A 57671-nucleotide genomic window follows, 5' to 3' on the forward strand; every position below is an offset into this window, starting at 1 on the left:
CTACGTGCGGACGCCGGACGGCACCTGAATCGGGCGCCGCCACCTCGGCAGGAATGCGGATGTGGCTACGCCTGTTGCAGCGGGACATGCGCCCCGACCCCAAGCCGCCCGGCGGCATCCACCCCCGTATGACAACCGAGTACACCAAGGAGTACGGCCATGGCCGTCGTCACGATGCGGGAGCTGCTGGAGAGCGGCGTCCACTTCGGGCACCAGACCCGGCGCTGGAACCCGAAGATGAAGCGATTCATCTTCACCGAGCGCAACGGCATCTACATCATCGACCTGCTGCAGTCGCTGTCGTACATCGACCGCGCCTACGAGTTCGTGAAGGAGACCGTCGCCCACGGCGGTTCCATCATGTTCGTCGGTACGAAGAAGCAGGCGCAGGAGGCCATCGCCGAGCAGGCCACCCGCGTCGGCATGCCCTACGTGAACCAGCGCTGGCTGGGCGGCATGCTCACCAACTTCTCCACCGTCTACAAGCGTCTGCAGCGCCTCAAGGAGCTCGAGCAGATCGACTTCGAGGACGTGGCCGCCTCCGGCCTCACCAAGAAGGAGCTGCTGGTCCTCTCCCGCGAGAAGGCCAAGCTGGAGAAGACCCTCGGCGGTATCCGCGACATGCAGAAGGTGCCCAGTGCCGTCTGGATCGTGGACACCAAGAAGGAGCACATCGCCGTCGGCGAGGCGCGCAAGCTGCGCATCCCCGTCGTCGCGATCCTCGACACCAACTGCGACCCCGACGAGGTCGACTACAAGATCCCGGGCAACGACGACGCGATCCGCTCCGTCACGCTGCTCACCCGCGTGATCGCCGACGCCGTCGCCGAGGGCCTCATCGCCCGCTCCGGCCAGGCGCAGGGCGACGTGAAGGCCGAGAAGGGCGCCGGCGAGCCCCTGGCCGAGTGGGAGCGCGACCTGCTCGAGGGCGAGAAGGCCAAGGCCGACGAGGCCGCCGAGGCCCCCGCCGCCGAGGCTCCGGCCGCGGCCGAGGCCCCCGCCGCGGAGGCCGCCGAGGCCCCGGCCGCGGAGAGCACCGAGGCCAAGGCCGAGGGCGAGCAGGCCTGACCCAGGCCCCCGGAACACGGCGCGCGACGGCGGGGGAGTGATTGGCCCCCGCCGTCCGCCGCGTTGATCCCCGTAGATCCGACTTCCGAGAGAGAAATCCAAGATCATGGCGAACTTCACCGCCGCCGACGTCAAGAAGCTCCGTGAGCTCACGGGCGCCGGCATGATGGACTGCAAGAAGGCGCTGGACGAGGCCGATGGCGACGTCGAGAAGGCCGTCGAGCTGCTCCGCGTCAAGGGCCAGAAGGGCGTCGCCAAGCGCGAGGGCCGCGACGCGTCGAACGGCGCCGTCGTCTCCCTCATCGCCGACGACAACACCTCCGGTGTGCTGGTCGAGCTGAAGTGCGAGACCGACTTCGTCGCCAAGGGCGACAAGTTCGTCGGCCTCGCCGAGGCCCTGGCCGCGCACGTCGCCAAGACCTCCCCGGCCGACCTCGAGGCGCTGCTCGCGTCCGAGATCGAGCCCGGCAAGACCGTGCAGGCCTACGTCGACGAGGCCAACGCCACCCTCGGCGAGAAGATCGTCCTGGACCGCTTCGCGCAGTTCACCGAGGGCTACGTGGCCGCGTACATGCACCGCACCATGCCGGACCTGCCCCCGCAGGTCGGCGTCCTGGTCCAGCTGGACAAGGAGAACGCCGAGGTCGCCCGGTTCGTCGCGCAGCACATCGCCGCCTTCTCGCCGAAGTACCTGAGCCGCGAGGACGTCCCGGCGGAGACCGTCGAGAACGAGCGTCGCGTCGCCGAGGCCACCTCCCGCGAGGAGGGCAAGCCGGAGGCCGCGCTGCCCCGTATCGTCGAGGGCCGCGTCAACGGCTTCTTCAAGGAGAACGTGGTGCTCGAGCAGCCGTTCGCCCACGACCCCAAGAAGACCGTCCAGAAGGTGCTGGACGAGGCCGGTCTGAAGCTGCAGCGCTTCGCCCGCATCCGCGTCGGCGCCTGACGTACCTGCGCGCGGCCGCCCGTCCCGATAGGGTCGGGTCGGGGGCGGCGGTCCCGTGCGGACCGCGCCTCGCCCCGGCCGCAGACGGTGCGACGACCGAATGACGAGGAGGCCATTGCCGTACAGGGTGTCCGACGAGGACCCCGGCAATGGCCTTCTCGGTTTGTGCACGAGGAGACCTGGATGAATGACGGAGCGGATCACGCCAACCCCCTGGAGGACCGGCCGCGACGCTTCCTGCTGAAGCTGTCCGGCGAGGCTTTCTCCGGCGGTACGGGCCTCGGGGTGGACCCCGACGTCGTGCACAAGATCGCCCGTGAGATCGCCGCCGTGGTCCGCGACGGCGCGGAGATCGCGGTGGTGATCGGCGGCGGCAACTTCTTCCGCGGCGCGGAGCTGCAGCAGCGCGGTATGGACCGGGCCCGTTCCGACTACATGGGCATGCTCGGCACCGTGATGAACTGCCTCGCCCTCCAGGACTTCCTGGAGAAGGAGGGCACCGACTCGCGCGTGCAGACCGCCATCACGATGGGCCAGGTCGCGGAGCCGTACATCCCGCTGCGTGCGGTACGGCACCTGCAGAAGGGCCGCGTCGTGATCTTCGGCGCCGGGATGGGCATGCCGTACTTCTCCACCGATACCACCGCCGCCCAGCGCGCGCTGGAGATCGACGCGGAGATGCTGCTGATGGGCAAGAACGGGGTCGACGGCGTCTACGACGCGGACCCGCGCACCAATCCCGACGCGGTGAAGTACGACGCCCTCGAGTACAGCGAGGTCATCACCCGCGACCTCAAGGTGGCCGACGCCACCGCCATCACGCTGTGCCGGGACAACAAGCTGCCGATCCTCGTCTTCGAGCTGCTGGCGGAGGGCAATATCGCCCGCGCCGTGAAGGGTGAGAAGATCGGCACGCTGGTGAGCGACCACAGCGTACGGGACTGAGTCCCGGGCGGAGGGGCACAGCTGCCCCTCCACGGGGGATGGACAACTGCCTGCCGGTCGGACACCGTGCAGGGGAGACGCGTGCAGGAGCGGGGCCGGCCTCGCTCACTGACGAGACCAGGAGCCAATGGTGATCGAAGAGACCCTCCTCGAGGCCGAGGAGAAGATGGAGAAGGCCGTCGTGGTCGCGAAGGAGGACTTCGCCGCCATTCGCACCGGCCGTGCCCACCCGGCGATGTTCAACAAGATCGTCGCGGACTACTACGGCGCCCCGACGCCCATCAACCAGCTGGCGTCGTTCGCGGTGCCCGAGCCGCGGATGGCCGTGGTGACCCCGTTCGACAAGAGCGCGCTGCGCAACATCGAGCAGGCGATCCGCGACTCCGACCTCGGGGTCAACCCGTCCAACGACGGCAGCATCATCCGGGTGGTGTTCCCGCAGCTGACGGAGGAGCGCCGCAAGGACTACATCAAGGTCGCCCGCGCCAAGGCCGAGGACTCCCGGGTGTCGATCCGCTCCGTGCGCCGCAAGGCCAAGGAGACCATCGACAAGGCGATCAAGGACGGCGAGGTCGGCGAGGACGAGGGCCGCCGGGGCGAGAAGGAGCTCGACGACACCACGCACAAGTACGTGGCCCAGGTCGACGAACTGCTCAAGCACAAGGAAGCGGAGCTGCTGGAGGTCTGACGACACCGTCGTCGGACACGGTCCGCGCCGGCGGGGACGCCGGCGCCGGGCCCGTCCTCCCGCGAATCCACCGGACCAGCTACTTCGAGGGGCACCTCAGCAGTGAATGATTCCGTCTGGGGCGCCCCGGGAAGCGCCGGTCACCGGGGACAGAGTGACCGGGGACCCGCTTCGGCGGGTCCCGCGCCACGCGGCGCCGAACCGGCGCAGACTCGGCCCATGCCGATGGTGCCCGACTTTCCGCCGGACGACCCCGCGGGGGACGATGCCGTGACGCCCCCGCAGCCCGAGCCCAAGAAGCAGCGCGGCGGCCGTGACCTGGGCGCGGCCATAGGGGTCGGCCTCGGACTCGGCGCGGTGATCATCGCCGCGCTCTTCGTCTACAAGGTCGTCTTCGTGGGCGTGGTGGCCGCCGCCGTGGTCGCCGGCCTGTGGGAGCTCACGTCGCGGCTGCGCGAGCGCAAGGACGTCAACGCGCCGCTGGTGCCGCTCGCCGTCGGCGGCGTCGCCATGGTCGTCGTCGGGTACTGGCGCGGTGCCGAGGGCGCGTGGGTGGTCATGGCCCTGACGGCGCTTGCGGTGCTGGTGTGGCGGATGAACGATGTGCCGCAGGACTATCTGCGGGACGTCACGGCGGGCGTGTTCGCCGCGTTCTACGTCCCCTTCCTCGCCACGTTCGTGGTGATGCTGCTCGCCGCCGACGGGGACGGACCGTGGCGGGTGCTCACGTTCCTGATCCTCACGGTCGTCAGCGACACCGGCGCGTACGCGGTGGGCTACAAGTTCGGCAAGCACAAGCTGGCCCCGCGCATCAGCCCCGGCAAGACCCGCGAGGGGCTGGCCGGCGCGGCGGGCTTCGCGATGGCCGCCGGCGCCCTGTGCATGCAGTTCATGATCGACGACGGACAGTGGTGGCAGGGCCTGCTGCTGGGCCTCGCGGTCGCCGCCAGCGCCACCCTGGGCGACCTGAGCGAATCCATGATCAAACGCGATCTGGGCATCAAGGACATGGGCAGCCTGCTGCCGGGCCACGGCGGCATCATGGACCGCCTGGACTCCCTGCTGCCGACGGCCCCGGTCGTCTGGCTGCTAATGGCGGTGTTCGTCGGCTCGGACATGTAGCCGATCAGGAGTTCCCGGCACCTGTGGGACACTGGTGAGGCTATGCCCAAACCCGGAGAACTCACTTTCGTCGCCCCCCGCGCCGCCAAGAAGCCGCCGCGGCATCTCGCCGACCTCTCGCCCGCCGAGCGGAAAGAGGCCGTCGCCGCGCTGGGGGAGAAGCCGTTTCGTGCCAAGCAGCTGTCCCAGCACTACTTCGCGCGGTACACCACCGATCCCGCGGACTGGACGGACATCCCGGCCGCGCGGCGGGAGGGGCTGCGCGACGCGCTGGTCCCCGAGCTGATGAGCGTGGTGCGGCATCTGTCGTGCGACGACGACACGACGCGCAAGACGCTGTGGCGGCTCTTCGACGGGACGCTCGTCGAGTCCGTGCTCATGCGGTATCCGGACCGCGTCACCATGTGCATCAGCTCACAGGCCGGCTGCGGGATGAACTGCCCGTTCTGCGCGACGGGGCAGGCGGGGCTGACCCGTAACCTGTCGACCGCCGAGATCGTGCACCAGATCGTCGAGGGCATGCGTGCCCTGCGTGACGGCGAGGTGCCCGGCGGGCCCGCGCGGCTGTCGAACATCGTGTTCATGGGTATGGGCGAGCCGCTCGCCAACTACAACCGCGTGCTCGGCGCCATCCGCCGGCTCACCGACCCCGAGCCGGACGGCCTCGGGCTGTCGCAGCGCGGCATCACGGTGTCCACGGTGGGTCTCGTCCCGGCGATCAACCGGCTGGCCGACGAGGGCCTCAAGTGCCGGCTCGCCGTCTCGCTGCACGCCCCCGACGACGAGCTGCGCGACGAACTGGTGCCCGTGAACACCCGGTGGAAGGTCCGCGAGGTGCTGGACGCCGCCTGGGGGTATGCGGAGCGGTCCGGGCGGCGGGTGTCGATCGAGTACGCCCTCATCCGGGACATCAACGACCAGGCGTGGCGCGCCGACCTCCTCGGCCGGCTCCTCAAGGGCAACCGGGTGCACGTGAACCTGATCCCGCTGAACCCCACCCCGGGGTCGAAGTGGACGGCCTCCCGCCCCGAGGACGAGCGCGCGTTCGTCGCGGCCCTAGAGGCGCACGGCGTGCCGGTCACCGTCCGCGACACCCGAGGTCAGGAGATCGAGGGCGCCTGCGGGCAGCTGGCGGCCGCCGAGCGGTGATCCCCGCCGGGGTCGCTGCTATCGTTCATCGGAATAACCGACAGGGGAGCGCTCGCAGCGCTGAGAGTGCGGCAACAGGGCCGCAGACCCTCGAACCTCGCCCAGGTAATTCTGGGTAGGAAGTTCGGATCTTTCTCTCTTCGTGCTGTTTGCGGCTGCCCGCTCAGGAAAGCGGCACCATGCAGCGAATGAACCACGGGCTCCGCCCGAGACGTACGGCCGTCACGGCCCTGGCCCTCGTCCTCGGCGCGGGCACGCTCGCCGCCTGCGGCGACGACACCGCCTCCTCCGGGGGCGGCGAATCGAAGACCGTCACCCTGCTCACCCACGACTCCTTCGCCGCCTCGGACGCGGTACTGAAGGAGTTCGAGGCGAAGAGCGGCTACAAGGTCAAGGTCCTCAAGGGCAAGGACGCCGGCGCCACCGTCAACCAGGCGGTGCTGTCCAAGGACAACCCGCAGGGCGACGTCCTCTTCGGCATCGACAACACCCTCCTGTCCCGCGGCCTGGACAACGGGATCTTCACCCCGTACGAGGCCACGGGCCTGGACACGATCCCCGGCGAGCTGCAGCTCGACAAGGACGAGCACCGGGTCACCCCCGTCGACTTCGGCGACATCTGCGTCAACTACGACCGCAAGTACTTCGCCGACAAGAAGCTGGACCCGCCGCAGACCTTCGCCGACCTGGTGAAGCCCGCGTACAAGGACCTCCTGGTCACCGAGAACGCCGCGACGTCCTCCCCGGGCCTCGGCTTCCTCCTCGGCACCGCCGCCGCGTACGGCGACGACGGCTGGCAGGACTACTGGAAGCAGCTGAAGGACAACGGCGTCGAGGTCGTCGACGGCTGGGAGCAGGCGTACTACGAGCGCTTTTCCGGCGCCGGCAAGGGCGACAAGCCGCTGGTCGTGTCGTACGCCTCCAGCCCGCTGGCCGGGGTGCTGGACGTGAAGCCGCAGCCCGAGCAGGCGCCGACCGGGGTGTCCACCGGGACGTGCTTCCGGCAGATTGAGTTCGCCGGCGTGCTGAAGGGCGCGGACAACGAGAAGGGCGCGCAGGCGCTCGTCGACTTCATGATCGGCAAGACGTTCCAGGAGGACATGCCGCTCAACATGTTCGTCTACCCGGCGAACCCTGACGCGGCGCTGCCGGAGCTGTTCACCAAGTACGGCGAGAAGATCGACGACCCGAAGAGCCTCGACCCAGCGACCATCGACAAGAACCGGGAGCAGTGGATCAAGACGTGGACCTCGCTCGTCGTGAGGTGACCACCACCCAGGAGCCGCCCCGCCGGGACCCCCGCGAGTCCCGGCGGCGGTGGCCCCTGCGCGGGAGCGCGGTCCGGTTCGGGCTGATCGCCGTGCCGGCCGCGTTCTTCGCGGTGTTCTTCGCCTACCCCGTGGCGGCCATCGTGGCGCGCGGGCTGAAGGACGGCGGGCAGTGGCGGTTCGGCCGGTTCGGCGAGGTGCTGGGGGATCCCGGGATCCGGGAGGTGCTGTGGTTCACGCTCTGGCAGGCGGCCGCGTCCACGGCGCTCACGCTGCTGATCGCGCTCCCCGGCGCGTATGTCTTCGCGCGCTTCGACTTCCCCGGGAAGCAGCTGCTGCGGGCTGTCGTCACGGTGCCGTTCGTGCTGCCAACGGTGGTCGTCGGGTCGGCGTTCCTCGCGCTCCTCGGCCGCGGCGGGCTGCTGGACGAGGCGGTGGGTCTGCGGCTGGACACCACGGTGTGGGCGATCCTCCTGGCGCACGTCTTCTTCAACTACGCCGTCGTCGTACGGACCGTCGGCGGCCTGTGGGCCCAGCTCGACCCGCGTCAGGAGGAGGCCGCCCGGGTGCTCGGCGCCGGACGTCTCGCCGCCTTCCGGCGGGTGACCCTCCCGGCGCTCGCCCCGGCGGTCGCCGCGGCGGCGCTGATGGTGTTCCTCTTCACGTTCACCTCCTTCGGCGTCATCCAGATCCTCGGCGGCCCGTACTTCGCCACCCTCGAGGTCGAGATCTACCGGCAGACCGCCGACTTCCTCGACCTGCCGGCCGCCGCCGTGCTGTCCCTCGTGCAGTTCGCCGCCGTCGGCGGGGTGCTGGCGGTGCACGCCGCGACGGTGCGCCGGCGGGAGACGGCGCTGCGGCTCGTCGACCCCGAACGGACGTCCCGTCCGCCGCGCGGGGCGGGGGAGCGGGCGCTGCTCGCGGGGGTGCTCGTAGTCGTCGCGATTCTTCTCGTGCTCCCGCTGGCCGTCCTCGTCGAGCGTTCCTTCGCCACGCCGGAGGGATACGGCCTCGGTTTCTACGAGCGGCTGCGGAGCGCCGACGGCACCTTCGCCGTCCCGCCCCTGGAGGCCGTCGCCAACTCCCTGTCGTACGCGGCCGTCGCCACCGCGATCGCCCTGGTCGTGGGCGGTCTGGCGGCCGCGGCCGTGACCCGGCGGGCGGGGCGGCTGGTGCGCGGGTTCGACGCGCTGCTGATGCTGCCGCTGGGCACCTCCGCGGTGACCGTCGGCTTCGGGTTCGTCGTCGCGCTGGACGAGCCTCCGCTGGACCTGCGGTCGGCGTGGATCCTGGTGCCCCTCGCGCAGGCGCTGGTGGGGGTGCCGTTCGTCGTACGGACGATGCTTCCCGTACTGCGGGCGGTGGACGACCGGCTGCGCGAGGCGGCGGCCGTGCTGGGGGCGTCCCCCTGGCGGGTGTGGCGGGAGGTCGACTTCCCCCTCGTGCGGCGGGCACTGCTCGTCGCGGCGGGGTTCGCGTTCGCGGTGTCGCTGGGGGAGTTCGGCGCGACAGTGTTCATCGCGCGCGCCGACAACCCGACGCTGCCGGTGGCCGTGGCCCGGCTGCTGGGGCGGGCGGGTGAGTACAACTACGGGCAGGCGATGGCGCTCAGCACGATCCTCATGCTGGTGTGCGCCGTCGCGCTGCTCCTTCTGGAGCGCCTCAGGGGCGACGGATCGGGAGAGTTCTGATGCTGACCCTCACGGACGTCACCGTCCGCTTCGGCGACCGCACGGCCGTCGACGGCGTGTCGCTGGCCGTCGCCGAGCACGAGACGGTGTGCGTGCTGGGCCCCAGCGGCAGCGGCAAGTCGACGCTGCTGCGGGCGATCGCCGGACTGCAGACCACGGACGCCGGGCGGATCTCCCTCGCCGGCCGCGATCTGGCCGGGGTGCCGGTGCACCGTCGGGGCGTGGGCCTGATGTTCCAGGACCACCAGCTCTTCCCCCAGCGGGACGTCGCCGGCAACGTCGGCTTCGGCCCGCGGATGCACGGCGTCCCCCGCGAGGAGGCCGCCGCGCGCACCGCCGAGCTGCTGGGCCTCGTCGGCCTGCCCGGCGCCGGACGGCGCGCCGTCGCCACCCTCTCCGGCGGCGAGCAGCAGCGCGTCGCCCTGGCGCGGGCGCTGGCGCCGCGGCCCGAGCTCTTGATGCTGGACGAACCGCTGGGGCAACTGGACCGCTCGCTGCGTGAACGCCTCGTCGTCGAGCTCCGCCGGCTGTTCCGCGACCTCGGGACGACCGTCCTCGCGGTCACCCACGACCAGGGCGAGGCGTTCGCCCTCGCGGACCGGGTGGTCGTGATGGACGCCGGGCGGATCGCCCAGACGGGCACGCCGGTGGAGGTGTGGCAGCGTCCGGCGTCGGCGTTCGTCGCCCGCTTCCTCGGCTTCACGAACGTGGCGGACGCCACCGTCCACGGCGCCGTGGCCGACACCCCCTGGGGCAAGGTCCCGGTGCCGGCGGACGCGGCGCAGGGCGGGCGCACGGTGCTGATCCGCCCGGCGGGCGTACGGCTCACCGGCGTCGCGGACGGGCTGCCGTGCCACGTCGAGGGGCGCACGTTCCGCGGCGACCACGTCCTCGTACTCCTGCGCCCCGACGACGCCCCGCCGCTGGAGGCCGCCTGCCCGCTGACCGAGGCACCGGAGCCGGGGACGACGGTGGGCGCCCAGTTCCTGGCGGAGCACGTGAGCGTCCTCGGGGCCTAACCCATCGCCGCCAGCGCGCCCGGCACCTCGTCCACCCGGTCCACCAGCGCGATCCGCCCCGCCATCGGCCGGCCCTCCGCCAGCGTGCCCAGCAGCGGCCACGCCGGGAGGCGCTCCGTCCAGTGGGCGCGGTCGACCAGCACCATCGGGCGGGGCTTCCCGTACGACGCGTAGTAGTTCGGCGTCGACGCGTCGAAGATCTCCTGCACCGTGCCCGCCGCCCCCGGCAGGAACACCACCCCGGCCGTCGACCGGGCCAGCAGCCCGTCCTCGCGGATGGCGTTGGCGAAGTACTTCGCGATCCGCCCCGCGAACGCGTTCGACGGCTCGTGCCCGTAGAACCACGTCGGGATGCCCACCGAATCGCCGCCCCCCGGCCACCTCTCCCGTACCTCGAACGCCGCCCGCGCCCATGCCTCGACGGACGGCTCGAACGACGGCGTCCGTGCCAGGATCCGCCCGGCCTCCGCCAGCATGCCGTCCGCCAGCGGCGCCGCGTACGCCCCCAGGTTCGCCGCCTCCATCGCCCCCGGACCGCCGCCGGTGGCGATGGTGTAACCGGCGCGCGTGAGGGTACGGCCCAGTTCGGCCGCCGCCAGATACTCCGGCCCGCCGCGCGCCAGCGCGTGACCGCCCATCACGCCGATCACCCGCGCGCCGTGCAGCTGTTCGTTCAGCGCGTTGGACATCGATTCGTCGTGCATCGCCCGCACCACCGCGGCGAATATGTCGTGCTCCGCCTTCGTCCGCAGATACCAGGCGTACGTCCGGGCGTCGGGCGTCTTGCCGTACGAGCCGGACAGCCCGTCGTACAGCCCCTCCGGCGAGTAGAGCTCCCCCCGGTACGGGTCGAACGGCAGGTGCGGGATCACCGGGAAGACCAGCGCCCCGGCCTGCTGCACCCGGTACTCGGCCTCCCACGACATCGCGCAGCCGAGGAACACCGCGCCGTGCACGTCGGCGTGCTCCAACTCCGCGACGCGCCGCGTCAGATCCACCGACTGGACGCGGTAGCCGCTGAGCGACCCGCCCTCCGCCAGGATCCGGTCGAACTCGTCGAGGGACTCGATCTCGTACAGCGAATGCGGCATTCGAACACCGTACGACACGGTCGCCCTACCGCAGGGGCAGTACCGCGAGTTGGGCCACGAGCACCACCGCCGGCCCGAACACCGCCACCAGCGCCGCCGCCCGCAGCGCCACCGCCCCCCGCAGCACCCCCGCCGGGGTCCCCAGCCGCCGCAGCGCCGCCGTGGTGTCCGCCCGCACGCCGCGCGTCTCCAGCGCCGCGATCAGCACCGTCGCCACCGCGCACCCCACGACCAGCCCGGCGCCCGTCACCACGATCGGCCCGAGCCGCGGCCCCTGCCCGCCCGCCTGCAGCGTCACCAGGATCCCCGCGCCCACCGCGGACAGCGCCCCCAGCGGCCGCCCGATCCGCCGGGCCTCCTCCAGCAGCACGCGCCCGGCGAACAGCCGCAGCGCACCGGGCCGCAGCACACACAGCGCGCGCCCGGCGAGGTACGTCATCCCGGGACCGGCGAGCACCATGCCCAGCGCGATGACCCCCCAGCTGCCGAGCACCGCCGGCGACAGCTCCCCCAGCCCGCCGCCGGCTCCCGACCGGCTCGCGTACGCCCCGATCGCCAGCCCCGTCGCCACCAGCGCGGCACCCCACGGCAGGTCACCCGGCGCGGACAGCCCCGCCGCCCGGTCACCGGAGGGCGCGGGAGCCGCGGCCACCGGCCGCAGACCGAACGCGCTGGCCCCCGCGGCGAGCACCGGCGGCACGACCAGCAGCGTGAGCGCCGCGGCCGGCGGCAGCGGCCCCCCGGCCCCCAGCAGCCCGGCCGCCGCCCCGTCGAACGGCAGCCCCGCGATCTCCCCCCGCAGATGCAGGAAGAACAGCAGCCCCACCGCGCTCCCCGCCAGACACGACACCAGCGTCGACACCGCCGCCAGCACCGGCACGTTCACCGGCCCGAATCCGGCCGCCGCCTGCACCGCCGTGGGCCGCGCGTACGGATCCGTCCGCGCCACCACCACCGCGAAGTGCGTGACGGCCGCCATCGGCACCGCGCACCACAGCAGCCACGGCACGGACGCCTGCCCCAGCGCCGCCAGCAGCAGGAACCCAACCCCCGCCGACGCGCCCGCCACCAGCAGCCGCCGCAGCGTCGCCCCCGGCCGGGCACCGCGCGCTAGACGGAGAGCGAGCACGAGTCCTCCGCCGTCGGTCGGGGCGTACGCACGGCCGTACCGCGCACCCGTCCGTCGACCAGCGTGACCACCCGGTCCGCCAGGTCCACGGCCTGGTGCAGATGACTCGCGACCACGGTCGTCACCCCGTGCGACCGGCAGGCGGCGATCAGCGTGCGCAGCACCTGCGCCCCCTCCATGGTGTGCAGCGCGGCCGTCGGCTCGTCGGCGAAGACCACCGCCGGCTCGTGCACCAGGGCGCGCGCGATGGCCACCCGCTGCGCCTGCGCGGGGGTGAGGGAGCGGGGCCGGGCCTTCATCAGATCACCGGCGTCCAGCCGGTCCAGCCACTCGCCCGCCGCCTTCCTGGCCCGGCGGTGCGACTCGCCGGCCAGCAGCAGCGGCAGCGCGGCGTTCTCCCACGCCCGCAGTTCGGGGACGAGCTCGGGCCGGGTGTCGATCCAGCCGAAGCGGGTCAGCCGCAGCCGCTCGCGCCGCGCGGCGCTCAGGGTGTGCACGGCGCCGCTGTTGAACCACACCTCGCCCTGCTCCGGCTTCAGCTGCCCGGACAGACACCGCAGCAGCGTCGTCTTCCCGCTGCCGCGCGGCCCGTCGACGGCCAGGACCTCGCCCTCGCCCACACCCAGCGAGACACCGGCGAGCGCGGGTGTCGTGCCGTAGCTGTAGTGCAGGGAGCGGGAGAACAGCACGTCGTTGTCGGGCGGAGCCATCTCGGACACCTCGGTCGCCTCGTCGGTCGGGGCCTGGGAGGCGCGGCCCCCGTCGGAGGAACGACGGTGTCCCGGTTGAGTCACTCGCACCCGGCGCACGATAGGCGGCCGGGCGCCCGCGGACGCGGCCGCACGGCGGCGCGCCGCGATGATCCGCTCGTATGGATCACCGGGCGCGCCGGACCCGCCGAAACCGTCAGAGCAGCGTGTACGCCTCGCTGAGCACCCCGCGCAGGATCTGCTCCGCCTCGTCGAACAGCGACTGGTCCGCGGTCAGCGGCGGCGCCAGCTGGACGACCGGGTCGCCGCGGTCGTCGGCCCGGCAGTACAGCCCGTTCTCGAAGAGCTTCTTCGACACGAACCCGTACAGGATCCGTTCGCTCTCCTCGTCGCTGAACGTCGCCTTGGTCGCCTTGTCCTTCACCAGTTCGATGCCGTAGAAGTACCCGTTGCCGCGCACGTCGCCGACGATCGGCAGGTCGGTGAGCTTCGACAGCGTGGCGTGGAAGGCCGCCTCGTTGTCCAGCACGTGCTGGTTGAGGCCCTCGCGCTCGAAGATGTCGAGGTTCGCCAGCGCGACCGCCGAGGAGACCGGGTGGCCGCCGAAGGTGTAGCCGTGCGGGAAGGAGTTGCCGCCCGAGTAGAACGGCTCGGCGATCCGGTCGGAGACCAGGCACGCCCCTATCGGCGAGTAGCCCGACGTCATGCCCTTGGCGCAGGTGATCATGTCCGGTACGTAGCCGAACTTCTCGCAGCCGAACATGGTACCGAGCCGGCCGAACGCGCAGATCACCTCGTCGGACACCAGCAGCACGTTGTGCCGGTCGCAGATCTCCCGCACCCGCCGGAAGTACCCGGGCGGCGGCGGGAAGCAGCCGCCCGCGTTCTGCACCGGCTCCAGGAACACCGCCGCGACCGAGTCCGGGCCCTCGAGAACGATGGCCTCCTCGATCCGGTCGGCGGCCCAGCGGCCGAACGCCTCCGGGTCGTCGCCGTGCGCGGGCGCGCGGTAGATGTTGGTGTTCGGCACCTTGTGCGCGCCGGGGACCAGCGGCTCGAAGGGCGCCTTCAGGGCCGGCAGCCCGGTGATCGACAGGGCGCCGTGCGGGGTGCCGTGGTAGGCCACCGAGCGGGAGATCACCTTGTACTTGCCGGGGTTGCCGGTGAGCTTGTGGTACTGCTTGGCCAGCTTCCACGCCGTCTCGACGGCCTCGCCGCCGCCGGTGGTGAAGAACACCTTGTTCAGATCGCCGGGCGCCAGCTGCGCCAGCCGCTCCGCGAGCTCGACGGCCTTGGGATGGGCGTACGACCAGATGGGGAAGAACGCCAGCTCCTGGGCCTGCTTGTACGCGGTCTCGGCCAGCTCGTGCCGGCCGTGCCCGGCGTTCACCACGAACAGGCCGGCGAGCCCGTCGATGTAGCGCTTGCCGGCGGCGTCGTAGATGTACGTGCCCTCGCCGCGGACGATCGTCGGCACGGGGCTGTGCTCGTACGACGACATGCGCGTGAAGTGCATCCAGAGGTGGTCGTAAGCGGCCTTGTCGAGGTCCTTGCCCACGGCTATCTAGCTCCCCATTGATAGGTCTGCTTGCGCAGCTTGAAGTACACGAAGCTCTCGGTCGAGCGGACGCCGGGCAGCGTCCGGACCCGCCGGATGACGTCCAGCAGCGCGTCGTCGTCCTCCACGACGACCTCCACGAGGAGGTCGAAGCTGCCCGCCGTGAGGACCACGTAGTCCACCTCGGGCATGGCGGCCAGGGCGTCGGCGATCGGCTCGAGGTCGCCCTCGGCGTTGATGCCGACCATCGCCTGCCGGTGATAGCCGACGGTCAGCGGATCGGTCACGGCGACGATCTGCATCACGCCCTGCTCGATGAGCTTCTGGACGCGCTGGCGCACCGCGGCCTCCGACAGACCGACGGCCTTGGCTATCGCCGCGTACGGCCGCCGCCCGTCCTCCTGCAGCTGCTCGATGATCGCGCGGGAGACGGCGTCCAGGGACGAGGTGTTCTTGTCACGAGGGGCCACGGGCGCCACTCTGCCTCACGGGCCGATACGCTGGCAAGGGCGGGTCGCGACTGAATCCGTTGCCTGATGACCGCCATTCGATGGAATCGCTTGCGGAGTGTGTTCCTCGCTGACAATCTCGTGAGTGAGAACCGGTGTCACCCCGGGGCCGGCGGGGGAGCGGGCCGGGGCCGGAGAATCTTCGGTTCCGATGCGTATGAACCGATGAATGTGCCGGGTTAGGGTGGGTTCACCGACATGGTTTCGACGACGAGTCAAGGAGGGGTGCAGTGACCGCTGAACTGCGCCGGCTGCGCAACTACATCGCCGGAGAGTTCCGGGATGCCGCCGACGGCCGTACGACCGAGGTGACCGACCCCGCCACGGGTGAGGTCTACGCCACCGCCCCCCTGTCCCGCGAGGCGGACGTCGACGCGGCCATGGACGCCGCGAAGGCGGCCTTCCCCGCGTGGCGCGACGCCACACCGGGGGCCCGCCAGCTGGCTCTGCTGAAGATCGCGGACGCGCTGGAGGCCCGCGGCGAGGAGCTGCTGGACGCCGAGTGCAAGGACACCGGAAAGCCCCGGGAGCTCACCGCCTCCGAGGAGCTGCCGGTCATGATCGACCAGATCCGCTTCTTCGCCGGCGCCGCCCGGCTGCTCGAGGGCAAGTCCGCCGGCGAGTACATGGACGGCATGACGTCCTTCGTCCGCCGCGAGCCCGTCGGGGTGTGCGCGCAGGTCGCGCCGTGGAACTACCCGATGATGATGGCCGTGTGGAAGTTCGCCCCGGCGCTCGCCGCGGGCAACACCGTCGTCCTCAAGCCTTCCGACACCACCCCGGCGTCGACCGTGCTGCTCGCGGAGATCCTCGGCGGCGTGCTGCCGAAGGGCGTCTTCAACGTCGTGTGCGGCGACCGCGACACCGGCCGCCTGATGGTCGAGCACCCCGTACCGGCGATGGCGTCCATCACCGGCTCCGTCCGGGCCGGCATGGAGGTCGCCGCCAGCGCCGCCAAGGACGTCAAGCGGGTCCATCTGGAGCTGGGCGGCAAGGCGCCGGTCGTCGTCTTCGAGGACGCCGACATCGCCAAGGCCGTCGAGGACATCTCCGTCGCCGGCTACTTCAACGCCGGCCAGGACTGCACCGCCGCCACCCGGGTGCTGGTGCACGAGTCCGTGCACGACGAGTTCGTCACCGCGCTGGCCAAGGCCGCCGCCGGGACCAAGACCGGCGCCGGCGAGGCCGACGCCCTCTACGGCCCGCTGAACAACGCGGGGCAGCTGGAGCGGGTCGCCGGGTTCATCGAGCGGCTGCCGGCCAACGCCAAGGTCGAGGCGGGCGGCCACCGGGTCGGCGACAAGGGGTACTTCTACGCCCCGACCGTCGTCTCCGGGCTGAAGCAGGACGACGAGATCATCCAGAACGAGGTCTTCGGCCCCGTCATCACCGTCCAGTCCTTCTCGGACGAGGCGCAGGCCACCGAGTGGGCGAACGGCGTGGAGTACGCCCTGGCCTCCTCGGTGTGGACCAGGGACCACGGCCGCGCGATGCGGATGTCCAAGGCGCTGGACTTCGGCTGCGTGTGGATCAACACCCACATCCCGCTGGTCGCGGAGATGCCGCACGGCGGCTTCAAGAAGTCCGGCTACGGCAAGGACCTGTCCGCGTACGGCTTCGACGACTACACCCGTATCAAGCACGTGATGACGGCGCTCTAGCCGGCACCGTAACCCCGGAGGGCCCGCGCGTATCACCGCGCGGGCCCTTTGGCATGGGGGAGCACGCCACGTACATCCCCGGGGAAGACTGATTCCGTCGCTTAACCAAAAGGAAACGACGGAATCCCTTGCCGGACACCATCCGGCCTGCCAGGATCACCAATCAGCCCCGGCCGATACGACATCCCGGAGTGATCCCCCTTGAGCATGGCACCGGCTCCCCGCCCCGACGCGGCCGCGCGCTTCACCGCGCACGGCGCCCACCACATCGGCGGCCGGCTCCGCCCCGGCACCGCGGGCCGCACCCACACCGTCGTGGACCCGGCGACCGGCGAGGACGTCCTGACCTACGAGCTCGCCTCGCCCGCCGACGTCGACACGGCGGTCGCCGCCGCCGCGGCCGCCTTCCCCGGCTGGTCGGGCGCCACCCCCGGCGAGCGCTCCGCCGCGCTGCACCGCCTCGCGGGCCTGCTGGGCGAGCGGGCCGGGGACCTCGCGTACGCCGAGTCGCTGCAGTGCGGGAAGCCGATCCGGCTGACGACGGAGTTCGACGTCCCCGGGACCGTCGACAACACCGCCTTCTTCGCCGGCGCCGCCCGGCTGCTCGAGGGCAAGGCCGCCGCCGAGTACAGCGGCGACCACACCTCGTACGTCCGCCGCGAACCGATCGGCGTCGTCGGCTCGACCGCCCCGTGGAACTACCCGCTGCAGATGGCCGCCTGGAAGATCCTCCCGGCGCTCGCGGCCGGCAACACCATCGTCCTCAAGCCGTCCGAGCTCACCCCGCTCACCTCCCTGATGCTCGCCGAGGCCGCCACCGACGCCGGCCTCCCGGACGGCGTGGTGAACATCGTCTGCGGCACCGGACCGGAGGCCGGCGAACACCTCGCCGGCCACCCGGACGTCGCGATGACGTCCTTCACCGGCTCCACCGCCGTCGGCCGGAAGGTCGCCGCGATCGCCGCCCGCGGCGCCAAGCGCGTCCACCTGGAGCTCGGCGGCAAGGCCCCGTTCGTCGTGTTCGACGACGCCGGCCTCGAGGCCGCCGTGCACGGCGCCGTCGCCGCCGCCCTGATCAACACCGGCCAGGACTGCACCGCCGCCACCCGCGCCTACGTCCAGCGCCCCCTGTACGACGCCTTCACCGCCGGCGTCGCCGGCCTGATGGCCCGCGTCCGCCTCGGCGACCCCCTCGACCCGGCGACCGACCTGGGCCCGCTGATCTCGTACGCCCAGCGCGACCGCGTCGCCGGCTTCGTCGCCCGCGCCGTCGCCGCCGGCGCCCGCGCGGTGACCGGCGGCCGCGCCCCCGACGGCCTCAAGGGCGCCTACTACGAACCCACGCTGATCACGGGCGCCGCCCAGGACAGCGAGATCGTCCGGGACGAGATCTTCGGCCCGGTGCTCGTCGTCCTCCCCTTCGACTCCGACGACGAGGGCCTGGCCCTGGCCAACGACACCCCGTACGGCCTGGCCGCCTCCGCCTGGACTCGGGACCTCTACCGGGCCGGCCGCGCGACCCGCGAGCTGCGGGCGGGCTGCGTCTGGATCAACGACCACATCCCGATCATCAGCGAGATGCCGCACGGCGGACACCGGTCCTCCGGCTACGGCAAGGACATGTCGGCGTACTCCCTGGAGGAGTACACCCAGGTCAAGCATGTGATGCAGGACACAACAGGTGTCGCGCGCAAGGCCTGGCACCGTACGGTCTTCACTCCCTGAACCCGCCTGAACAGCCCGAACATCCCCTGCCCCGTCGCACCGGACCCTCACGGCCCCTCGCGCTCCCTCCTCCCGGAAGGCCGACCCCCATGGATTTGTTCGCAGGACTGCCCGAGCCCCTGGCCAGAGCGTGGGAACGGAGTCTCACGAGCGGCCGCGCCGCACACACCCGGCGCCGCTTCCTGGCCGCCTCCGGCGCGCTCGCCGCCGGCGCCGCCCTGACCGGCTGCGGCATAGCCGGCTCCGGCGACGGGGAGAAGGACACCGGGGACAAGGCCGCCGCCGCCAAGGACTACTCGGCCAAGGAGAAGAAGGTCGTCTTCTCCAACTGGCCGCTGTACATCGACGTCGACGACAAGGACGAGAACAGGCGCCCCACCCTGGAGCGCTTCCAGCAGCAGACCGGCATCGAGGTCAAGTACACCGAGGACATCAACGACAACGTCGAGTTCTTCGGCAAGATCAAGCCCCAGCTGGCCGCCGGCCAGGACACCGGCCGCGATCTGATGATCCTCACCGACTGGATGGCCGGCCGCTTCATCCGCGCCGGCTGGGCCCAGCGCCTCAACCCCGCGAACCTGGGAAACGTGGTCACCAACATGGAGGCCCGGTTCCGCAACGCCGCCCACGACCCCGGCCGGCAGTTCACCGTGCCGTGGACCGGATTGTCGACGGTCATCGCGTACAACAAGAAGACCACCGGGGGCAAGAAGATCGAGAGCGTCTCCCAGCTGCTCGGCGACTCCTCCCTCAAGGGCAAGGTCTCCCTGCTCACCGAGATGCGCGACACCGTCGGGATGACGCTGCTCGACATGGGCAAGGACTGCACGAAGTTCACCGACGACGACTACGACGCCGCGCTCGCCGCCGTGCAGAAGGCCGTGGACTCCGGGCAGATCCGCCGCTTCACCGGCAACGACTACACCGAGGAGCTCGCCAAGGGCGACATCGGCGCCTGTCTGGCCTGGGCCGGCGACATCGTGCAGCTGCAGGCCGACAACGAGGACATCGAGTTCGTCATCCCGGCCAAGGGCTACCTCTACGCCACCGACGACATGCTGATCCCCGCCAAGGCCCGCCACCAGGCGAACGCCGAGGCGCTGATGAACTTCTACTACGACCCGAAGAACGCGGCCGAACTCGCCGCCTGGGTCAACTACATCTCCCCGGTGGCCGGCGCCAAGGAAGAACTGGCCAGGATCGACGAGAGTCTGGCGAACGACCCGCTGATCATCCCCGACCAGGCGATGATCGACGGGGGCCACGTCTTCATGGACCTCGACGAGGCCAAGGCGTCGGCGTACGAGGACAAGTTCGCCAAGCTGATCGGGGCCTGACACATGGCCGAGTCCACCCCGCCGGCCGGCGTCACCCTGCGCGGCGTCGGCAAGACCTTCGGCGACGTTACCGCCGTCCACCCGCTGGACCTCACCGTCCCCCAGGGCTCCTTCTTCGCCCTGCTCGGCGCCTCCGGCTGCGGCAAGACCACCACCCTGCGCATGATCGCCGGGCTGGAGCGGCCCACCACCGGCCGGGTGCTGCTCGGCGAACGGGACGTCACCGCGCTCCCGCCGCACAAGCGGCCCGTCAACACCGTCTTCCAGAGCTACGCGCTCTTCCCGCACCTCGACGTCTCGGAAAACGTCGCCTTCGGCCTGCGCCGCCGGGGCCTGAAGTCCGTGACCAAGCAGGTCACGGAGGTGCTGGAGCTCGTCGAACTCGGACACCTCGCCCGCCGCCGCCCCAGTCAGCTCTCCGGCGGCCAGCAACAGCGCGTCGCCCTCGCCCGCGCCATCGTCAACCGCCCCGAGGTGCTGCTCCTCGACGAACCGCTGGGCGCCCTGGACCTCAAGCTGCGCCGCCAGATGCAGCTGGAGCTCAAGCGCATCCAGACCGAGGTCGGCATCACCTTCGTGCACGTCACGCACGACCAGGAGGAGGCCATGACCATGGCCGACACCATCGCCGTGATGAACGCCGGCCGCGTCGAGCAACTGGGCGCCCCCGCCGAGCTGTACGAGAACCCGCGCTCCGCGTTCGTGGCGAACTTCCTGGGCCAGTCGAACCTGATCGAGGCCGGGATATCCGGCACCGACGGCGACGACATCCTGCTGAGCGTGGGCGACGCCAAGCTCACGCTGCCGAAGTCCCGTACCCACGCCGCCTCCACCGCCACCGGCGGCACGGTCCTCGCCGGCATCCGCCCGGAGAAGATCACCATGACCCCCCGGGCCGCCGAGGCGGACATCCCCGGCGGACGCAACCGGCTCACCGGCACGGTCGTCGACGCGTCCTTCACCGGCGTCTCCACCCAGTACGTCGTGAAGAGCCCCGCCTGCCCCGAGCTCGCCGTCTTCGCGCAGAACGCCGAACGCGAGCGGCTGGCCCCCGGCGCCGACGTCGTCCTGCACTGGGACCCCGCGCACACCTTCGGCCTCGACGGCCGCGAGGACATCGACGCGGGCACCGGGGAGGACGCCGTATGACGGCCGTCGCCGCCCCGGCGCCGGACGTCCCGCCGCCGGCCCGCCGACGCGGCCTCACCCCGTACTGGCTGCTGCTGCCCGCCGTCCTGTGGCTCGCGGTGTTCTTCGTCGCCCCGCTCTTCTACCAGGCGTCCACGTCGGTGCAGTCCGGGTCGATCGAGAAGGGCTTCGAGGTCACCTGGTCGTGGTCCAACTACACCGACGCCCTCGGCGAGCACGGATGGCACTTCGTCCGCTCCTTCGCCTACGCGGCCACCGCCACCGCCCTGTGCCTGGCGATCGCCTACCCCCTGGCGTACCTGATCGCCTTCCGCGCCGGCCGCTGGCGCAATCTGCTGCTCGTCGCGGTCATCGCGCCGTTCTTCACCAGCTTCCTCATCCGCACCCTGGCCTGGAAGACGATCCTGTCCGACTCCGGCCCGCTGGTCTCGGCCCTGAACAGCCTGCACTTCCTGGACGTCACCGGAGCCCTCGGCCTGACCACCGGCGACCGGGTACTGGCCACACCGCTGGCGGTGGTCTGCGGGCTGACGTACAACTTCCTGCCCTTCATGATCCTGCCCCTCTACACCTCGCTGGAGCGGATCAACCCCGCCCTGCTGGAGGCCGCGCGGGACCTGTACGCCACCCCGGCGACCACCTTCCGCAAGGTCACCTTCCCGCTGTCCCTCCCGGGCGTCGTGGCCGGCACCCTGCTCACCTTCATCCCGGCGTCCGGCGACTACATCAACGCCCAGCTCCTCGGCTCGCCGGGGGAGCAGATGGTCGGCAACGCCATCCAGAAGCAGTTCCTCAACGTGCAGGACTATCCGACCGCCGCCGCCATGTCGTTCGTGCTGATGGCCGCGATCCTGATCATCGTCACCGTCTATCTGCGCAAGGCCGGGACGGAGGAGGTCGTCTGATGGGCTGGATCCGACGCAACCTCGTGGTCCTCGCCGGACTGCTGGCGCTGGGCTATCTGCTGCTGCCGAACCTGGTGGTGCTGGCGTACTCCTTCAACGACCCGGCGGGCCGCTACAACTACGAGTGGAACGAGTTCTCCACCGACGCCTGGCGCGACCCCTGCGGCATCGCCGACATGTGCACCTCCGTCGGCCTCAGCCTGCGGATCGCCGTCATGGCGACGATCGCCGCCACCGTGCTGGGCACCCTCGCCGCGTTCGCGCTGGCCCGCCACCGCTTCCGCGGCCGGGGCGCCGCCAACGGGCTGATCTTCCTGCCGATGGCCATGCCGGAGGTCGTGATGGCGGCGTCCGTCGGCACGCTCTTCCTCAACATGCGCATCGAGTTCGGCGTCACCACCATCCTCATCGCGCACATCATGTTCTGCCTCAGCTTCGTCGTCGTCGCCGTCAAGGCACGCGTGGCGAGCATGGACCCGCGGCTGGAGGAGGCGGCGCGCGATCTGTACGCCGGTCCCCTGCAGACGTTCTGGCGGGTCACGCTGCCGCTCGCGGCGCCCGGGATCGCGGCCGGCGCGATGCTCAGCTTCGCCCTGTCGCTGGACGACTTCGTCATCACGCAGTTCAACTCCGGGCCGTCGACGGTCACCTTCCCGATGTTTGTCTGGGGCGCCTCCCAGCGCGGCATCCCGGTCCAGGTGAACGTCATCGGCTCCGCGATGTTCTTCCTCGCCGTGGCCCTGGTGCTGGGCGGCCAACTGATCGGCGGCCGCCGCAAGGCACGCGCGTAGCACCCACCCCACACGCACACACCTGGAACCCTCATGCGCATCCTGCTCGTCGGCGCCGGCGGCGTCGGCACCGCGATCACCCGTATCGCCGTACGGCGTGACTTCTTCGAGGCGATGGTCGTCGCCGACTACGACCTGACCCGGGCCGAGGCAGCCGTCGCCGCCGTCGAGGACCCCGGCCGCTTCACCGCCGCCCGCGTGGACGCCTCCGACCGGGACGCCGTCGTCGCGCTGCTGCGCGAGCACCGGTGCGACGTGCTGCTGAACGCCACCGACCCGCGCTTCGTGATGCCGCTGTTCGAGGCCGCGTACGAGGCGGGCACCCGCTACCTCGACATGGCGATGTCGCTGTCGAAGGCGCACCCCGACCGCCCGTACGAGGAGTGCGGGACCAAGCTCGGCGACGAGCAGTTCGCCGCCGCGGCCGACTGGGAGGCCAAGGGCCTCCTCGCGCTGCCCGGCATCGGCGTCGAGCCCGGACTGTCCGACGTCTTCGCCCGCTACGCCGCCGACCACCTCTTCGACGAGATCGAGGAGATCGGCGTACGCGACGGGGCGAACCTCACCGTCGACGGCTACGACTTCGCGCCCTCCTTCTCCATCTGGACGACGATCGAGGAGTGCCTGAACCCCCCGGTCGTCTGGGAGAAGGCGCGCGGCTGGTACACCACCGAGCCCTTCAGCGAGCCGGAGGTCTTCGACTTCCCCGAGGGCATCGGCCCCGTCGAGTGCGTCAACGTCGAGCACGAGGAGGTGCTGCTCATCCCGCGCTGGGTCGGCGCCGGGAAGGTCACCTTCAAGTACGGGCTCGGCGACGAGTTCATCGACGTCCTGAAGACCCTGCACAAGCTGGGCCTGGACCGCACCGACCCGGTCGAGGCCGGCGGCGTGCGGGTCTCCCCGCGCGACGTCGTCGCCGCCTGTCTCCCGGACCCGGCGGGCCTGGGGGAGCGGATGCACGGCAAGACGTGCGCCGGGACCTGGGTCAAGGGCGTGAAGGACGGGGCGCCGCGCGAGGTGTACCTGTACCACGTCGCCGACAACCAGGAGACGATGCGCGACTACGGCAGCCAGGCCGTCGTATGGCAGACGGCGATCAACCCCGTCGTGGCCCTGGAGCTGCTGGCCGGGGGCGTCTGGTCCGGCAAGGGCGTCCTGGGCCCGGAGGCCTTCCCGCCCAAGCCGTTCCTGGACCTGCTGACGGCGTACGGCTCCCCGTGGGGACTGCGCGAGGAGATCTAACGCAGGACCCGCCGCAGCGCGGCGACGCGGTTCGTGGTGATGGAGTCGACCCCCATCGCCACGAGCCGCCGCATGTTGCGCGGCCAGTCGACGGTCCACGCCGACACCAGAAACCCCTGGTCGTGCGCCGTGCGCACCGCGTCCGGGGTGAGATGGCCGAAGCGGTAGTTCAGCCACCGCGGCCGCAGTACGGGCAGCAGCCGCGCCCGGTGCGGGGCCCAGCCCAGCGCGATCTCGGCGTCCGCGTCCGCCCGCCGCACGGCCAGCAGCCCGGACGTGTCACCGCAGTAGTAGACGCGGTCCGCCGCCCCGCTCGCGTGCACCTCGGCCACCGTCGCCTCCGCCGCGCCGGCGTGCGTCAGATCGACGAACGACCGCACCCCGTCGGGCGCCTCCGCCATGACGTCCAGGGCCGCCCGCAGCGTCGGCACCCCGCCGTGCGTCAGCCGCCGCAGCTCCTCGTACGTGAGCTGGGCCAGCGGTACGTCATGCCCCCACAGCCGCTCCAGGGTGGCGTCGTGCAGCAGCACCGGGACCCCGTCCCGGGTGAGCCGCACGTCGAACTCGACGGCGTCCGCCCCCTTCGCCAGCGCGCAGCGCAGCGACGGGAGGGTGTTCTCGCGGGCGGTGTAGGGATCGCCCCGGTGAGCTACGGCCTTGATGTCCACGAGGCCAGATAATCATCGATCTCGGTCGTGAGGAGCCGTTTCGCGGTCTGATCGAGGAAGGACGCGGCCACGGCGTTCCTCGCCAGCCCCGCCACCCCGGCCTCGTCGAGGTCCAGCAGCCGGGCGGCGACGGCGTACTCCGTATTGAGGTCCGTACCGAACATCGGCGGGTCGTCGCTGTTGATCGTCACGGGCACCCCGGCGGCGACGAACTCCGTCAGCGGGTGCTCCTCGAGCCGCTCGACCGCCCGGGTCGCGATGTTCGAGGTCGGGCAGACCTCCAGCGGGATCCGGTGCTCCGCCAGATACTCCAGCAGCCGCGGGTCCCGCGCCGCGCTCGTGCCGTGCCCGATGCGCTCGGCGCCCAGCTCGCGGATCGCGTCCCATATGGTCTGCGGGCCCGTTGTCTCGCCGGCGTGCGGGACGCTGTGCAGCCCCACCGCGCGCGCCTTGTCGAAGTACGGCTTGAACTGCGGCCGCGGCACCCCGATCTCCGGCCCGCCCAGCCCGAACGACACCAGCCCGTCGCAGCCCAGGTCCACCGCGATCCGCGCGGTCTCCTCGGCCGACTCCAGGCCCGCCTCGCCGGGGATGTCGAAGCACCAGCGCAGCACCACGCCGAGTTCCTTCTCCGCCGAGACCCGGGCGTCCTCGATGGCCTCCAGGAACGCGCCGTCGGGGATGCCGCGGCGCACCGAGGAGTACGGGGTGACGGTCAGCTCGGCGTAGCGGATCTGCTGGCGCGCCATGTCGCGGGCGATCTCGTACGTCAGCAGCCGTACGTCCTCCGCGTCGCGGACCAGGTCGACGACGGCCAGATAGACGTCGATGAAGTGGGCGAAGTCCCGGAAGGTGAAGAACTCCTTCAGCTTGTCCGGGTCGAGCGGGACCGGCGAGTCCGGGTGCCGCGCGGAGAGTTCGGCGACGATCCGGGGCGAGGCCGAGCCGACGTGGTGCACGTGCAGTTCGGCCTTGGGCAGTCCGGCGATGAACGACTCGAGCACGGCGGGCACTCTTTTCGCGGTCGGCGGTCGGTACGTCGATCACCGTACCCCCGTACAGTCGTCCGACCGTACGCTGGGGGCGTCGAGCCTGGAGGATCCGTGAGCACCGAGCAGCCGCGTGAGGAACAAGTCTCCCTGTCCAAGGACACGCCGGAGGACATACCGGACCCGGGGGGCCCCGCCCCGGAGCCCGCGGCCGTTCCCGCGCCCGCGGGTGTGCCGGTGCCCGAGGAGGTTCCCGCGCCCGTGGCGCCGCCCATCCCGCTCGCGCCCGGCCAGGAGGCCCCGCGCCCGCCCGAGGACGCCGCGCCGGCTCCCGTGGGCCCGCAGCCGTATCCGGCGGCCCCGCCCGCGTATCCCGGCGGCCCGTACCCGGGACCGTACCCGGGCCCGTACCCCACGGGTCCCCAGCCCGGTCCGTACCCCGGTGGCTTCCAGCCGGGGCCGTACCCCGGGGGCCCGCAGCCGTTCGGTCCGTACTACGCGTATCCCTGGACGCAGGCCGGCCCGGGCCCGGCGAACGGGCTCGGTACCGCCGCCATGGTCGTCGGCATCGTCGGCCTGGTCCTGTCGGTCATCCTGCTCGGCCTCCCGCTGGGGATCCTGGCGCTGATCTTCGGCATCATCGGCATCCGCCGCGCGGGCAAGGGCCGGGCCACCAACAGGGGCCAGGCGATCTCCGGCGTCATCCTCGGGCCGATCGCGATCGTCGTCTCGGCGGCCGTGCTCTTCCTGGCGGTCAACGCCATCCAGCACTTCTACGAGCCGAGCGTCACCTCCGCCCAGCCGCTGGGCGAGTCCGTCAGCTACCCCGACGGTGTGCACATGTCCGTGGACGAGTCGGCGGGCGCCGGCGGCTCGCTGGTCGTCGAGGTCACCGTCTGGAACGGGACGGGCTACGACCTGGACCTGTCCGTCGCCGAGCTGAACGCCTACGACCCCGGCGACCCCGACGCGCTGCTCGACGTCGACGACACCGAGGGCCTGCCGCTGCACGTGGCCGACGGCGGCAGTGCCACGGGCACGTACGCCGTCACCCTCCCCGAGGACCCGGACGCCGCGGTCGAGCTCGAGGTCACCCCCGGCGACCCGTACGAGTACGCGTACTGGACGACCGACCCGGGCGCCGGAACGGACGCCGGCCGGCAGTCCGCTCTGACCCCCGCACGCCCCGTACGCGCCCCCGCGTACGCCTGACGGCGGGCGAGTGACGCGCGCCACCGGGGTTTTGCGGTAAAGGCGTGTAAGGACCCGGCCGCGCCCCTCTCTCATCCGTGGATGCCGCCCCGGCAAGGGGGCGGCGCGGCGGAGGGGTTGCGAGATGACAGGCGGCGCGGGGGCCAGGACGGCCGTGGACTGGCTGGTGTCGGCGGCATCGGATCCGGATGCCTGCCGGTGGCAGTGGGAGCGCAACCCGCTGGGGGTGGCGCTGCTGCCGGCGGGGCGGCTGTGGGACGTGCTCATCGTCCCGGGACGGCTCGGGCATCCGACGCTGGACGTGCTCGGCCGGTGCGTGGACCGGACGGGGCCGGTGCTGGCCGACTTCGGCGGCGCCCGGCTGGGGTTCTTCGTACCGCCCGGCACGGCCGCCCGCTGGGTCGCCACCGGGGTGCGCGGCGCGGGCAGGGGGACGTGGATCGTGGTCCCGTTCCCGGGGCGGGCGACGGGCGGGGTCCGCTGGGTGGTGGCGCCGGACGGCTCGGGCACCCTCTGCGACCCGGGTCTGCTGGAGCTGGCGATGCACGAGGCGGCGGCCCTGATCAGCGGCGGCGATACGTAGGGGCGCCCCGCGCCGTCAGGCGGACGAGCGCCCACAGGAGGAGGACGGCCAGACACCAGCCGGCGAGCACGTCCAGCGGCCAGTGGTACGCGTGCCACGTCAGCCCGAGTCCGCAGCCGGCGGAGAGGAGGACGGCCGCGCCCACCGCGACCCGCCGGACCCAGGCGCGGTGGACGCAGCCGGCCACCAGCACCGCCGCCGCACCGTAGGCGACCGCGGAGGTGGTGGCGTGGCCGGAGGGGTAGAAGCCGGCGTAGTCGGTGAGGCGGGGCATCGTCGGCCCGGGGCGGGCGAACGCCGTCTTCGCCGGTACGACGAGGGCCGGGACCAGCGCCATCGCCACGGCGGCGGCGAGCGCGGCGAACCACCGGCCCCGCCACAGGGCGAACACGACGGCGGCCAGCAGCACGGGGACGGCGACCACGGGGCCGCCCAGATCGGAGAGGGCCTCGGCCACCCGCTCGGGCGGGGCGTTCGCGACAAGGTCGCGGGACAGCGCCTCGTCCGCGCCTACCAGGGGCCCGTCGACGCCGACCTGCCAGCTGACGAGGACGAGCAGCACTCCCGCGAGCCACGGCAGGAGCCGCGGAGACGAAACCGTCCGCCCGGGAGCCGGGGGGATAGCTCCTGGACGGACGGTCCGTACTGACCGCTCGCCCCGGGGGGTGTGGGACGAGCGGGGTTCCGATCGGTGAGGACCTTCTGTACAGAAACGGTACGGCAGCCCGCCGGTGCCGGACAGGCGCATCACTTCACCATCATTGGGCCCCCACAGGTTCTTCACCTCGTGTACGACGAACGAGTCCCGCCCCACGTGCCCGCCGGGCCCCGTCTCACGACCGCGCCGCGGAGTCCGCGCCCTGCCTCTCGACCACGCTCTTCAGCTCCGACAGGATCATGATCCAGCCGCCGGAGACCCCCTCCAGCATCCTGCTGCCGGGGCCCGCGAAGCCGTCGTGCGTGATGGTGAGCTTCACGCCCGCCTCCGGGACCTCGGCCGGCTCGATGTCGAAGGCGACCTTCGAGCGCTCCTTCACCGCCTCGGCGAACTCCTCGTCGCTCATGCCGAACATCTCCTGATGCATCGGCTGCAGCGTGTGCCAGGTGTACGCCAGGCGCTTGCCGGGAACGGCCTCGGTCACCCGCTGTCCGAGGTCGCGGGGCTCGCCGTTCTCCTCGGTGGGCCACAGGACGGGGTCGCCCTCGCGCCAGGTGGAGCGCGGCGCCCAGCCGCTCATGTACTGGTCGATGAACTCCTGCGAGGTCAGCGCCTCGTAGAGCTTCTCGGGCGTGGTGTGGACGTACAGCGTGTAGACGAACTCGGGCTTTGTCATGAGGGGTGGTCCTTCCAGGGCGTTCCTGAGATTGCTCAGCGCCGCCAGGCGGCCGTGGTCGAAGCGCCTGATCCAGCGCTCGGCGATGTCGTGGACGGGGACCGGGTTGAGGTAGTGGAGCTTCTCCCGGCCGTGCCGGACCGTCGTGACCAGCCCGGCCGACTCCAGCGCGACCAGGTGTTTGGTCACCGCCTGACGGCTCATGGCCTGGTCCGCGCACAGCTCGCGCAGACTCTGCCCGTCCCGGTCGCGGAGCCGGTCCAGCAGTCCGCGCCGGACCGGATCGGCCAGCGCGCGGAACACGTCGTCCACGGTCTCTTCCTCCACACCACCAGATTAGGCAACCATAAGGTTGCATGTCAACGACCACCGGACCGGTCAAGGGCCGAACGGGCCAGGGGGTTCCCGGGCCGTCAGAGGGACGCGACAGAATGGCCGTATGACCGTCAGCCCTGACCGCAGTTCGCTCGCCGACCCGCATCTGCGGCCGGCCTCCACCGCCGGCCCCCGGGACATCGTGATCCTGGGCTCGACCGGGTCCATCGGCACCCAGGCGATCGACCTCGTCCTGCGCAACCCCGACCGCTTCAAGGTCACCGCGCTGGCCGCCGCCGGCGGCCGGGTCGGGCTGCTGGCGGAGCAGGCGTACCGGCTGCGGCCGCGCACCGTCGCCGTCGCCGACGCGAGCCGGGTGGCCGATCTGCACGAGGCCCTGGCCGGGCAGTACGGGAGCGAGCCGCTGCCGGAGATCCTGGCCGGCCCCGACGCCGCCACCGAGCTGGCCGCCTCCGACTGCCACACCGTGCTGAACGGCATCACCGGCTCCATCGGCCTCGCGCCCACCCTGGCGGCGCTGCGGGCCGGCCGCACCCTCGCCCTGGCCAACAAGGAGTCGCTGATCGTCGGCGGCCCCCTGGTGAAGGACGTCGCCCGCCCCGGCCAGATCGTCCCCGTGGACTCCGAGCACTCCGCCCTCTACCAGGCCCTCCTCGGCGGCACCCGGGCCGAGGTGCGCAAGCTGCTGGTCACCGCGTCGGGGGGCCCGTTCCGCGGCCGGACCCGCGACGAGCTGGCGGACGTCACGCCCGAGCAGGCCCTGGCGCACCCCACCTGGAACATGGGCCCGGTCGTGACGATCAACTCGGCCACCCTGGTCAACAAGGGCCTGGAGGTCATCGAGGCGCACCTCCTCTTCGACGTCCCCTTCGACCGTATCGAGGTCGTCGTCCACCCCCAGTCGTACGTACACTCCATGGTCGAGTTCACCGACGGCTCCACCCTCGCGCAGGCCGGTCCGCCCGATATGCGGGTGCCGATCGCGCTGGGGATGGGCTGGCCGGACCGGGTGCCGGACGCCGCGCCCGCGTTCGACTGGACGACCGCGTCGACCTGGGAGTTCTTCCCGCTGGACGCCAAGGCCTTCCCGTCCGTCCCGCTCGCCTGCCATGTGGGTACGCTGGGCGGCACCGCCCCGGCGGTGTTCAACGCGGCGAACGAGGAATGCGTGGCCGCCTTCCTGGCGGGCCGGCTGCCGTTCAACGGCATCATGGACACCGTCACGGACGTCGTCACCGAACACGGCCGGCCGGCCACGGGAACCCGGCTCACCGTCGACGACGTCCTGCAAGCGGAGACCTGGGCGCGCGCCCGGGCCCGGGAACTCGCCGGAATCCCCGTGACAGCAGCGGAGGCACGCTGAATGACAACCCTGATGTGGCTCGTCGGCGTCGCGGTCTTCGTGATCGGGCTGCTGATCTCGATCGCCTGGCACGAGCTCGGACACCTCTCCACGGCCAAGCTCTTCGGCATCCGCGTGCCCCAGTACATGGTGGGCTTCGGGCCGACGATCTGGTCGCGGCGCAAGGGTGACACCGAGTACGGCTTCAAGGCCATCCCCGCCGGCGGCTACATCCGCATGATCGGCATGTTCCCGCCCGGCGACGACGGCAAGATCCGCCGGCGCTCCACGTCCCCGTTCCGCGGCATGATCGAGGACGCCCGCGCCGCCGCGTACGAGGAGCTGCAGCCGGGCGACGAGTCGCGCATGTTCTACACGCGTAAGCCGTGGAAGCGCGTCATCGTGATGTTCGCTGGCCCGTTCATGAACCTGGTCCTGGCCGTCGCCGTCTTCGCGGGCGTGTGGATGCTGTACGGGGTCCAGCAGACGTCGACGACGGTCAGCTCGGTGTCCGGGTGCGTGATCTCGGCGTCCCGCGACGACCGGGACTGCCGCAAGACGGACCCCGAGTCGCCCTCGAGCAAGGCCGGGCTGAAGCCGAACGACACGATCGTCGCGTACAACGGCAGGCCGGTGACCGACTGGCAGACCCTCCAGGACTACATCCGGGAGAGCAAGGGCAGGGTCGAGATCGTCGTCGAGCGGGACGGCGCGCGCCGCACGCTGGACGCGACGGTGGTGCAGAACACCGTCTACAAGAACACCGATGACCCCACCGACGAGTCCACCGTGAAGGCCGGCTGGCTCGGCTTCACCCCGGGGCGGGAGATCGTCACGCTGTCCGCGGGGGAGTCCGTCGACCGGATGGGCGACATGGTCGCCCAGGGCTTCGACGCGGTCCTCGCTCTGCCGTCGAAGGTCCCCGACCTGTGGAACGCGGCGTTCAACGGCGAGGAGCGCAAGGCCGACTCCCCGATCGGTGTGGTCGGCGCGGCCCGGGTAGGTGGCGAGGTCGCGGCGATGGACCTGCCGGCGGCGGATCGGATCACGTGGTTCCTCCAGCTGGTCGCCGGGTTCAACCTGTCGCTGTTCCTGTTCAACATGCTGCCCCTGCTGCCGCTGGACGGCGGTCATATCGCCGGGGCGCTGTGGGAGTCGATCCGCCGGCACACCTTCCGCCTCTTCCGCCGCCCGGACCCCGGTCCGTTCGACGTGGCGACGCTGATGCCGGTGGCCTACGTGGTGGCCGGGATCTTCGTCTGCTTCACGCTGCTGGTGCTGGTGGCGGACGTGGTGAACCCGGTGCGGCTGACCGGCTGAGCGGAGCGTCCGGTTTCTGCCGGGTTTACGTAGCGGTTCGTCGACAGAACCGGTGACGTCCGGGCCGCGATTCACCGCCCGGCAGGGGTGTGACGTAATCTCGGAAGCTGAGCCCCGCTCGCCGGGGGGCCGATGAGAATCAACCGTGGGGTTGCCTGCAGATGACTGCCGTTTCGCTCGGAATGCCGTCCGTACCGCTGAAGCTCGCCGAACGCCGTCGGAGCCGGACATTGCAGGTCGGCTCGGTCGCCGTGGGCGGTGACGCCCGGGTCTCCGTCCAGTCGATGACGACGACGCGGACCTCCGACATCGGCGCCACGCTGCAGCAGATCGCCGAGCTCACGGCCACCGGCTGCGACATCGTCCGGGTGGCCTGTCCCACCCAGGACGACGCGGACGCGCTGGCCACGATCGCCCGCAAGTCCCAGATCCCCGTCATCGCCGACATCCACTTCCAGCCGAAGTACGTCTTCGCCGCGATCGACGCGGGCTGCGCGGCGGTCCGGGTGAACCCGGGCAACATCAAGCAGTTCGACGACAAGGTCAAGGAGATCGCCCGGGCGGCCTCCACGGCCGGCACGCCGATCCGGATCGGCGTCAACGCCGGCTCCCTGGACAAGCGCCTCCTCGCCAAGTACGGCAAGGCCACCCCCGAGGCGCTGGTGGAGTCCGCGCTGTGGGAGTGCTCGCTGTTCGAGGAGCACGGCTTCCACGACATCAAGATCTCCGTCAAGCACAACGACCCGGTCGTGATGGTCAGCGCCTACCGGCTGCTCGCCGAGCGCTGCGACTACCCGCTGCACCTCGGGGTCACCGAGGCCGGCCCGGCGTTCCAGGGCACCATCAAGTCCGCGACCGCCTTCGGCGCCCTGCTCTCCCAGGGCATCGGCGACACCATCCGCGTCTCGCTCTCCGCGCCGCCGGCCGAGGAGGTCAAGGTCGGGCTGCAGATCCTGCAGTCGCTGGGGCTGCGCGAGCGCACCCTGGAGATCGTCTCCTGCCCGTCCTGCGGCCGCGCCCAGGTCGACGTCTACAAGCTGGCCGAGGAGGTCACCGCGGGCCTGGAGGGCATGGAGGTGCCGCTGCGGGTCGCGGTCATGGGCTGCGTCGTCAACGGGCCGGGCGAGGCCCGCGAGGCCGACCTCGGGGTCGCCTCCGGCAACGGCAAGGGGCAGATCTTCGTCAAGGGCGAGGTCATCAAGACGGTGCCCGAGTCGAAGATCGTGGAGACCCTCATCGACGAGGCGATGAAGATCGCCGAGCAGATGGAGAAGGACGGCGCCGCCTCCGGCGAGCCGACGGTCAGCGTCGCGGGCTGACCACCGCCGGTTTTTGTGGCCGAAGGCCCCGGGGCGACCGCCCCGGGGCCTTCGCCGGGAACAGCCCCGGGGCCGTGAGGCGCGCGGGGAATTCGGACACATGACTCCTGACAGGTACAGTGCGGCTGTGTTGACCGGTATCACGAGGGTGGTCGAGCCCACCGAGATCTCCGCCGTACGGGCGGTGCTCGACCGTGAGCCGGTGGCGAACGCCTTCGTCGCGGCGCGGGTCGCCGCCGCTGGACTGGACCCCTGGCGCCTCGGCGGCGAGATGTGGGGCTGGTACGAGGGCGGGCGGCTCAGGTCCCTGTGCTACTCGGGCGCCAATCTGGTGCCCATCTGCGCCGGCCCGGAGGCGGTGCACGGCTTCGCGGAGCGGGCCCGGCGGGCCGGGCGGCGGTGCTCGTCGATCGTGGGGTCGGCGACGGCGACGGCGGAGCTGTGGTCGCGGCTGGAGCCGTACTGGGGGCCCGCCCGGGAGGTCCGGGCCAATCAGCCGCTGATGCTGACCACGGAGGTGCCCCCGGACATCGTGCCGGACCCCTTCGTGCGCCGGGTGCGCAAGAACGAGATGGACGTGATCATGCCGGCGTGCGTGGCCATGTTCACCGAGGAGGTCGGCGTCTCGCCCATGACGGGCGACGGCGGGCTGATCTACCAGGCCCGGGTCGCCGAGCTGGTGGGCTCCGGCCGGGCCTTCGCCCGGATCGAGGACGGCCGGGTGGTCTTCAAGGCGGAGATCGGCGCGGTCACCGCCCACGCCTGCCAGATCCAGGGCGTGTGGGTCGCCCCGGAGTACCGCGGCCGCGGACTGTCGGTCACCGGGCTGACGGCCGTGCTGCGCACCGCGCTGGCGGAGGTGGCGCCGGTGGTGAGCCTGTACGTCAACGACTACAACACGGCGGCCCGCGCCGCGTACAAGCGCATCGGCTTCCGCGAGGTCGGCGCGTTCATGAGCGTCCTGTTCTGACGCGCCCCCCGCCCCTCACTGCCCCAGCCGCACCAGCACCGGCGGCGTCCGCTCGCCCTCCACCGTCGTCACCGACAGCACCCCGTGCCCCGGCGGCAGGGCGTTGGCCAGGTCCGACGCCGACCAGCGGGCGCGCTCCACCCGGCGGACCGTCACCGACTCGGTCGTCGCCGCCGTGCCCGTGACCGCCTTCCGTACGCCCCGCAGCCCCCGCCGCAGTGTCCCGCCCGAGGTGTCCGGCGCATGGGTGACGTCCCGCGTCTCCACCCACTCCGCCCCCCACGCCTGGGCGAACAGCCCGCCGTCCCACGTCGACACACCCGACAGCGCCATCCGGCACCCCATCGCCGCCAGCAGCGCCCCGCGCAGCTGCTCGGGCACCTCGTCCAGCGACCGCAGCCCCAGCACGGCGCCCGCGTTGGCCGTCCGCAGCCGCTGGACGCCGCGGATCGCCCCCGGGGTGATCGCCCCGGCGGCGTCGTCCAGCACCAGCGCGGCGAACAGCGACCGGTCCGTGCGCACCGGCACGGCGGCCGTGAACTGGGCCAGGATCAGCCGGGCCAGCAGCCGCGAGGCCTCCGCGTGAGCGCGCTCGGGCAGATCGATCCGCACCCGTATGGGGTGCTCCAGCGCCCGCACGGAGAACTGGCGCCCCCGGTCGGCCGGGTCGAAGAAGCGGGCGAACGCCGGCCGGTCCAGCACCGCGAGCCGGTCCGCGAGCAGCGGGCCCACGTCGCCGGGCCGCCCCGCCTGCCGCAGCCGGGCGTCCAGCTCCCGCGCCGCCGCCGGGTCCGCGACGGCCCGCAGCGCGTCGACGGCCGCCGGGTCGTGGTCGAGCAGCGCCCGCAGCTCCGGTACGGACGGGAACGCGCCGTGCGCCGCCTCGTACGCCCCCAGCAGCTGCGCCAGCGCCGTCGTCGCCTGCCGCACCTGGGCCAGGTCCGGGGCGCCGCCCTCGCCGCCCAGCACCGCCTCCGCGAGCAGCGCCGCCGCCTCGTCGGGGTCGTTCGTCCCCCCGTAGAAGTCCAGGTCGTGCAGGGACTCGCGGTCACCCGGCCGGATCACCACGTCGTACGCCTCGTCCGCCCCCAGCGGCGCGCCCTGCGCCCCGACCGCGACCACCGCCGCGCGTCCGGCGAGGGCCTGCAGGCACAGCGTCTCCACGACCGGCGCGATCACCCGCCCCGTCTTCCCCGACGCCGCCGGCCCGACGACCACCAGCCCGGTGCCCAGCACCGCCGGCTCCAGCGCGATGCCGGCGCCCCGGTACGCCCACGGGGTGCGCGTCTCGTCCGGGGCGGCGCCGATGCGGACCTGCCCCGTCGTCAGGTCGTGCCGGAAGTGGCGCGCCGGCAGATCCCGCAGCCCCGAGGGGTGCGGGCAGGCGGCGGCCCCCCCGTACGTGACGGCGTCGGCGAACGCCCGCATCCGCGACGGCTGCGCCCACACGCCCTCCCAGGCGCGGGTGAGGCGGGAGTGGTCGACGTCGTTCATCGCCCCGGAGGCCGCGTCGGTGCTCAGCCGGGCGGCGACGTCCGCCAGCCCCGCGGCGCGCAGCTCGGGCCAGGCGGCGGGGTCGTCCACGGGCTCGGGGACCGGCTCCGCCCGCTCGGCGGGGGTCGGGCGGCGGGCGCCGCGCAGCGCCGTGCGCCAGTGGCCGGCGCGGGCGAAGGGCCACAGGACGGCCAGGGTGACCAGGGCGTACAGCCCGTACACGAAGACGACGGCGAGGAACTCGTTGCCCCCGCCGCGCGGCCACGACGACGGCACGATGTCCAGCACCGGCCCGATCACCGGGACCGTCCCCGTCCAGACCAGCAGCCACGCGCAGAAGCCCCCGGCGGCCGTCAGCAGGGCGCGCTCGCGGACCGTCCGCGGCTCGAGGAGCACCCGTACGGCCTCCTGCCACTGGCCGGCCCGCGCGGCCACCCAGCCGATGCCGATCAGGACGAGGATGTCGTACAGGAACCGCGCCGCGAACGCCTGCGCCGGCGCCTCGTGCCCGGGTCCGCCGTCCGACTCCCACCAGCTGTCCGGCGTGATCCACCGCAGCGGCGCGTCCAGCACGCCGACCGGGAACACGTCGTTGCGGTACAGCGACCACACGATCAGCGCGCCGAAGAGCACCAGCACGGCCCCGCCGAAGAGCTGACGCCGATCGGGACCCGCGGGCTCCTCGGCCGCCCGCGCCACATGCCCCAGCCGCCAGATCCCCGGCAGCGCCTCGGGCCGCGGGGCCCGCAGCCAGGCCGTGAACGAACCCCGCTGGCCCGGGACCCTCCCGCCGTCGTACGCAGTCTGCCGGGGATGTGCCTGGTGCCCGCCGTCCGTTGCCATGAGGTCAATTTACCGATGGTGAGGGCCGGTTACGCGCCCGCGCCCCCCGGCGGCCGAGCGGTTGCGCGGGGCGAAACATGACGAAAAGCTTGTCTGAACCGTTGACGTCCCCATCCGGTGAGGGGAAGCTGCCGTGCATCTCCGGCCCGGAGGTCAGGGGCCCCGTGCCCCTGTCGTATCGAGAGGTGGACATGGCAAGCGTCAGGAAACTGCTCAAGAGGGCGCGCGGCGACAGCGTCGTGCGACACAGCGCCAAGAACACCGAAACGCGGATTTTGAAGGCCCTGGAGCGGCAGAACGTCCTTCTCTCCGAGATCATCACCCGGCTCAGCCGGCTCGAGAAGCCCACGACGATCAACGAGGAGACCTGGAGCAAGGTCGCCCAGGAGGGGGAGCTCGCCTGGCACAAGAAGCCGAACTGGCGGGCCCGTGAGGAGGAGTGGCAGACCAGGAACAACCGTTTCTGGACGTCGAAGGACTTCAGCCCGGAGGGCTGGCAGGACAAGCTCATCGTCGACCTCGGCGCCGGCAGCCGGCTGCGCACCCTCTACTTCCGGGGCGCGAAGATCGCCGCGATCGAGCCGCTGGGCGACAAATACATAGCCGAGGTCGAGTGGCAGGACCTCGACAAGGCGGACGAGCTGTACTCCGTACCCGCCGAGAAGGACATCCCGGAGCTGCACGGCCGGGCCGATCTGCTGGTGTCGATCAACGTGCTCGACCACGGGTACGACTTCGGCGCGGCCATCGCGAACGTCCGCAACTACCTCAAGCCCGACGGGCTGGCGTATCTGGCGTTCGACCGGCACGACCGGCCCGACGACATGCACCAGCTGATGATCGACGACGAGACCGCGCGGGCGATCTTCGACCGGTGCGGGCTCGACATCGAGAAGTTCGAGGAGCAGGGCCGCTTCCACGGGGCGACCGGCCCCAAGGCCGTGCACTACTGGCTGCGCCCGCGTCCGGTGGAGCAGGAGACCGCCGGGGTGTGAGCGAGAGGGGCCGCCCGCGACCGCGGGCGGCCCCTGGGGTCCTTGGACACGGTGGACAAGGCGACACGGCACACCACTGCCCTTCGGCGCATGCCCCCGGGCCACCGGCGCGCCTAACCTGCCCTCAGAGGCTGTGGCCGAACCCCCGTCTGCGCCCCGACGCCCGGCACGCACTCTCGCCGCACGGCGGACCAGGACAGGTGGCTCCGCCACATGACCTGGTCCGCCGCACGCCGAGAGCACGCACCGAACGCCGCGACGCCCGCGCTCCGCGCGGACGACGGGGGTTCGACCACAGCCTCCAGACCCCCATGCCCGCCCCAGGAAGGCCCGAGGAGCGCCCCCATGACCGACTCGACCACCGCAGGTGTCCCGCAGGAACGCCGCCTCGTCACGGCCGTCCCGGGGCCGAAGTCCCAGCAGCTCCTCGCCCGCAAGAACGCCGCCGTGGCGAACGGCGTCGCCGTCACGCTCCCGGTGTTCACCGCCCGCGCGGGCGGCGGCATCCTCGAGGACATCGACGGCAACCGGCTGATCGACTTCGGCTCCGGCATCGCGGTGACGACCGTCGGCAACAGCGCCGAGGCCGTCGTCCGCCGTGCCACCGCCCAGCTGGCGGACTTCACCCACACCTGCTTCATGATCACGCCGTACGAGGAGTACGTCGAGGTCGCCGAGGCCCTGGCCGAGCTCACCCCCGGCGACCACGCCAAGAAGTCCGCGCTGTTCAACTCCGGCGCCGAGGCCGTCGAGAACGCCGTGAAGATCGCCCGCGCGTACACCAAGCGCCAGGCGGTCGTCGTCTTCGACCACGGCTACCACGGCCGGACCAACCTGACGATGGCGCTCACCGCCAAGAACATGCCGTACAAGAACGGCTTCGGCCCCTTCGCACCCGAGATCTACCGGGTGCCGGTGGCGTACGGCTACCGCTGGCCGACCGGGCCGGAGAACTGCGGCCCGGAGGCGGCGGCGCAGGCCATCGACGAGATCAGCAAGCAGGTCGGCGCGGACAACGTCGCCGCGATCGTCATCGAGCCGGTGCTCGGCGAGGGCGGCTTCATCGAGCCGGCCAAGGGCTTCCTCCCGGCGCTGAAGAAGTTCGCCGAGGACAACGGCATCGTCTTCGTCGCGGACGAGATCCAGTCCGGCTTCTGCCGTACGGGCCAGTGGTTCGCCTGCGAGGACGAGGGCATCGTCCCGGACCTGATCACCACCGCGAAGGGCATCGCCGGCGGGCTCCCGCTGGCTGCCGTCACCGGCCGCGCCGAGATCATGGACGCGGCGCACGCGGGCGGCCTCGGCGGCACGTACGGCGGCAACCCGGTGGCCTGCGCCGCCGCGCTCGGCGCCATCGCGACGATGAAGGAGCTCGACCTCAACGCCGCCGCGCAGCGGATCGAGGGGATCATGAAGCCGCGGCTCGCGGCGATGCAGGAGAAGTTCGACGTCATCGGCGACATCCGCGGCCGCGGCGCGATGATCGCGGTCGAGCTGGTGAAGGACCCGGCCACCAAGGAGCCCGCCCCGGAGCTCACGGGCGCGGTCGCCAAGGCGTGTCACGCGGCGGGGCTGATCGTCCTCACCTGCGGTACGTACGGCAACGTGCTGCGGTTCCTGCCGCCGCTGGTGATCTCCGACGAGCTGCTGAACGAGGGGCTGGACCTGATCGAGGAGGCGTTCGCCGCGCAGCTCTGACCCCGCGGCGTTCGAAAGGCCCGTCCTCCCCGGAGGACGGGCCTTCCCCCTACGCCGGCTCCCCCCGCCACTCCCCGCCCCGCCGCTCGGCCCACCGCACCACCGCCGGCGCCGTCAGCCCCGCCGCCAGGAACAGCGCGATCAGCACCAGCCACCCCCGCGCCCCGAACGCCAGCACCGTGCCGGTGAACAGCGCCGGGCAGAGCATCGTGGCCGCCGAGAAGCCGGAGGAGTACACGCCCTGGTAGACGCCCTGCGACCGGCGGTCGGCCAGCGCGTAGCCCAGGGTCCAGCTCGCGCCCTGCTGCAGCACCTCGGTGGCGATCTGCGCCAGCATCCCGACCAGCACGAACACCGCCGCCGCCCACACCCCGGCGCCCGCGGCCAGCGCCCACAGCGCACAGGCCACCGCCATGGCGAAGCCCGCCCACCGGGTGACCCGGGCCGCCGCACGGCTGTCGTCGGACAGCCGCGACGCGGGGATCTGGAAGACGGCCACCAGCACGCAGTTCAGCACCATCGCCGCCGCGTAGACCCAGGTCGGCGCGCTGGTGTACGCGGCCATCCAGAGGGGCAGCCCGGCCTCGATCACGGTGAACTGCATCGCGAACACGCCCATGATCACCGTCAGGGTGAAGAACGGCAGATCCCGCACCGCCTTCCAGGTCTCGCCCGGCCCCACCGGCTCCGCCGCCGCCGCGGCGGCCCGCTCCCGCTCCTTCGGTACCCCGGACAGCACCACCGGCGCCAGCAGCAGCGACACGGCGTTCACCACGATCAGCCCGCGGAACAGCGCCGCGGAGTCGAGGTGCAGCGCGACGCCGCCCAGCGTGGTGCCGACGGCCATGCAGACGTTGGTGAGCATCCGCAGATAGGCCCGGCTCTCCGTCCGCGCGTGCGCCGGGATGATCACCGCCAGCCAGGTGGCGTTGGCGGTGTGCACGCTGCCCCAGCCGATGCCGGTGAACGTCGTCGCGACCAGGAACCCCGGGACGGAGTCGACGAGCAGGTACGACAGGATGCCCAGCCCCGTCCATCCGTAGCCGAGGCGGTACACGTGCCGCGCCCCGTACCGGTCGCAGAGCCGCCCCGTGGGGACGCCGGCCAGGATCGAGCCCACGCCGCTGAGCGCGAGCCCGTAACCGACGGCCGTCACGCCCAGCCCCACGACCTGGGAGAAGTACAGGGCGTTGACGGCGATGAGCAGCCCGCTGCCGAACCGGGTGAGGACGGTGTTCAGCGCCAGCCGGCGCAGCACCGGGTCGAGCGGCCACCACCCCTTGAGCAGGGGCGGCTGTACGTCGGGGGATGCGGTCTCGGGTGGTGCGCTCGTCATGCGGCGACTGTAGGAAGCGCCCCACCATCCGTACGAATGGGTTTATCCGCTCGATATCCCCCGCAACGGGGAGCAGTTGCCCGGGTCTGTGGCAGTGATCACTTCAGCGGAGGGGCCTGCGTACGTTCTCCTTCTCCGACGGCCCCGGCGTCGCGTCCGCGATCCACGGACCCTCGCCGGAGGTGTCCACGATCCCCTCCTCCAGCCAGGTGTACGAGCCGTCCAGGATCCCCTTCACCACACCCCGGTCGAGGTCGTCGGTGTTCGTCCAGAGCCGGCCGAAGAGCTCGTCCACCCGGATCCGCGACTGCCGGCAGAACGCGTCCGCCAGCCGGTACGCCTCCCGCCCGTGCCCCTCGGTCCGGCGCAGCAGCTCCGCCCGTACGCACGCGGCGCTCATCGCGAAGAGCTCCGCCCCGATGTCGACGACCCGGCCGAGGAAGCCCTGTTTGGTCTCCATCCGCCCCTGCCAGCGCGACATCCCGTAGAACGTGGACCGCGCCAGCTTGCGCGCCGTGCGCTCGACGAACCGCAGATGCCCGGAGAGGTCCGCGTGCCCCTTCGGGTGGAACTCCGCGTAGGCGAGGGGGACATGGCCCTTGCCGGCCACCAGCTTGGGCAGCCAGCGGGCGTAGAAGCCGCCCGCCTTCGCGCCCGCCCTCGCCTTGTCGGACAGGGACTTGTCCGGGTCGATGAGATCCCCCGCGACCTTCAGATGCGCGTCGACGGCCTCGCGGGCGATGAGCAGATGCATGATCTCCGTCGAGCCCTCGAAGATCCGGTTGATCCGCAGGTCTCGTACCATCTGCTCGGTCGGCACCGCCCGTTCGCCGCGCGCCGCCAGCGAGGCCGCCGTCTCGTAGCCGCGCCCGCCGCGGATCTGCAGCAGCTCGTCCGCCATCAGACTCGCCATCTCCGACGCGTACAGCTTCGCCAGCGCGGCCTCGATCCGGATGTCGTTGCGGTCCTCGTCGGCCATCTGCGACGACAGGTCCAGCACCGCCTCCAGGGCGAACGTGGTGGCGGCGATGAACGACAGCTTCGCGCCCACCGCCTCGTGCCGCGCCACCGGCCGGCCCCACTGCTCGCGGACGGCGCCCCACTCCCGGCCGATCCTCAGGCACCACTTCCCGGCGCCCACGCACAGCGCGGGCAGCGACAGCCGTCCCGTGTTCAGCGTGGTCAGGGCGATCTTCAGCCCGGAGCCCTCGGGGCCGATCCGGTTCGCGGCGGGGACGTGGACGCGGTGGAAGCGGGTGACGCCGTTCTCCAGCCCGCGCAGGCCCATGAACGCGTTGCGGTTCTCCACCGTGATGCCGGGGGAGTCGGCCTCGACCACGAACGCGGTGATGCCGCCCTTGTGGCCCTCGGACCGCGGCACCCTCGCCATGACGACGAGGAGGTCGGCGACTACGCCGTTGGTCGTCCACAGCTTCACGCCGTCGAGCAGGTAGTCGTCCCCTTCGGGTACGGCCACGGTCGCCATCCGGGCGGGGTCGGAGCCGACGTCCGGCTCGGTGAGGAGGAAGGCGCTGATGTCCGTACGGGCGCAGCGCGGCAGGAACGCGTCCTTCTGCTCCTTCGTCCCGAACAGCTTCAGCGGCTGCGGTACGCCGATCGACTGATGCGCCGACAGCAGCGCGCCGACGGCCGGATTGGCGGAGCCGACCAGGGCGAGCGCCTTGTTGTAGTACACCTGGGTGAGGCCGAGGCCGCCGTACTCGGTGCCGATCTTCATACCGAGCGCCCCGAGGTCCTTCAGCCCGGCGATCGTCTCGTCCGGGATCCGCGCTTCGCGCTCGATCAGGGCGTTGTCGATGTGCTGCTCGCAGAAGTCGCGGAGCTTGGCCAGGAAGGCCTCGCCGCGCCGCGCGTCCTCGTCCGCCGGGGTGGGATGCGGATGGACGAGGTCCAGCCGGAAGCGTCCCAGGAACAGTTCCTTGGCGAAGCTGGGCTTGCGCCAGTCCTGTTCCCGGGCCGCTTCCGCGACCTGTCGGGCCTCCTTCTCGGACACGCGTGACTGGGATGCTGTCGCGGGCTGGGTCATGGGGGACTCACCTCGACGCCACAGGGAAACTCACCGACCGGTTACCGGAGAGTGCTACTCGTCCGTATGTACCCGATTGGAGAGGATCCGACCACCCCACGCGCGCGAAGAGGTGTCCTACAGGTCGATGCCGGTGAGGACCATGACCCGCTCGTACGTGTAGTCGTCCATCGCGAACTTCACGCCCTCGCGGCCCACGCCCGACTTCTTGGCGCCGCCGTACGGCATCTGGTCCGCGCGGTACGACGGCACGTCGCCGACGACCACACCGCCGACCTCCAGCGCCCGGTGGGCCCGGAACGCCGCCTGGATGTCGTGCGTGAACACGCCCGCCTGCAGCCCGTACTGGGAGTCGTTCGCCGCCGCGTAGATCGCCTCCTCGCCGTCCGCGCGGTGCAGGGTGAGCACCGGGCCGAAGACCTCCTCGGTGGCGAGCTTCGTCCCGGCCGGTACGCCGGCCAGCACGGTCGGGGCGTACGCGGCGCCGTCCCGCTTGCCGCCGGCGAGCAGCTCGGCGCCGGCCGCGACGGCCTCGTCGACCCAGGACTCGACGCGCCTGGCGGCGTCCTCGCTGACCAGCGGGCCGACGTCGGTGGCCGCGTCGGACGGGTCACCGGTGACCTGGGTCCCGACGGCGGCGACGATCTTCGGTACGAGCCGGTCGTACACGGAGGCGTCCGCGATCACCCGCTGGACGGAGATGCAGGACTGGCCGCCCTGGTAGTTGGAGAAGGTGGCGATACGGGTCGCCGCCCAGTCCAGGTCCGCCTCGGAGGAGAAGTCGGGGAGGACGAGCGCCGCGCCGTTGCCGCCGAGTTCCAGCGTGCAGTGCTTGCGCGGGACGGAGTCCAGGATCTGGTAGCCGACCTTGTCGGAGCCGGTGAAGGAGATCACCGGCAGCCGCTCGTCCTGGACGAGCGCCGGCATCCGGTCGTTGGCGACCGGCAGTACGGACCAGGTGCCCGCCGGGAGGTCCGTCTCCGCGAGCAGCTCGCCGAGCAGCAGCGCGGACAGCGGGGTCGCCGGGGCGGGCTTGAGGATGATCGGGGTGCCGACGGCGAGGGCCGGGGCGACCTTGTGGGCGCACAGGTTCAGCGGGAAGTTGAACGGCGCGATGCCCAGGACCGGGCCCTTGGGGAAGCGGCGGGTGAAGGCGAGACGCCCGGTGCCGCCGGCGTCGGTGTCCAGGCGCTGGGCGTCGCCGCCGTTGAAGCGCCGGGCCTCCTCGCAGGCGAAGCGGAAGACGGAGATCGCGCGGCCGACCTCGCCGCGGGCCCACTTGATGGGCTTGCCGTTCTCGGCGGAGATCAGCTGCGCGATCTCCTCCGTGCGCTCGGCCAGCCGCTTGGCGACGTGGTCGAGGGCGGCGGCGCGGACGTGCGCGGGGGTGGCGGCGAACTCCGTGCGGACGGCGTGCGCGGCGGCCACGGCCGCTTCGACCTGGGCGTCCGTGGGGACGCTCACGCTGCCGACGGTGCGGCCGTCCCAGGGGGAGGTGACGTCGAGCGTGTCGTCGCCGGTGGCCTGGCGGCCGGCGAGCCAGAACGGGTGCGGGGCGGTCACGGGGTGCCTCCGGGGGGACGCGGGTCGGTCTTACGGTTTCCCACGGTAGGGGGTGGGAAGCGGGGACGGTGTTGTGCGGGGCGGAGTGGTCGGGGGGCCGGATTGGACGCGGCGGCGTTACGGGCCGACCGCGCTCGCCTTCAGCGCCAGCCACAGCTCCATCCGCGCGTCCGGGTCGTCCAGCGAGCGGCCCAGGATCTCCTCCACGCGCCGCATCCGGTAGCGCAGCGTGTGCCGGTGGACGCCCAGGTCCGCCGCCGCCGCGTCCCACTGCCCGTGCCGCGACAGCCACGCCCGCAGGGACTCCACCAGGTCGCCCCGCCCGGTGGCGTCGTGCTCGCGCAGCGCCCGCAGCAGACCGTCCGCGAACGCCTGCACCGCGTCGTCCGCCAGCAGCGGCAGTACGGAGCCGGCCGCCAGGTCCTCGTGCTCCACCAGCACCCGCCCCCGTCGCCGGGCCACGGACACCGCCTGCTCCGCCTGCTTGTACGCCGCGGGCACCGCCGCCGGTCCCGCGGGCGCCGAGACGCCGACGGTGAGGGGCAGCGGCGTACGGGCCGCCGCCGGCCGCGAGCCCCCGGGCGGTCCGACGGACCCCGGATACCGGTCCTCGACCACCGCCGCGTGCTCCTCCGCCGCCCGGGCGACGGCCCCCGCGTCGGCCGCCAGCACCAGCAGCCGCCCCCCGTCGGGCACGACCAGCACCGGCTCGCCGGAGGTCAGCGCCACTGTCTCCAGGGCGTCCGCGAACTCCGTCAGCGCGGCGTCCTGCCCGTCCTGCGGCTCCGCGGCCTCGGCGGCCATCAGCCGCACCGGCGCGTCGAGCAGCCCGCCGTACAGGGGGCCCGCGACGGCCCGCGCGTGCTCCGGGTGGCCGGACAGCAGCAGCCGCAGCACGGCGGTGCCCAGACGCTGCTCGGCGGCCTGGAAGGACAGTGAGCGCTCGGTGGTGAGGGTGAGCAGGGCCACGGCGGCGTGCACCGCGTAGCGCGCGACGGTGTCCAGGGCGGTGTCCGTCCCGACGGCGAGGACTCCGCAGGACCGCCGCCCGGACCCGAGGCTCTGCAGCTCCACCCGGTCACCGGCCCCCTGCTCCGGCCCGCCCGAACCGTCCGCCCCGTCCGGTCCGCCGGCCACCACGGCGCTGGCCGGCGCGGGGCGGTCACGCAGCCGCTCCACGTCGGGCCGCAGTGCCCGGGCCCGGCCCGCCGCCCACTCCGGGGCGGCGGCGATCAGGGCGCCGCTGGTGTCGTACAGGGCGGCCCAGCCGCCGAGGTGCGCGGCGAGGCGGGCCACGACGGTGCTCTGGCCCCCGTCGGCGAGGGCGGCGCGGGTGAGGTCGCGCTGGGCCTCGAAGCCCGCCGTGACGGCCTGGTACCGGTCGGCGGCCACGGCGGCCGAGACGGCCTTGGAGATCGCGATGAACGGGGTGGTGCGGGGGACCTCGAGCAGCGGGAGGCCACCGTCCGCGGCCGCTTCGACGAGGGACTTGGGCACGGAGTCATGGGTCACGCCCACCCCGAAGCCGAGGGCGACAACCCCGGCGCCCGTCAGCCCCTCCACGTACCGGCGCATCGCGTCGGGATCGTCGACGTCGAGCTTCATCCCGGTGGTGAGCAGCAGCTCCCCACCATCGAGCCACGGCCCCGGATCACTCAGCTCACTGGTCTGCGCCCACCGCACCCCGGCCCCGAGCCGGCCGTCACCGGCCAGCACCCCCAGCCGAAGACCGGGGTGACGAACGAGGGCGCCGAGCGTGAGCATCCGCGGGACGGCCTTTCGGAAACGGGACTGTGCCGGAACGTACGAGGAGGTTCGCTCAATTGTGCCTCACCGTCCAGGGGCCGGAGCCAGATCCTCCGACTGAACCGCAACTCCTCCGCCCGAACCGCAACTTCTCTGCCCGAGCCGCAACGCCTCCGCCCGAACCGCAACTCCTCCGCCCGAGCCGCAACAACAGCCCGGCCGGCGTTTGAGGCCGAGGCGCGAAGCGCCGATACAGCCCGGCCGGCGTTTGAGGCCGGAGGCGCGCAGCGCCGACTCGGGGCCCGGGGGCGAAGCCCCCGCAGCGAAACGCAACGCCCGCGAAAACGACCGGCGCCCCGGCCCCCACCCCCGAAGGGGCGAGGCGCCGGGGCGCCGGAAACGAACACCGGGCTCAGCCGCGAGGCTTCTCCCGCATCTCGTACGTCGCGATGACGTCATCGACCTTGATGTCGTTGAAGTTACCGAGGTTGATACCACCCTCGTAACCCTCACGGATCTCGGTGACATCGTCCTTGAACCGACGCAGACCCTCGATGTTGAGGTTCTCCGCGACCACCTTGCCGTCGCGGATGAGGCGCGCCTTGGTGTTACGGCGGACCTCGCCCGAGCGGATGAGGACACCGGCGATGTTGCCCAGCTTGGACGAGCGGAAGACCTCGCGGATCTCCGCGGTGCCGAGCTCGACCTCCTCGTACTCCGGCTTCAGCATGCCCTTCAGGGCCGCCTCGATCTCCTCGATCGCCTGGTAGATGACCGAGTAGTACTTGACCTGGACACCCTCACGCTCGGCCATCTGCGTCGCACGCCCCTCGGCGCGGACGTTGAAACCGATGATGATGGCGTCGGAGCCCATGGCCAGGTTGACGTCGGACTCCGTGACCGCACCGACGCCGCGGTGCAGGACGCGGATGTCGACCTCGTCCTCGCCGACGTCGAGCTGCAGCAGCGCCGACTCCAGGGCCTCGACCGAACCGGACGCGTCACCCTTGATGATCAGGTTCAGCGACTGGATCTCGCCGGCCTTGAGAATCTTGTCCAGGTCCTCGATGTTGACCCGGCGGATCCGCTTGGCGAAGGCCGCGTTGCGCTCGCGCGCCGCACGCTTCTCGGCGATCTGACGGGCCGTACGGTCCTCCTCGACGACGAGGAAGTTGTCGCCGGCACCGGGGACGTTGGTCAGACCGAGCACCATCGCCGGGGTCGACGGACCCGCCTCCTCCAGCGTGTTGCCCTTGTCGTCGATGAGCGCCCGGACCCGGCCGTGCGCGTCACCCGCGACGATCGTGTCACCGACGCGCAGCGTGCCTCGCTGGACGAGGACCGTCGCCACGGCACCGCGGCCGCGGTCGAGGTGGGCCTCGATCGCGATGCCCTCCGCGTTCTGGTCCGGGTTGGCCCGCAGGTCCAGGGCGGCGTCGGCGGTCAGCACGACCGCCTCGAGCAGCGAGTCGATGTGCAGACCCTGCTTGGCGGAGATGTCGACGAACATCGTGTCGCCGCCGTACTCCTCGGCCACCAGGCCGTACTCGGTCAGCTGACCGCGCACCTTGGTCGGGTCCGCGCCCTCGACGTCGATCTTGTTGACCGCGACCACGATCGGCACGTCCGCGGCCTTGGCGTGGTTGAGCGCCTCGACCGTCTGCGGCATGACGCCGTCGTTGGCGGCGACGACCAGGATCGCGATGTCCGTCGACTTGGCACCACGGGCACGCATGGCGGTGAACGCCTCGTGGCCCGGGGTGTCGATGAACGTGATCCGGCGGTCCTCGCCGTTGACCTCGGTCGTCGCCTGGTACGCACCGATGTGCTGGGTGATGCCGCCGGCCTCGCCCTCGATGACGTTGGTCTTGCGGATGGCGTCGAGCAGTCGCGTCTTACCGTGGTCGACGTGACCCATGACGGTCACGACCGGCGGCCGCGCGACCAGGTTCTCCTCGCCGCCCTCGTCCTCGCCGAACTCGATCGAGAAGGACTCGAGCAGCTCGCGGTCCTCCTCCTCCGGGCTGACGATCTGGACGATGTAGTTCATCTCCTCGCCGAGGAGGGTCAGCGTCTCGTCCGAGACCGACTGGGTCGCGGTGACCATCTCGCCCAGGTTGAACATCACCTGGACCAGCGACGCCGGGTTGGCGTTGATCTTCTCCGCGAAGTCCGTCAGCGACGCGCCGCGGGAGAGACGCACGGTCTCGCCCTTGCCGCGGGGCAGCATCACACCGCCGATGGACGGGGCCTGCATGGCCTCGTACTCCTGGCGCCTCTGCCGCTTCGACTTACGGCCACGACGCGCCGGACCGCCGGGACGGCCGAAGGCGCCCTGCGTGCCACCACGGCCACCGGGGCCGCCGGGACGGCCGCCGAAGCCCGGACGGCCACCGCCGCCGGGGCCGCCGCCGAAGCCGCCGCCACCACCGGGACGACCGGCGAAGCCGCCGCCGCCACCGGGACGCGCACCCGTACCGCCGCCGGGACGGCCGGCGAAGCCGCCGCCGCCACCGGGACGACCGCCGGGGCCGCCACCGGGACGACCGCCGCCGGGACCGCCGCGGCCGGGACCGCCCGGACGGGCGCTCGGCGCGGGGCGCTGGGGCATCATGCCCGGGTTCGGACGCGGGCCGCCGGGACGCGGACCGCCCGCGGGGGCACCGCCCTGCGGACGCGGCATGGCGCCCGGGGTGGGACGGGGGCCGCCCTGCGGACGGGGACCGCCCTGGCCGCCGCCGTCGGGACGCGGACCGCCGGGCCGCGCGCCCTGCGGGCGCGGGGACTGCGGGCGGGCCATACCGGTGGAGCCACCGGACGTGAACGGGTTGTTGCCCGGGCGGGGACCCGCCGGACGACCGCCGGGACGGGGGGCGCCGCCACGGCGCTCACCCTGACCGCCGGGCGCCGGACGCTGGGCCGGACCGGGACGGGCGCCACCGGGACGGGGCCCGGACGGCGCGGACTGCTGCCGCTCCGGGGCCGGGGCCGCGGGCGGAGCCGTGAACTCGGCGGCCGGCACAGGCTTGGCCGGGGCCGGCTTGGGACCCGGACGCGGGCCCGGGGCCGGCGTGGAGGGCGCGGCGCCGGGAGCCGGCGTCGCCTTGGCCGCCACGGCGTCGGCGGCCGTCACCGGCTGCGCGGGCGCCTTCGGGGCGGCCTTCTTCGCGGCCGGACCCGGCAGGGGCCCGCCCGGCTTGGGCGCGGGGGCGCCGCCCGGCCTGGGGGCGGCGGTCTTCTTCGCGGCGGGCGCCGCCGGCTTGCGCGCGGCGGGCTTCTTCGCCGCCGCGGAGCCGTTGCCCGCCTGGAAAGCGTCAGTCAGTTTTCGTACAACCGGCGCCTCGATGGTCGAGGACGCCGAGCGGACGAATTCGCCAAGTTCTTGGAGCTTGGCCATGACGACCTTGCTCTCCACTCCGAACTCCTTGGCGAGCTCGTATACCCGGACCTTAGCCACTTCGCTCCTTCTGGTCCGGGATCACCGCCGGACCGTCGCTACTTCTGCATGGGCGTACTCATCGCGTACTCATCGAGTGCTCATCGCAATCTCGACCTACTTCCAACTCGCGAGGTACCTCGACCGCACGGGGGCCCCGCGCGGTCACTACTGCGGTTCTCTTCCTACAGGGACGTGCTCTGCTGCCCGGACAGATACTCGGTCAGCGCTTCGGTGCCGAGCGGCCCCCGGGCCCGGAAGGCCCGGATGAACGCCCGGCGGCGGACCGCCAGGTCAAGGCATGCCTCGGCGGGGTGCAGATAGGCGCCCCGGCCGGGCAGCGTACCGCGAGGGTCGGGCACGCACGCGTCCCCGGCCACCGCCACACGCAGCAGATCGTCTTTGGCCGCCCGCTCCCGGCACCCCACGCAGGTGCGCTCAGGGCACGCTCGGGCGTGCGTCCGGCCAGACACCGTTAAGTCTACCTCCCCCGCACGACCTCACCCCTTCGGGGGGAAAATCGAACGGATGTTTATGGTTTGGTACGGATTTGGTGCGGGTGTTCCTGCGGGCGGAACTCAGTCCTCCGCCGACTCCGTGTCGGGGCGGATGTCGATGCGCCACCCGGTGAGCCGGGCCGCCAGCCGGGCGTTCTGCCCTTCCTTGCCGATGGCCAGCGACAGCTGGTAGTCGGGCACCGTGACCCGCGCCGAGCGCGCCGCCAGATCCACGACCTCGACCTTCGTCACCCGGGCCGGCGACAGCGCGTTCGCCACCAGCCGCGCCGGGTCGTCCGACCAGTCGACGATGTCGATCTTCTCGTCGTTCAGCTCGGCCATCACATTGCGCACCCGGCTGCCCATCGGGCCGATGCACGCACCCTTGGCGTTGAGCCCGGAGCGCGTCGAACGCACCGCGATCTTCGTCCGGTGCCCGGCCTCGCGGGCGATCGCGGCGATCTCCACCGAGCCGTCCGCGATCTCCGGCACCTCCAGGGCGAAGAGCTTCTTCACCAGGTTCGGGTGCGTACGCGACAGCGTGACCGACGGCCCGCGCACACCCTTGGCGACCCGCACCACATAGGTGCGCAGCCGGGTGCCGTGCCGGTAGTCCTCGCCCGGCACCTGCTCCTGCACCGGCAGGATGGCCTCGAGTTTGCCGATGTCGACCAGTACGTTGTTCGGGTCCTTGCCCTGCTGGACCACGCCGCTCACGATGTCGCCCTCACGCCCGGCGTACTCGCCGAACGTGACCTCCTCCTCGGCGTCCCGCAGCCGCTGCAGGATCACCTGCTTGGCGGTGCTCGCCGCGATCCGTCCGAATCCGGACGGGGTGTCGTCGAACTCACGGGGCTTCTGCCCCTCCGTGACGTCCTCGTCGTCCTCCACGGCCCACACCGTGACGTGCCCGTTGCTGCGGTCCAGCACCACGCGGGCGCGGCTGCGGCTGCCCTCGGTGCGGTGGTAGGCGATCAGGAGGGCCGACTCGATGGCCTCGACCAGCAGGTCGAAGGAGATCTCCTTCTCCCGCACCAAACCGCGCAGTGCGCTCATGTCGATGTCCACGGCTACGCCTCCTCGCCCATCGTTTCGTTCTCGTCCTGCTTGCGGTTGAACTCGACCTCGACCCGCGCCCGCTCGATCTCGGCGAACGCCACCCGGCGGGGCTTGGACTTGCGCCCCTTGATCCCCTGCACCTCGGTGTCCAGCCCCTCGGCGTCGACCGCCAGGATCCGGGCGACGATCTCGTCGCCGCCCGCGTCCTTGGTCAGCCGGGCCCGCATCAGCCGGCCCAGCGCCCGCTCGAAGTGGCGGGGCTCCTTCAGCGGCCGTTCGGCGCCCGGGGAGCCCACCTCCAGCTCGTACGGGGCGTCGCCCATGACCGTCCGGTGTTCCGGGGCGTCCAGGGTGTCCGACACGGCCCGGCTCAGCTCGGCGCAGGCGTCGAGGTCCACGCCGTCCGCGGAGTCCACCACGACCCGCAGGATCCGCTTGCGCCCGACGGTCTCGAGCTCGACGTCCTCCAGATCCAGCTCGAACTCCGCGACCAGCGGTTCGAGCAGTCCGCGCAGCCTCTCGTTCTGGGTGGTGCTCATCCGGGTGACTCCTCGGCCGCGTGTGCTGTTGTGGGATCGGGTCTCAGACAGTCGTGTCAGGTCAAAGGGTATCCGCTCCGCGACGTCGGCGACGCCCACAGGTACGCTCGGGTCGTGCTGATCACGGGGACGACGCGTGCCGCGGGGCGCCGTCAGCTGCTACGGGGCGCCGCCTTGGGCGCCGTCGCCCTGGTTACCGGCTGCCAGACGGCCGAACCGGGCAAAAAGGACAGCGGGGGTTCCGGACCCTCACCGGAGCGGCTGCTGCGCCGCCAGGCGCACGCGGACGCCTCGGCGCTGCTCGAGCGCTACGACGCGGTGCTGGCCGCCCATCCGCCGCTGGCGGAGGAGCTCGGCCCACTGCGGACGGAGGCGGCGGCGTACGCGGCGGCGTTCGCGGAGCCGGGGTCCGGGCCGGCGAAGAAGAAGGCCCGCCCCAAGAACACCGGGGGCGCCAAACCCTCCGCGCCCCCGCCCGCCCCCGCGGTCCCCACCGACCCGCGCGAGGCCCGCGCGGACCTGGCCGCCGCCGCCAAGCGCGCCGCCGACGCGCACGCCAGGACCCTCGCCGGCGCCCCCGGCGAGCTGGCGCGCCTGCTGGCGTCGGTGTCGGCGGCGGGGACGGTGCACGCGTATCTGCTGAGCAAGGGAGCGGCCGAATGAGCGACGACGACCACTCCCTGATCGCCGCCCAGGCCGTCCTGGCCGGCGAACACGCCGCGGTGTACGGCTACGGCGTGATCGGCGCCCTCATCGGCGAGGACCGGGCGAACGAGGCCCGCGCCGCCTGGGACGCCCACCGCGCCCGCCGCGACACCGTGGCCCGCCTGGTGCGCGACCTCGGCGGCGAACCCCGCGCCGCCGCCGCCGGCTACGCGCTGCCGTTCACCGTGTCCGACGGGGGCGACGCCGTCCGGCTCGCCGCCGAGCTGGAGGACCGGGTCGCCGGCGTGTACGCCGACCTGGTGCGCGCCGCGTCCGGCGAGCTGCGCGGCGAGGCCCTGGCCGCGTTGCGCGAGGCCGCCGTCCGCGCCGCGCGGTGGCGCGGGCGCGGCACCGCCTTCCCCGGCCTGGCGGAGCGCGCCGCCGGGGTATGACGTCCGGGGCGTACGACCGGACGCCGTCCTGACGTCCGTACGACCGCAAAGGACACTGCTCGTATGACTTCCGCACACCCGCCCGTCCGGCTCGACCCGCCGCAGCGCCTCGTCCGCGCCGCCGTCGGGCGCGGCGGCGACGCGGCACGCGGATGGCTGGCGGGGCTGCCGGAGCTGGCCGGGCGGTACGTGGCGGCGTGGGAGCTGACCGTGGAGCGGGTGCTCGCGCCCGGCGGCACCCGGAGCATGGTGGTCCTGGTCCGTACGGCCGACGGGGCCCCCGCGGCGCTGAAGCTGTCACCGGCCGGGGAGCCGACCGCGCGGGAGGCCGCGGCGCTCGGGGTGTGGGACGGGAGCGGCGCCGTACGGCTGCTGCGGGCGGCGCCCGGGGACGGGGTGCTGCTGCTGGAGCGGCTGGCCGGGGCGGTCAGCCTGCGGTCGCTGGCGGAGGCCAAGGCGGTGCTCGAGGCCATTTCCACGCTGCAGCGGCTGTGGGTGGACCCGGGGGAGGGCCACCCGTTCCCCTCCGTCACCGACCACACCGCCGCGCTGGCCCAGCGGCTGGAGGCCGAGCGGGGCGCCGCCCCCGACGCGCGGGCGCTGATCGACGAGGCCCTCGAGCTTCGCCGGGAGCTGACCGCCGACCCCGGCGAGGAGTCCCTGCTGCACGGCGACTACCACCAGGGCCGGATCCTCGCCGGCGAACGCCACCCCTGGCTCGCGGTCGGCCCCAGGCCCCTGGTGGGGGACCGGGCGTACGACCTGGCGCGTCTCGTACGCGACCGCCTCGACACGCTCGCCGCCTCCTCGGGCGCCGAGGCCACCGCCCGGCGGCGGGTCACCCGGCTGGCGGAGGCCCTGGACGTGGACGCCGGGCGGCTGCGCGGCTGGGCCCGCTTCCGCGCGGTCACCGCGGGCGTGAGCCGGATCGCGGCGGGGGACGCGCGGCGCGGTGAGCTGCTGCTGGAGTTCGCGGGCTGGCTCTGAGCAAAGCTCTCGGCGGCCCGGCACAGCCCGTACCATGCGTGCCCATGCGGACAAAACGCTTGCTCGTGGGGCTGCTTGCGGGAGTGGCGGCCGTCGGGATCCTGGCCGCCGTGCTGGTGTTCGGACCGGACGGCGACGACCCGGCCGACGAGGCCCGCGGCGAGGCCCAGGCGTTCCTCGACGCCTGGGCCGCGGGGAAGCCGAAGGACGCCGCCGCGCACACCGACGACCCGGTGCGGGCCGCCGACCTGCTCGAGTCCGTCGTCCGCAACCTGAGCGCGAAGAAGGCCGACCTCACGACGGACGGCGCGAAGGAGGCGGACCAGGGCTACCAGGTGTCCCTGAAGCTCGACTTCACCCTCCCCGACCACGGCCACTGGACGTACGCGTCCACCGCCCGGGTCCGACCCCGGGGCGAGGGCTGGACCGTCCACTGGACCCCGCGCCTGCTCCATCCGGCGCTCGGCGACCACGAGACCCTCGTCCTCACCCGCCACCGCGCCGAACGCGCCCCGGTCCTCGCCGCCGACGGCACCCCCCTGGCCGGCGACGAGAAGGTCTGGCAGATCTCCCTGTGGCCCAAGCGCCTCACCCGCCCCGACGAGGTGTACGACGCCCTCGCCGGCCTCGACGCCGGTATCGACGTCAAGGCGCTGCGGACGCGGGTGGCCAAGGCCTCCGCGGACTCGTCGGTGCCGGTGGTCACGCTGCGGGACGAGGTCTTCGAGGAGCACCGGGGACGGCTCGAGCGGCTCTCCGGCGTGCAGTTCCGCGACACCGAGCAGCCCGTCGCCCGGTACGCGCGCTCGCTGGTCGGCGCCGTGACACCGGGCACCACCGACGTGGGGGCGTCGGGGCTGCAGGCGCGCTACGACAAGCGGCTGCGGGCCCGGCCGCACACCGAGATCGTCACCGCGTACCGGGAGACGGGCCAGCCCGTGAAGACCCTCGCCGAGCACGCCGCGGGCGCCGGGAAGCCGGTCCGTACGACCATCGACCCCGGCGTGCAGCGCGCCGCGGAGGCGGCGCTCGAGGGGCTGGACAAGAACGCCGCCCTCGTCGCCCTGAGCCCCCGCGACGGCACCGTGCTGGCGGTCGCCGACAACCCGCCGTCCGGCCCGGACATCGCCCTGACCGGCCGCTACGCGCCGGGCTCCACGTTCAAGATCGTCACCTCGGCGGCGCTGTCCGAGAAGGGCGTCACCGCCGGATCGGCCGTCGCCTGCCCCAAGTACGCCACGGCCGGCGGACAGCGCTTCGAGAACCAGAACGAGTTCGACCTGCCCCGCGGCACCACCTTCCGCGACGTCTTCGCCCAGTCCTGCAACACCGGCTTCGTCGGCCTGCGCTCCCGCCTCACCGACCGCTCGCTCACCGAGACCGCCCGCGCCTTCGGCATCGGCGGTACGTGGCAGGTCGGCGCGGCGACCTTCGACGGCGCCGTCCCGGCGACGAGCGGCGAGAACGACAGGGCCGCCGCGATGATCGGCCAGGGGCGGGTCGAGGCCAGCCCGCTGGTCATGGCGTCGGTGGTGGCGACGGTCAAGACCGGCGCCTTCCACCAGCCGGTGCTGGTGCCCGACGCGGTGGACAAGCCGTACGAGACCACGGAGAAACTGGCCCCGAAGACGGCGGGGATGCTGCGCACCCTCATGCGGGAGGTCGTCGTCTCCGGCTCCGGACAGGCCCTGCGCGACCTGCCGGGCGACCCGCACGCCAAGACCGGCACCGCCGAGTTCGGCACCGACAGCCCGCCGCGGACCCACGCCTGGCTCACCGGGTATCTGGGGGAGTCGGACCTGGCGTTCTGCGTCCTGATCGAGGACGGCGGCTCCGGCGGCAGGGACGCCGGACCCGTGGCGGCCCGGTTCCTGGAGGGGCTGGCGAACTGAGTAGCCGTACTCATGCCGCCCCCGTCCACGGGTAGGACCCTGGCGTTCAGGATCCCGCCGACTGGGGGCACGTATGGGGAAGTTGCTGACCGGCGCCGTGGCCGTCGCGCTGACCGTGGGCGCGCTCGTCCTCGCGTACGCCGTGGACGTGCCGACGGGCACGGTGCTGGGCATCGCGGCGGGACTGCTGTCGCTGCTGTGGCTGCTGGTGCTGCTGACGGTGCCGTGGAACCTGTACTTCAAGGCCCACGCGGTGCTCGCCGAGATCGCGGTCAGCCGCGAGAAGGGGCTCACCGTCCCCGAGAAGCGGGACGCGGAGGCCGCCCGGATCGCGCGGATCATGCTGCGGACGGCGATCGGCGGGCATGTGCTGACGGCGCTGCTGGCACTGGGGATCACGCTGGTGACGGGCGAGGAGGCCGGGTACTGGTTCGCGGGATTCTTCCTCGCCAGTACGGTCCTGCGCCCGTCCGGCGCCTGGTTCGGCCAGCTGCGCGAACGGCTCGGCGTGCTGCTGCGGGAGGCCCGCTTCCCCCGGGACGACGTGGTGACGCTCCTGGGCCAGGTCGAGGACGTCGTACGGGGCCAGAAGCTCCTGGAGGCCAAGGCGGAGGAGCAGTACCGGACCCTCGCCGAACTCCGGCGCACCGTCGACGCGCTGAACGCCTCCGTCTACACCCGCGCCGACGAGGCCGACCGCAAGATCGACGCCCTGGCCCGCGAGTTCGAGTCCGCGATCAACCGCCTCACGTCCAACGAGGAGATCATCACGGGCCTCAAGGCGTTCCTGCGCCTCCTGCGCTCCGACGAACCCGGGACCCGGCCGCCCGCCACCGGCTGATGCCCGGGGAGCGGGCGTTCACCCCAGGTCCTCCCACAGCCGCTGCACGGCGTCCGTCTCCGGCAGTTCCGTGCTGGTCCCCGTCCGCCGGTCCCTCAGCTCCACGATCCCCTCGCCGATACGCCGCCCCACGACCAGGATCCGCGGTACGCCGATCAGCTCCGCGTCCGTGAACTTCACCCCCGGCGACAGCGGCCGGTCGTCCACGATGACCCGCAGCCCCGACTCCGCCAGCCGCTCCGCGAGCGCCAGCGCCGCCTGGGTCTGCACGGCCTTCCCGGCGGCCACCACGTGCACGTCGGCGGGCGCCACCTCGCGCGGCCAGCACAGGCCCTTGTCGTCCGCCGTCTGCTCGGCCAGCGCGGCGACGGTCCGCGAGACGCCGATCCCGTACGAGCCCATCGTCACCCGGGCGGGCCTGCCGTCCCGGCCCAGGACGTCGAAGCGGCAGGCGTCGGTGTACTTGCGCCCCAGCCGGAAAATGTGGCCGACCTCGATGGCCCGGCCGAGCCGCAGCCCGCCGCCGCACGCGGGACACGGATCGCCGTCGCGCACCACGACGACGTCGAGGTACGCGTCGACCTCAAAGTCCCGCCCGCACACCACGTTGCGCGCGTGCGTGTCCGGCCTGTTGGCGCCCGTGACCCATGCCGTGCCCGGCGCGATCCGGGGGTCGGCGAGATACCGCACGCCCGCCAGACCCTGCGGGCCCACGTAGCCCCGTACCAGATCGGGCCGCGTCGCGAAGTCCTCCGCGGTGACCAGCGCCACCTGGGCGGGGGCCAGCAGCTCCGCCAGCTTGCCCAGGTCCACCTCCCGGTCCCCGGGCACGCCCACCGCCGTGATCTCGCCGTCCACCGTGACGAGGAGGTTCTTCAGCGTCGCGGAGGCGGGGACCCCGAGCCGGGCGGCCAGGGTCTCGATCGTCGGCGTGCCGGGGGTGTCGATCTCCTCCAGCGGGCCGTGCGCGGAGCCGTCGGCGGGCGCGACGGTGGTGCGTACCGCCTCGGTGTTCGCCGCGAAGCCGCACGCCGGGCAGTCGGCGAAGGTGTCCTCCCCGGCCGCCGCCGGGGCCAGGAACTCCTCGGACTCCGAGCCGCCCATGGCGCCGGAGATCGCCGAGCAGATCCGGTAGTCGAGGCCGAGCCGGTCGAAGATCCGCTGGTAGGCGCCGCGATGCAGCTCGTAGCTCGCGGCCAGACCCTTGTCGTCGACGTCAAAGGAGTACGAGTCCTTCATCTGGAACTCACGCCCGCGCAGCACCCCCGACCGGGGCCGGGCCTCGTCCCGGTACTTCGTCTGGATCTGGTAGAGGATCGCGGGCAGATCGCGGTACGAGGTCATCTGCTCCTGGGCGACGAGGGCGAACAGCTCCTCGTGCGTCGGCCCCAGCACGAACGCGGCCCCCTTGCGGTCCGTCAGCCGGAACAGCAGGTCCCCGTACTCCTCCGCCCGCCCGCTGGCCTCGTACACCTCACGCGGCAGCAGCGCCGGGAGCTGCACCTCCTGGCCGCCGATCGCGTCCATCTCCTCGCGCACGACGCGCGCCACGTTGTCCAGCACCCGCTTGCCCAGCGGCAGCCAGGTCCACATCCCGGCCGCCGCGCGGCGGACGTAGCCCGCCCGGACCAGCAGCCGGTGACTGGCGGTCTCCGCGTCCCCCGGAGCGTCCCGCAGCGTCTTGAGCGTCATCGTCGACATACGCCGGATCTCTGCCATGGGCGGAGGCTATCGGGGGCGCGGGGGCCCGCGGCGCGGCCGCTGATATCTCGGCCCCCGCGGAAAGGCAGTAGGGTGCCCAGCCATGGAAGACGTCGTGGTCGGCCCG

At 72.4% G+C, this 57671-nt stretch carries 49 protein-coding genes (1 of these 49 running past the window's edge); 30 read left to right on the forward strand and 19 right to left on the reverse strand.

The features are described from left to right. Positions 1–159: 159 nt before the first annotated feature. The 9 genes from rpsB (at position 160) to SRB5_RS30755 (ending at position 9893) form a co-directional block, all read left to right on the forward strand. Positions 160–1068 carry a 30S ribosomal protein S2 gene (gene rpsB / locus SRB5_RS30715; protein WP_153456748.1) on the forward strand — a complete coding sequence of 303 codons (909 nt, stop codon included), beginning with the start codon at positions 160–162 and terminating at the stop codon, positions 1066–1068. Between the two features lie 106 nt (positions 1069–1174). Beyond that, positions 1175–2011 carry a translation elongation factor Ts gene (gene tsf, locus SRB5_RS30720; RefSeq protein ID WP_153456749.1) on the forward strand — a complete coding sequence of 279 codons (837 nt, stop codon included), beginning with the start codon at positions 1175–1177 and terminating at the stop codon, positions 2009–2011. 183 nt (positions 2012–2194) lie between these two features. After that, on the forward strand, positions 2195–2956 hold the full coding sequence (pyrH, locus tag SRB5_RS30725; protein WP_153456750.1) for a UMP kinase: 762 nt from the start codon (positions 2195–2197) through the stop codon (positions 2954–2956). A gap of 130 nt (positions 2957–3086) precedes the next feature. Further along, positions 3087–3644, forward strand: a complete 558-nt coding sequence (frr, locus tag SRB5_RS30730; protein WP_323378772.1) for a ribosome recycling factor — start codon at positions 3087–3089, stop codon at positions 3642–3644. Between the two features lie 102 nt (positions 3645–3746). Next, positions 3747–4766, forward strand: a complete 1020-nt coding sequence (locus SRB5_RS30735) for a phosphatidate cytidylyltransferase (RefSeq protein ID WP_323378757.1) — start codon at positions 3747–3749, stop codon at positions 4764–4766. A gap of 42 nt (positions 4767–4808) precedes the next feature. Further along, the gene (gene rlmN, locus SRB5_RS30740; RefSeq protein WP_153456752.1) at positions 4809–5915 is read left to right on the forward strand and encodes a 23S rRNA (adenine(2503)-C(2))-methyltransferase RlmN; all 1107 of its coding nucleotides are present in this window, start codon (positions 4809–4811) and stop codon (positions 5913–5915) included. Between the two features lie 188 nt (positions 5916–6103). Next, entirely contained in the window at positions 6104–7183 is a 1080-nt protein-coding gene (locus tag SRB5_RS30745) for a thiamine ABC transporter substrate-binding protein (protein ID WP_153456753.1), read from the forward strand. Between the two features lie 86 nt (positions 7184–7269). Continuing rightward, entirely contained in the window at positions 7270–8874 is a 1605-nt protein-coding gene (locus tag SRB5_RS30750) for an ABC transporter permease (protein ID WP_323378773.1), read from the forward strand. Next, the gene (locus SRB5_RS30755; RefSeq protein WP_153456754.1) at positions 8874–9893 is read left to right on the forward strand and encodes an ABC transporter ATP-binding protein; all 1020 of its coding nucleotides are present in this window, start codon (positions 8874–8876) and stop codon (positions 9891–9893) included. The genes SRB5_RS30750 and SRB5_RS30755 overlap by 1 nt, the downstream gene beginning before the upstream one ends. Here SRB5_RS30755 and SRB5_RS30760 read toward each other — a convergent pair. The 5 genes from SRB5_RS30760 to SRB5_RS30780 form a co-directional block, all read right to left on the reverse strand. Next, entirely contained in the window at positions 9890–10984 is a 1095-nt protein-coding gene (locus SRB5_RS30760; protein WP_153456755.1) for an LOG family protein, read from the reverse strand. The two genes, SRB5_RS30755 and SRB5_RS30760, sit on opposite strands and share 4 nt — an antisense overlap. Before the next feature lie 25 nt (positions 10985–11009). Further along, positions 11010–12113 (reverse strand): hypothetical protein, encoded by a 1104-nt coding sequence (locus SRB5_RS30765; RefSeq protein ID WP_323378758.1) that lies wholly within the window; start codon positions 12111–12113, stop codon positions 11010–11012. After that, positions 12095–12823: an ABC transporter ATP-binding protein gene (locus tag SRB5_RS30770; RefSeq protein ID WP_153456756.1), complete on the reverse strand. Its 729-nt coding sequence runs from the start codon at positions 12821–12823 to the stop codon at positions 12095–12097. The genes SRB5_RS30765 and SRB5_RS30770 overlap by 19 nt, the downstream gene beginning before the upstream one ends. Before the next feature lie 196 nt (positions 12824–13019). Beyond that, a complete protein-coding gene (locus SRB5_RS30775) occupies positions 13020–14381 on the reverse strand; it encodes an aspartate aminotransferase family protein (protein WP_407704007.1) in 1362 nt (453 codons plus the stop codon). Positions 14382–14383: 2 nt separating this feature from the next. Then, positions 14384–14851, reverse strand: a complete 468-nt coding sequence (locus SRB5_RS30780) for an Lrp/AsnC family transcriptional regulator (RefSeq protein ID WP_323378759.1) — start codon at positions 14849–14851, stop codon at positions 14384–14386. Positions 14852–15120: 269 nt separating this feature from the next. On the opposite strand from SRB5_RS30780, the gene SRB5_RS30785 reads away from it, so the two are divergent. The 7 genes from SRB5_RS30785 (at position 15121) to SRB5_RS30815 (ending at position 23700) form a co-directional block, all read left to right on the forward strand. After that, complete coding sequence (locus SRB5_RS30785) at positions 15121–16551, forward strand: gamma-aminobutyraldehyde dehydrogenase (RefSeq protein ID WP_323378760.1); 1431 nt, start codon at positions 15121–15123, stop codon at positions 16549–16551. A 207-nt stretch (positions 16552–16758) separates the two neighbouring features. Further along, the gene (locus SRB5_RS30790) at positions 16759–18276 is read left to right on the forward strand and encodes a gamma-aminobutyraldehyde dehydrogenase (RefSeq protein ID WP_153456757.1); all 1518 of its coding nucleotides are present in this window, start codon (positions 16759–16761) and stop codon (positions 18274–18276) included. 89 nt (positions 18277–18365) lie between these two features. After that, the gene (locus SRB5_RS30795) at positions 18366–19613 is read left to right on the forward strand and encodes a polyamine ABC transporter substrate-binding protein (protein WP_153456758.1); all 1248 of its coding nucleotides are present in this window, start codon (positions 18366–18368) and stop codon (positions 19611–19613) included. A 3-nt stretch (positions 19614–19616) separates the two neighbouring features. Beyond that, a complete protein-coding gene (locus SRB5_RS30800) occupies positions 19617–20762 on the forward strand; it encodes an ABC transporter ATP-binding protein (RefSeq protein ID WP_153456759.1) in 1146 nt (381 codons plus the stop codon). After that, the gene (locus tag SRB5_RS30805; RefSeq protein ID WP_153456760.1) at positions 20759–21667 is read left to right on the forward strand and encodes an ABC transporter permease; all 909 of its coding nucleotides are present in this window, start codon (positions 20759–20761) and stop codon (positions 21665–21667) included. Before SRB5_RS30800 ends, SRB5_RS30805 begins: the two co-directional genes overlap by 4 nt. Further along, positions 21667–22458 (forward strand): ABC transporter permease, encoded by a 792-nt coding sequence (locus SRB5_RS30810; RefSeq protein WP_153456761.1) that lies wholly within the window; start codon positions 21667–21669, stop codon positions 22456–22458. The genes SRB5_RS30805 and SRB5_RS30810 overlap by 1 nt, the downstream gene beginning before the upstream one ends. Before the next feature lie 33 nt (positions 22459–22491). Continuing rightward, the gene (locus SRB5_RS30815) at positions 22492–23700 is read left to right on the forward strand and encodes a saccharopine dehydrogenase family protein (RefSeq protein ID WP_153456762.1); all 1209 of its coding nucleotides are present in this window, start codon (positions 22492–22494) and stop codon (positions 23698–23700) included. On the opposite strand, the gene SRB5_RS30820 is transcribed toward SRB5_RS30815, so the two are convergent. Then, on the reverse strand, positions 23697–24368 hold the full coding sequence (locus SRB5_RS30820) for a glycerophosphodiester phosphodiesterase (RefSeq protein WP_323378761.1): 672 nt from the start codon (positions 24366–24368) through the stop codon (positions 23697–23699). The two genes, SRB5_RS30815 and SRB5_RS30820, sit on opposite strands and share 4 nt — an antisense overlap. Then, positions 24350–25372 carry an adenosine deaminase gene (locus tag SRB5_RS30825; RefSeq protein WP_323378763.1) on the reverse strand — a complete coding sequence of 341 codons (1023 nt, stop codon included), beginning with the start codon at positions 25370–25372 and terminating at the stop codon, positions 24350–24352. The genes SRB5_RS30820 and SRB5_RS30825 overlap by 19 nt, the downstream gene beginning before the upstream one ends. A 99-nt stretch (positions 25373–25471) precedes the next feature. Between SRB5_RS30825 and SRB5_RS30830 the strand changes: the two genes are divergently transcribed. Both SRB5_RS30830 and SRB5_RS30835 read left to right on the forward strand, forming a co-directional pair. After that, positions 25472–26569 (forward strand): DUF4190 domain-containing protein, encoded by a 1098-nt coding sequence (locus SRB5_RS30830; protein WP_153456763.1) that lies wholly within the window; start codon positions 25472–25474, stop codon positions 26567–26569. 124 nt (positions 26570–26693) lie between these two features. Next, positions 26694–27152, forward strand: coding sequence for a bifunctional DNA primase/polymerase (locus SRB5_RS30835; RefSeq protein WP_153456764.1), 459 nt, complete (start codon positions 26694–26696; stop codon positions 27150–27152). Here the strand turns inward: SRB5_RS30835 and SRB5_RS30840 are convergent. Continuing rightward, positions 27133–27714, reverse strand: a complete 582-nt coding sequence (locus SRB5_RS30840) for a phosphatase PAP2 family protein (protein WP_194293079.1) — start codon at positions 27712–27714, stop codon at positions 27133–27135. The two genes, SRB5_RS30835 and SRB5_RS30840, sit on opposite strands and share 20 nt — an antisense overlap. 271 nt (positions 27715–27985) lie before the next feature. Next, the gene (locus SRB5_RS30845) at positions 27986–28798 is read right to left on the reverse strand and encodes an ArsR/SmtB family transcription factor (RefSeq protein ID WP_323378775.1); all 813 of its coding nucleotides are present in this window, start codon (positions 28796–28798) and stop codon (positions 27986–27988) included. Between the two features lie 127 nt (positions 28799–28925). On the opposite strand from SRB5_RS30845, the gene dxr reads away from it, so the two are divergent. The 4 genes from dxr (at position 28926) to SRB5_RS30865 (ending at position 33773) form a co-directional block, all read left to right on the forward strand. Further along, positions 28926–30185, forward strand: a complete 1260-nt coding sequence (gene dxr / locus SRB5_RS30850) for a 1-deoxy-D-xylulose-5-phosphate reductoisomerase (RefSeq protein ID WP_153456766.1) — start codon at positions 28926–28928, stop codon at positions 30183–30185. Beyond that, positions 30186–31484: a M50 family metallopeptidase gene (locus SRB5_RS30855; protein WP_153456767.1), complete on the forward strand. Its 1299-nt coding sequence runs from the start codon at positions 30186–30188 to the stop codon at positions 31482–31484. A gap of 161 nt (positions 31485–31645) precedes the next feature. Beyond that, positions 31646–32803 (forward strand): flavodoxin-dependent (E)-4-hydroxy-3-methylbut-2-enyl-diphosphate synthase, encoded by a 1158-nt coding sequence (ispG, locus tag SRB5_RS30860; protein WP_153456768.1) that lies wholly within the window; start codon positions 31646–31648, stop codon positions 32801–32803. Between the two features lie 100 nt (positions 32804–32903). Beyond that, complete coding sequence (locus SRB5_RS30865) at positions 32904–33773, forward strand: GNAT family N-acetyltransferase (protein WP_153456769.1); 870 nt, start codon at positions 32904–32906, stop codon at positions 33771–33773. A 15-nt stretch (positions 33774–33788) separates the two neighbouring features. Here the strand turns inward: SRB5_RS30865 and SRB5_RS30870 are convergent, their stop codons facing one another. Further along, positions 33789–36110: a hypothetical protein gene (locus SRB5_RS30870; RefSeq protein ID WP_228390574.1), complete on the reverse strand. Its 2322-nt coding sequence runs from the start codon at positions 36108–36110 to the stop codon at positions 33789–33791. Between the two features lie 191 nt (positions 36111–36301). Here SRB5_RS30870 and SRB5_RS30875 point away from each other — a divergent pair, with 191 nt between their 5' ends. Continuing rightward, complete coding sequence (locus tag SRB5_RS30875; protein ID WP_153456770.1) at positions 36302–37105, forward strand: class I SAM-dependent methyltransferase; 804 nt, start codon at positions 36302–36304, stop codon at positions 37103–37105. A gap of 345 nt (positions 37106–37450) precedes the next feature. Then, a complete protein-coding gene (gene gabT / locus SRB5_RS30880) occupies positions 37451–38803 on the forward strand; it encodes a 4-aminobutyrate--2-oxoglutarate transaminase (RefSeq protein WP_153456771.1) in 1353 nt (450 codons plus the stop codon). Between the two features lie 49 nt (positions 38804–38852). On the opposite strand, the gene SRB5_RS30885 is transcribed toward gabT, so the two are convergent. From SRB5_RS30885 to rimP, 8 genes are all read right to left on the reverse strand, one after another. Further along, positions 38853–40139, reverse strand: coding sequence for an MFS transporter (locus SRB5_RS30885; protein WP_153456772.1), 1287 nt, complete (start codon positions 40137–40139; stop codon positions 38853–38855). Positions 40140–40242: 103 nt separating this feature from the next. Then, the gene (locus SRB5_RS30890; RefSeq protein ID WP_153456773.1) at positions 40243–42186 is read right to left on the reverse strand and encodes an acyl-CoA dehydrogenase family protein; all 1944 of its coding nucleotides are present in this window, start codon (positions 42184–42186) and stop codon (positions 40243–40245) included. Positions 42187–42303: 117 nt separating this feature from the next. Next, positions 42304–43749 carry an aldehyde dehydrogenase family protein gene (locus SRB5_RS30895; RefSeq protein ID WP_323378764.1) on the reverse strand — a complete coding sequence of 482 codons (1446 nt, stop codon included), beginning with the start codon at positions 43747–43749 and terminating at the stop codon, positions 42304–42306. Positions 43750–43866: 117 nt separating this feature from the next. Further along, entirely contained in the window at positions 43867–45513 is a 1647-nt protein-coding gene (locus SRB5_RS30900) for a PucR family transcriptional regulator (RefSeq protein WP_153456774.1), read from the reverse strand. A gap of 394 nt (positions 45514–45907) precedes the next feature. Continuing rightward, a complete protein-coding gene (gene infB / locus SRB5_RS30905) occupies positions 45908–48952 on the reverse strand; it encodes a translation initiation factor IF-2 (RefSeq protein WP_323378765.1) in 3045 nt (1014 codons plus the stop codon). Positions 48953–49116: 164 nt separating this feature from the next. Further along, on the reverse strand, positions 49117–49404 hold the full coding sequence (locus SRB5_RS30910) for a YlxR family protein (RefSeq protein ID WP_323378766.1): 288 nt from the start codon (positions 49402–49404) through the stop codon (positions 49117–49119). A 105-nt stretch (positions 49405–49509) separates the two neighbouring features. Beyond that, positions 49510–50496 (reverse strand): transcription termination factor NusA, encoded by a 987-nt coding sequence (gene nusA, locus SRB5_RS30915; protein WP_323378767.1) that lies wholly within the window; start codon positions 50494–50496, stop codon positions 49510–49512. Positions 50497–50498: 2 nt separating this feature from the next. After that, positions 50499–51026 (reverse strand): ribosome maturation factor RimP, encoded by a 528-nt coding sequence (gene rimP / locus SRB5_RS30920; protein WP_153456775.1) that lies wholly within the window; start codon positions 51024–51026, stop codon positions 50499–50501. Between the two features lie 114 nt (positions 51027–51140). On the opposite strand from rimP, the gene SRB5_RS30925 reads away from it, so the two are divergent. The 5 genes from SRB5_RS30925 to SRB5_RS30945 all read left to right on the forward strand — a co-directional run bounded on the left by SRB5_RS30925 (position 51141) and on the right by SRB5_RS30945 (position 55843). Next, complete coding sequence (locus SRB5_RS30925; protein ID WP_323378768.1) at positions 51141–51689, forward strand: hypothetical protein; 549 nt, start codon at positions 51141–51143, stop codon at positions 51687–51689. Beyond that, positions 51686–52123 carry a ferritin-like domain-containing protein gene (locus tag SRB5_RS30930; protein ID WP_153456776.1) on the forward strand — a complete coding sequence of 146 codons (438 nt, stop codon included), beginning with the start codon at positions 51686–51688 and terminating at the stop codon, positions 52121–52123. The genes SRB5_RS30925 and SRB5_RS30930 overlap by 4 nt, the downstream gene beginning before the upstream one ends. A gap of 63 nt (positions 52124–52186) precedes the next feature. Next, positions 52187–53110: an aminoglycoside phosphotransferase family protein gene (locus tag SRB5_RS30935; RefSeq protein ID WP_153456777.1), complete on the forward strand. Its 924-nt coding sequence runs from the start codon at positions 52187–52189 to the stop codon at positions 53108–53110. 44 nt (positions 53111–53154) lie between these two features. Beyond that, entirely contained in the window at positions 53155–55002 is a 1848-nt protein-coding gene (locus tag SRB5_RS30940; RefSeq protein WP_153456778.1) for a penicillin-binding transpeptidase domain-containing protein, read from the forward strand. 73 nt (positions 55003–55075) lie between these two features. Beyond that, the gene (locus SRB5_RS30945) at positions 55076–55843 is read left to right on the forward strand and encodes a hypothetical protein (RefSeq protein ID WP_153456779.1); all 768 of its coding nucleotides are present in this window, start codon (positions 55076–55078) and stop codon (positions 55841–55843) included. An 18-nt stretch (positions 55844–55861) separates the two neighbouring features. Here the strand turns inward: SRB5_RS30945 and SRB5_RS30950 are convergent, their stop codons facing one another. Beyond that, positions 55862–57562, reverse strand: a complete 1701-nt coding sequence (locus SRB5_RS30950) for a proline--tRNA ligase (protein ID WP_153456780.1) — start codon at positions 57560–57562, stop codon at positions 55862–55864. Between the two features lie 85 nt (positions 57563–57647). On the opposite strand from SRB5_RS30950, the gene SRB5_RS30955 reads away from it, so the two are divergent. After that, positions 57648–57671, forward strand: the start of a protein-coding gene (locus tag SRB5_RS30955) for a GNAT family N-acetyltransferase (protein WP_153456781.1). It continues 510 nt past the right edge of the window; only the first 24 of its 534 coding nucleotides appear in the window; its start codon is at positions 57648–57650; its stop codon lies off the right edge, out of view.

This window comes from Streptomyces smaragdinus (genome assembly GCF_009604385.1).
GTDB classification, from domain to species: Bacteria; Actinomycetota; Actinomycetes; order Streptomycetales; family Streptomycetaceae; genus Streptomyces; species Streptomyces smaragdinus.

Coding starts and splice junctions, on each gene's coding strand:
- SRB5_RS30870 (WP_228390574.1), bottom strand. CDS start 36,110: ATGGCAACGGACGGCGGGCACCAGGCACATCCCCGGCAGACTGCGTAC.
- tsf (WP_153456749.1), top strand. CDS start 1,175: ATGGCGAACTTCACCGCCGCCGACGTCAAGAAGCTCCGTGAGCTCACG.
- SRB5_RS30815 (WP_153456762.1), top strand. CDS start 22,492: ATGCGCATCCTGCTCGTCGGCGCCGGCGGCGTCGGCACCGCGATCACC.
- rimP (WP_153456775.1), bottom strand. CDS start 51,026: ATGAGCACCACCCAGAACGAGAGGCTGCGCGGACTGCTCGAACCGCTG.
- SRB5_RS30865 (WP_153456769.1), top strand. CDS start 32,904: ATGACTCCTGACAGGTACAGTGCGGCTGTGTTGACCGGTATCACGAGG.
- dxr (WP_153456766.1), top strand. CDS start 28,926: ATGACCGTCAGCCCTGACCGCAGTTCGCTCGCCGACCCGCATCTGCGG.
- rlmN (WP_153456752.1), top strand. CDS start 4,809: ATGCCCAAACCCGGAGAACTCACTTTCGTCGCCCCCCGCGCCGCCAAG.
- SRB5_RS30855 (WP_153456767.1), top strand. CDS start 30,186: ATGACAACCCTGATGTGGCTCGTCGGCGTCGCGGTCTTCGTGATCGGG.
- SRB5_RS30875 (WP_153456770.1), top strand. CDS start 36,302: ATGGCAAGCGTCAGGAAACTGCTCAAGAGGGCGCGCGGCGACAGCGTC.
- SRB5_RS30890 (WP_153456773.1), bottom strand. CDS start 42,186: ATGACCCAGCCCGCGACAGCATCCCAGTCACGCGTGTCCGAGAAGGAG.
- SRB5_RS30755 (WP_153456754.1), top strand. CDS start 8,874: ATGCTGACCCTCACGGACGTCACCGTCCGCTTCGGCGACCGCACGGCC.
- SRB5_RS30745 (WP_153456753.1), top strand. CDS start 6,104: ATGAACCACGGGCTCCGCCCGAGACGTACGGCCGTCACGGCCCTGGCC.
- SRB5_RS30930 (WP_153456776.1), top strand. CDS start 51,686: ATGAGCGACGACGACCACTCCCTGATCGCCGCCCAGGCCGTCCTGGCC.
- ispG (WP_153456768.1), top strand. CDS start 31,646: ATGACTGCCGTTTCGCTCGGAATGCCGTCCGTACCGCTGAAGCTCGCC.
- SRB5_RS30810 (WP_153456761.1), top strand. CDS start 21,667: ATGGGCTGGATCCGACGCAACCTCGTGGTCCTCGCCGGACTGCTGGCG.
- SRB5_RS30900 (WP_153456774.1), bottom strand. CDS start 45,513: ATGCTCACGCTCGGCGCCCTCGTTCGTCACCCCGGTCTTCGGCTGGGG.
- SRB5_RS30760 (WP_153456755.1), bottom strand. CDS start 10,984: ATGCCGCATTCGCTGTACGAGATCGAGTCCCTCGACGAGTTCGACCGG.
- SRB5_RS30940 (WP_153456778.1), top strand. CDS start 53,155: ATGCGGACAAAACGCTTGCTCGTGGGGCTGCTTGCGGGAGTGGCGGCC.
- pyrH (WP_153456750.1), top strand. CDS start 2,195: ATGAATGACGGAGCGGATCACGCCAACCCCCTGGAGGACCGGCCGCGA.
- SRB5_RS30835 (WP_153456764.1), top strand. CDS start 26,694: ATGACAGGCGGCGCGGGGGCCAGGACGGCCGTGGACTGGCTGGTGTCG.
- SRB5_RS30800 (WP_153456759.1), top strand. CDS start 19,617: ATGGCCGAGTCCACCCCGCCGGCCGGCGTCACCCTGCGCGGCGTCGGC.
- SRB5_RS30790 (WP_153456757.1), top strand. CDS start 16,759: ATGGCACCGGCTCCCCGCCCCGACGCGGCCGCGCGCTTCACCGCGCAC.
- SRB5_RS30950 (WP_153456780.1), bottom strand. CDS start 57,562: ATGGCAGAGATCCGGCGTATGTCGACGATGACGCTCAAGACGCTGCGG.
- SRB5_RS30885 (WP_153456772.1), bottom strand. CDS start 40,139: ATGACGAGCGCACCACCCGAGACCGCATCCCCCGACGTACAGCCGCCC.
- SRB5_RS30795 (WP_153456758.1), top strand. CDS start 18,366: ATGGATTTGTTCGCAGGACTGCCCGAGCCCCTGGCCAGAGCGTGGGAA.
- gabT (WP_153456771.1), top strand. CDS start 37,451: ATGACCGACTCGACCACCGCAGGTGTCCCGCAGGAACGCCGCCTCGTC.
- SRB5_RS30805 (WP_153456760.1), top strand. CDS start 20,759: ATGACGGCCGTCGCCGCCCCGGCGCCGGACGTCCCGCCGCCGGCCCGC.
- rpsB (WP_153456748.1), top strand. CDS start 160: ATGGCCGTCGTCACGATGCGGGAGCTGCTGGAGAGCGGCGTCCACTTC.
- SRB5_RS30935 (WP_153456777.1), top strand. CDS start 52,187: ATGACTTCCGCACACCCGCCCGTCCGGCTCGACCCGCCGCAGCGCCTC.
- SRB5_RS30945 (WP_153456779.1), top strand. CDS start 55,076: ATGGGGAAGTTGCTGACCGGCGCCGTGGCCGTCGCGCTGACCGTGGGC.
- SRB5_RS30770 (WP_153456756.1), bottom strand. CDS start 12,823: ATGGCTCCGCCCGACAACGACGTGCTGTTCTCCCGCTCCCTGCACTAC.